Origin of the sequence: Citrobacter sp. Cpo030, from assembly GCF_030333005.1 — a bacterium.
Classification (GTDB): domain Bacteria; phylum Pseudomonadota; class Gammaproteobacteria; order Enterobacterales; family Enterobacteriaceae; genus Citrobacter; species Citrobacter portucalensis.
This window is the reverse complement of the sequence record NZ_JAOWGT010000056.1, coordinates 115,344-169,299: the sequence shown is the minus strand read 5'-3', so window position 1 is coordinate 169,299 and position 53,956 is coordinate 115,344. Positions and strand designations below refer to the sequence as shown.

General features: G+C 51.6%; 51 protein-coding genes, 6 tRNA genes and 1 pseudogene (1 of these 58 running past the window's edge). 27 read left to right on the top strand and 31 right to left on the bottom strand.

Translation table 11 applies throughout. The features are described 5' to 3' along the window. Nucleotides 1–71: 71 nt before the first annotated feature. A complete protein-coding gene (locus OGY37_RS10400; RefSeq protein ID WP_000427614.1) occupies nt 72–1,076 on the top strand; it encodes an IS110-like element IS5075 family transposase in 1,005 nt (334 codons plus the stop codon). Between the two features lie 250 nt (nt 1,077–1,326). Here the strand turns inward: OGY37_RS10400 and pgtC are convergent. Beyond that, nucleotides 1,327–2,142, bottom strand: a pseudogene (gene pgtC / locus OGY37_RS10395) (phosphoglycerate transport regulator PgtC); the annotation flags it as partial. Between the two features lie 415 nt (nt 2,143–2,557). Between pgtC and pgtP the strand changes: the two are divergent. Next, nucleotides 2,558–3,949 (top strand): phosphoglycerate transporter PgtP, encoded by a 1,392-nt coding sequence (gene pgtP, locus OGY37_RS10390; protein WP_079939112.1) that lies wholly within the window; start codon nt 2,558–2,560, stop codon nt 3,947–3,949. 109 nt (nt 3,950–4,058) lie between these two features. On the opposite strand, the gene OGY37_RS10385 is transcribed toward pgtP, so the two are convergent. Then, nucleotides 4,059–4,301 carry a DUF2545 family protein gene (locus OGY37_RS10385; RefSeq protein WP_003834857.1) on the bottom strand — a complete coding sequence of 81 codons (243 nt, stop codon included), beginning with the start codon at nt 4,299–4,301 and terminating at the stop codon, nt 4,059–4,061. A gap of 440 nt (nt 4,302–4,741) precedes the next feature. Here OGY37_RS10385 and lpxP point away from each other — a divergent pair, with 440 nt between their 5' ends. Further along, nucleotides 4,742–5,662: a kdo(2)-lipid IV(A) palmitoleoyltransferase gene (gene lpxP, locus OGY37_RS10380; protein ID WP_149385262.1), complete on the top strand. Its 921-nt coding sequence runs from the start codon at nt 4,742–4,744 to the stop codon at nt 5,660–5,662. A 41-nt stretch (nt 5,663–5,703) separates the two neighbouring features. Here lpxP and OGY37_RS10375 read toward each other — a convergent pair whose 3' ends face one another. Beyond that, nucleotides 5,704–6,318, bottom strand: a complete 615-nt coding sequence (locus OGY37_RS10375) for a lysozyme inhibitor LprI family protein (protein WP_063942030.1) — start codon at nt 6,316–6,318, stop codon at nt 5,704–5,706. A 343-nt stretch (nt 6,319–6,661) separates the two neighbouring features. On the opposite strand from OGY37_RS10375, the gene ypdK reads away from it, so the two are divergent. Beyond that, nucleotides 6,662–6,733, top strand: coding sequence for a membrane protein YpdK (gene ypdK, locus OGY37_RS10370; protein ID WP_010723117.1), 72 nt, complete (start codon nt 6,662–6,664; stop codon nt 6,731–6,733). 64 nt (nt 6,734–6,797) lie between these two features. Here the strand turns inward: ypdK and alaC are convergent, their stop codons facing one another. Continuing rightward, the gene (alaC, locus tag OGY37_RS10365; protein ID WP_008785386.1) at nt 6,798–8,036 is read right to left on the bottom strand and encodes an alanine transaminase; all 1,239 of its coding nucleotides are present in this window, start codon (nt 8,034–8,036) and stop codon (nt 6,798–6,800) included. Between the two features lie 387 nt (nt 8,037–8,423). Between alaC and OGY37_RS10360 the strand changes: the two genes are divergently transcribed. From OGY37_RS10360 to OGY37_RS10345, 4 genes are all read left to right on the top strand, one after another. Next, complete coding sequence (locus OGY37_RS10360) at nt 8,424–10,121, top strand: sensor histidine kinase (protein WP_136392189.1); 1,698 nt, start codon at nt 8,424–8,426, stop codon at nt 10,119–10,121. A gap of 14 nt (nt 10,122–10,135) precedes the next feature. Next, entirely contained in the window at nt 10,136–10,870 is a 735-nt protein-coding gene (locus OGY37_RS10355) for a LytR/AlgR family response regulator transcription factor (RefSeq protein WP_003834866.1), read from the top strand. A gap of 15 nt (nt 10,871–10,885) precedes the next feature. Then, nucleotides 10,886–11,749 carry an AraC family transcriptional regulator gene (locus OGY37_RS10350; protein ID WP_003834867.1) on the top strand — a complete coding sequence of 288 codons (864 nt, stop codon included), beginning with the start codon at nt 10,886–10,888 and terminating at the stop codon, nt 11,747–11,749. A 101-nt stretch (nt 11,750–11,850) separates the two neighbouring features. Then, nucleotides 11,851–12,039, top strand: coding sequence for a hypothetical protein (locus tag OGY37_RS10345; RefSeq protein WP_032934510.1), 189 nt, complete (start codon nt 11,851–11,853; stop codon nt 12,037–12,039). Nucleotides 12,040–12,116: 77 nt separating this feature from the next. Here OGY37_RS10345 and ptsP read toward each other — a convergent pair whose 3' ends face one another. The 5 genes from ptsP to OGY37_RS10320 are packed head-to-tail and all read right to left on the bottom strand — an operon-like array spanning nt 12,117 to nt 18,373. Next, on the bottom strand, nt 12,117–14,612 hold the full coding sequence (ptsP, locus tag OGY37_RS10340; protein ID WP_286620748.1) for a phosphoenolpyruvate--protein phosphotransferase: 2,496 nt from the start codon (nt 14,610–14,612) through the stop codon (nt 12,117–12,119). Between the two features lie 23 nt (nt 14,613–14,635). After that, on the bottom strand, nt 14,636–15,676 hold the full coding sequence (gene ypdE / locus OGY37_RS10335; protein WP_286620747.1) for an aminopeptidase: 1,041 nt from the start codon (nt 15,674–15,676) through the stop codon (nt 14,636–14,638). Beyond that, nucleotides 15,676–16,761 carry an aminopeptidase gene (ypdF, locus tag OGY37_RS10330; RefSeq protein ID WP_286620745.1) on the bottom strand — a complete coding sequence of 362 codons (1,086 nt, stop codon included), beginning with the start codon at nt 16,759–16,761 and terminating at the stop codon, nt 15,676–15,678. The genes ypdE and ypdF overlap by 1 nt, the downstream gene beginning before the upstream one ends. Nucleotides 16,762–16,778: 17 nt before the next feature. Next, a complete protein-coding gene (locus tag OGY37_RS10325; RefSeq protein WP_079939122.1) occupies nt 16,779–18,026 on the bottom strand; it encodes a PTS fructose transporter subunit IIC in 1,248 nt (415 codons plus the stop codon). A 20-nt stretch (nt 18,027–18,046) separates the two neighbouring features. Continuing rightward, on the bottom strand, nt 18,047–18,373 hold the full coding sequence (locus OGY37_RS10320) for a PTS fructose transporter subunit IIB (RefSeq protein WP_045445832.1): 327 nt from the start codon (nt 18,371–18,373) through the stop codon (nt 18,047–18,049). 264 nt (nt 18,374–18,637) lie between these two features. On the opposite strand from OGY37_RS10320, the gene OGY37_RS10315 reads away from it, so the two are divergent. After that, nucleotides 18,638–18,871: a hypothetical protein gene (locus OGY37_RS10315; RefSeq protein ID WP_286620743.1), complete on the top strand. Its 234-nt coding sequence runs from the start codon at nt 18,638–18,640 to the stop codon at nt 18,869–18,871. Nucleotides 18,872–19,328: 457 nt separating this feature from the next. Here OGY37_RS10315 and glk read toward each other — a convergent pair whose 3' ends face one another. Then, nucleotides 19,329–20,294, bottom strand: a complete 966-nt coding sequence (gene glk / locus OGY37_RS10310; protein WP_079939123.1) for a glucokinase — start codon at nt 20,292–20,294, stop codon at nt 19,329–19,331. A 204-nt stretch (nt 20,295–20,498) separates the two neighbouring features. On the opposite strand from glk, the gene OGY37_RS10305 reads away from it, so the two are divergent. Further along, nucleotides 20,499–21,734 carry an ion channel protein gene (locus tag OGY37_RS10305; RefSeq protein WP_079939124.1) on the top strand — a complete coding sequence of 412 codons (1,236 nt, stop codon included), beginning with the start codon at nt 20,499–20,501 and terminating at the stop codon, nt 21,732–21,734. On the opposite strand, the gene OGY37_RS10300 is transcribed toward OGY37_RS10305, so the two are convergent. After that, complete coding sequence (locus OGY37_RS10300) at nt 21,735–23,387, bottom strand: alpha-keto acid decarboxylase family protein (RefSeq protein WP_286620740.1); 1,653 nt, start codon at nt 23,385–23,387, stop codon at nt 21,735–21,737. Nucleotides 23,388–23,569: 182 nt separating this feature from the next. On the opposite strand from OGY37_RS10300, the gene mgrA reads away from it, so the two are divergent. Further along, nucleotides 23,570–24,559 carry an L-glyceraldehyde 3-phosphate reductase gene (gene mgrA / locus OGY37_RS10295; protein WP_191214169.1) on the top strand — a complete coding sequence of 330 codons (990 nt, stop codon included), beginning with the start codon at nt 23,570–23,572 and terminating at the stop codon, nt 24,557–24,559. A 137-nt stretch (nt 24,560–24,696) separates the two neighbouring features. Next, entirely contained in the window at nt 24,697–25,023 is a 327-nt protein-coding gene (gene ypeC / locus OGY37_RS10290) for a DUF2502 domain-containing protein YpeC (RefSeq protein ID WP_079939127.1), read from the top strand. A 32-nt stretch (nt 25,024–25,055) separates the two neighbouring features. Here ypeC and OGY37_RS10285 read toward each other — a convergent pair whose 3' ends face one another. Continuing rightward, entirely contained in the window at nt 25,056–26,294 is a 1,239-nt protein-coding gene (locus tag OGY37_RS10285) for an Nramp family divalent metal transporter (protein WP_003834891.1), read from the bottom strand. Then, complete coding sequence (locus OGY37_RS23495) at nt 26,291–26,365, bottom strand: hypothetical protein (protein ID WP_418219455.1); 75 nt, start codon at nt 26,363–26,365, stop codon at nt 26,291–26,293. The genes OGY37_RS10285 and OGY37_RS23495 overlap by 4 nt, the downstream gene beginning before the upstream one ends. A gap of 273 nt (nt 26,366–26,638) precedes the next feature. On the opposite strand from OGY37_RS23495, the gene nupC reads away from it, so the two are divergent. Then, complete coding sequence (gene nupC / locus OGY37_RS10280) at nt 26,639–27,841, top strand: nucleoside permease NupC (RefSeq protein WP_038642445.1); 1,203 nt, start codon at nt 26,639–26,641, stop codon at nt 27,839–27,841. 150 nt (nt 27,842–27,991) lie between these two features. Here the strand turns inward: nupC and OGY37_RS10275 are convergent. Together OGY37_RS10275 and OGY37_RS10270 are read right to left on the bottom strand one after the other, a co-directional pair. Further along, nucleotides 27,992–28,067 (bottom strand) — tRNA-Ala (locus OGY37_RS10275). A 42-nt stretch (nt 28,068–28,109) separates the two neighbouring features. Then, nucleotides 28,110–28,185: transfer RNA gene (locus OGY37_RS10270), tRNA-Ala, on the bottom strand. A gap of 221 nt (nt 28,186–28,406) precedes the next feature. Between OGY37_RS10270 and OGY37_RS10265 the strand changes: the two genes are divergently transcribed. Together OGY37_RS10265 and OGY37_RS10260 are read left to right on the top strand one after the other, a co-directional pair. Then, entirely contained in the window at nt 28,407–28,769 is a 363-nt protein-coding gene (locus OGY37_RS10265; protein WP_003028277.1) for a YfeC-like transcriptional regulator, read from the top strand. Nucleotide 28,770: 1 nt separating this feature from the next. Beyond that, entirely contained in the window at nt 28,771–29,163 is a 393-nt protein-coding gene (locus OGY37_RS10260; protein ID WP_079939128.1) for a MerR family transcriptional regulator, read from the top strand. A 56-nt stretch (nt 29,164–29,219) separates the two neighbouring features. Here OGY37_RS10260 and gltX read toward each other — a convergent pair whose 3' ends face one another. After that, nucleotides 29,220–30,635, bottom strand: coding sequence for a glutamate--tRNA ligase (gene gltX, locus OGY37_RS10255; protein WP_008785393.1), 1,416 nt, complete (start codon nt 30,633–30,635; stop codon nt 29,220–29,222). A 258-nt stretch (nt 30,636–30,893) separates the two neighbouring features. Between gltX and OGY37_RS10250 the strand changes: the two genes are divergently transcribed. The 4 genes from OGY37_RS10250 (at nt 30,894) to OGY37_RS10235 (ending at nt 31,294) form a co-directional block, all read left to right on the top strand. Beyond that, nucleotides 30,894–30,969: transfer RNA gene (locus tag OGY37_RS10250), tRNA-Val, on the top strand. A gap of 46 nt (nt 30,970–31,015) precedes the next feature. After that, nucleotides 31,016–31,091: transfer RNA gene (locus tag OGY37_RS10245), tRNA-Val, on the top strand. Nucleotides 31,092–31,138: 47 nt separating this feature from the next. Then, nucleotides 31,139–31,214 (top strand) — tRNA-Val (locus OGY37_RS10240). 4 nt (nt 31,215–31,218) lie between these two features. Continuing rightward, a tRNA-Lys gene (locus OGY37_RS10235) sits at nt 31,219–31,294 on the top strand. Between the two features lie 178 nt (nt 31,295–31,472). Here the strand turns inward: OGY37_RS10235 and OGY37_RS10230 are convergent. The 7 genes from OGY37_RS10230 to OGY37_RS10200 all read right to left on the bottom strand — a co-directional run bounded on the left by OGY37_RS10230 (nt 31,473) and on the right by OGY37_RS10200 (nt 38,347). Beyond that, a complete protein-coding gene (locus OGY37_RS10230; RefSeq protein WP_126317606.1) occupies nt 31,473–32,357 on the bottom strand; it encodes a LysR family transcriptional regulator in 885 nt (294 codons plus the stop codon). A gap of 98 nt (nt 32,358–32,455) precedes the next feature. Further along, on the bottom strand, nt 32,456–33,712 hold the full coding sequence (locus tag OGY37_RS10225) for a nucleoside permease (protein WP_126317605.1): 1,257 nt from the start codon (nt 33,710–33,712) through the stop codon (nt 32,456–32,458). A gap of 56 nt (nt 33,713–33,768) precedes the next feature. Then, a complete protein-coding gene (gene xapA, locus OGY37_RS10220) occupies nt 33,769–34,602 on the bottom strand; it encodes a xanthosine phosphorylase (protein ID WP_003834904.1) in 834 nt (277 codons plus the stop codon). Nucleotides 34,603–34,927: 325 nt separating this feature from the next. Next, a complete protein-coding gene (locus OGY37_RS10215) occupies nt 34,928–35,197 on the bottom strand; it encodes a YdgH/BhsA/McbA-like domain containing protein (RefSeq protein WP_008785396.1) in 270 nt (89 codons plus the stop codon). A gap of 230 nt (nt 35,198–35,427) precedes the next feature. Beyond that, on the bottom strand, nt 35,428–35,823 hold the full coding sequence (locus OGY37_RS10210) for a DUF302 domain-containing protein (RefSeq protein ID WP_003834908.1): 396 nt from the start codon (nt 35,821–35,823) through the stop codon (nt 35,428–35,430). A 77-nt stretch (nt 35,824–35,900) separates the two neighbouring features. Continuing rightward, a complete protein-coding gene (locus tag OGY37_RS10205) occupies nt 35,901–36,992 on the bottom strand; it encodes a YVTN family beta-propeller repeat protein (protein ID WP_286620733.1) in 1,092 nt (363 codons plus the stop codon). Between the two features lie 428 nt (nt 36,993–37,420). Then, nucleotides 37,421–38,347 carry a LysR family transcriptional regulator gene (locus OGY37_RS10200; protein WP_003834913.1) on the bottom strand — a complete coding sequence of 309 codons (927 nt, stop codon included), beginning with the start codon at nt 38,345–38,347 and terminating at the stop codon, nt 37,421–37,423. A gap of 89 nt (nt 38,348–38,436) precedes the next feature. On the opposite strand from OGY37_RS10200, the gene OGY37_RS10195 reads away from it, so the two are divergent. Then, a complete protein-coding gene (locus tag OGY37_RS10195) occupies nt 38,437–39,435 on the top strand; it encodes a bile acid:sodium symporter family protein (RefSeq protein WP_003834916.1) in 999 nt (332 codons plus the stop codon). Here OGY37_RS10195 and OGY37_RS10190 read toward each other — a convergent pair. From OGY37_RS10190 to zipA, 3 genes are all read right to left on the bottom strand, one after another. Beyond that, entirely contained in the window at nt 39,432–39,650 is a 219-nt protein-coding gene (locus OGY37_RS10190) for a DUF3820 family protein (protein WP_003038102.1), read from the bottom strand. The two genes, OGY37_RS10195 and OGY37_RS10190, sit on opposite strands and share 4 nt — an antisense overlap. Nucleotide 39,651: 1 nt before the next feature. Continuing rightward, entirely contained in the window at nt 39,652–41,667 is a 2,016-nt protein-coding gene (gene ligA / locus OGY37_RS10185; protein WP_286620731.1) for an NAD-dependent DNA ligase LigA, read from the bottom strand. Between the two features lie 71 nt (nt 41,668–41,738). Continuing rightward, the gene (zipA, locus tag OGY37_RS10180) at nt 41,739–42,746 is read right to left on the bottom strand and encodes a cell division protein ZipA (protein ID WP_286620729.1); all 1,008 of its coding nucleotides are present in this window, start codon (nt 42,744–42,746) and stop codon (nt 41,739–41,741) included. A 230-nt stretch (nt 42,747–42,976) separates the two neighbouring features. Here zipA and cysZ point away from each other — a divergent pair, with 230 nt between their 5' ends. The 5 genes from cysZ (at nt 42,977) to crr (ending at nt 47,837) form a co-directional block, all read left to right on the top strand. Then, on the top strand, nt 42,977–43,738 hold the full coding sequence (gene cysZ, locus OGY37_RS10175) for a sulfate transporter CysZ (protein WP_123267674.1): 762 nt from the start codon (nt 42,977–42,979) through the stop codon (nt 43,736–43,738). A 163-nt stretch (nt 43,739–43,901) separates the two neighbouring features. Continuing rightward, the gene (cysK, locus tag OGY37_RS10170; protein ID WP_003038091.1) at nt 43,902–44,873 is read left to right on the top strand and encodes a cysteine synthase A; all 972 of its coding nucleotides are present in this window, start codon (nt 43,902–43,904) and stop codon (nt 44,871–44,873) included. Nucleotides 44,874–45,256: 383 nt separating this feature from the next. Then, nucleotides 45,257–45,514 (top strand): phosphocarrier protein Hpr, encoded by a 258-nt coding sequence (gene ptsH, locus OGY37_RS10165; protein WP_003038086.1) that lies wholly within the window; start codon nt 45,257–45,259, stop codon nt 45,512–45,514. A 45-nt stretch (nt 45,515–45,559) separates the two neighbouring features. After that, a complete protein-coding gene (gene ptsI / locus OGY37_RS10160) occupies nt 45,560–47,287 on the top strand; it encodes a phosphoenolpyruvate-protein phosphotransferase PtsI (protein WP_079939139.1) in 1,728 nt (575 codons plus the stop codon). 40 nt (nt 47,288–47,327) lie between these two features. Then, a complete protein-coding gene (gene crr, locus OGY37_RS10155) occupies nt 47,328–47,837 on the top strand; it encodes a PTS glucose transporter subunit IIA (protein WP_000522253.1) in 510 nt (169 codons plus the stop codon). A gap of 148 nt (nt 47,838–47,985) precedes the next feature. Here the strand turns inward: crr and OGY37_RS10150 are convergent, their stop codons facing one another. After that, nucleotides 47,986–48,225 (bottom strand): cytoplasmic protein, encoded by a 240-nt coding sequence (locus OGY37_RS10150; RefSeq protein WP_123267675.1) that lies wholly within the window; start codon nt 48,223–48,225, stop codon nt 47,986–47,988. Next, on the bottom strand, nt 48,222–49,088 hold the full coding sequence (pdxK, locus tag OGY37_RS10145; protein ID WP_286620725.1) for a pyridoxine/pyridoxal/pyridoxamine kinase: 867 nt from the start codon (nt 49,086–49,088) through the stop codon (nt 48,222–48,224). The genes OGY37_RS10150 and pdxK overlap by 4 nt, the downstream gene beginning before the upstream one ends. A gap of 82 nt (nt 49,089–49,170) precedes the next feature. Between pdxK and ptsJ the strand changes: the two genes are divergently transcribed. Continuing rightward, nucleotides 49,171–50,463, top strand: a complete 1,293-nt coding sequence (gene ptsJ / locus OGY37_RS10140; RefSeq protein ID WP_191214161.1) for a MocR-like B6 salvage transcription factor PtsJ — start codon at nt 49,171–49,173, stop codon at nt 50,461–50,463. 13 nt (nt 50,464–50,476) lie between these two features. Beyond that, nucleotides 50,477–51,193 carry a type 1 glutamine amidotransferase gene (locus tag OGY37_RS10135; protein ID WP_286620722.1) on the top strand — a complete coding sequence of 239 codons (717 nt, stop codon included), beginning with the start codon at nt 50,477–50,479 and terminating at the stop codon, nt 51,191–51,193. Between the two features lie 91 nt (nt 51,194–51,284). Here the strand turns inward: OGY37_RS10135 and cysM are convergent, their stop codons facing one another. The 3 genes from cysM to cysW form a co-directional block, all read right to left on the bottom strand. Next, entirely contained in the window at nt 51,285–52,196 is a 912-nt protein-coding gene (cysM, locus tag OGY37_RS10130; protein WP_123267679.1) for a cysteine synthase CysM, read from the bottom strand. A 119-nt stretch (nt 52,197–52,315) separates the two neighbouring features. Then, the gene (cysA, locus tag OGY37_RS10125; RefSeq protein ID WP_123267680.1) at nt 52,316–53,413 is read right to left on the bottom strand and encodes a sulfate/thiosulfate ABC transporter ATP-binding protein CysA; all 1,098 of its coding nucleotides are present in this window, start codon (nt 53,411–53,413) and stop codon (nt 52,316–52,318) included. Then, on the bottom strand, nt 53,403–53,956 hold the 3' portion of the coding sequence (gene cysW, locus OGY37_RS10120) for a sulfate/thiosulfate ABC transporter permease CysW (protein ID WP_003038064.1). The gene runs 322 nt beyond the window's last position; the window shows 554 of its 876 coding nt (coding positions 323–876); its start codon lies beyond the right edge, outside the window; it ends in the stop codon at nt 53,403–53,405. Before cysW ends, cysA begins: the two co-directional genes overlap by 11 nt.

The following is a 53,956-nucleotide window of genomic DNA, read 5'->3' as shown; positions in this document are numbered from 1 at the left end:
TATTTAATGAGATGGTCACTCCCTCCTTCCCGGTACTATGCTGAGGACAGGCTTTCATTCGGAGAACCATCATGGAAAACATTGCGCTTATTGGTATCGATCTGGGTAAGAACTCTTTCCATATTCATTGTCAGGATCATCGTGGGAAGGCCGTTTACCGTAAAAAATTCACCCGACCAAAGCTAATCGAATTTCTGGCGACATGCCCGGCAACAACCATCGCGATGGAAGCCTGTGGCGGTTCTCACTTTATGGCACGCAAGCTGGCAGAGTTAGGGCATTTTCCAAAGCTGATATCACCGCAATTTGTCCGCCCATTCGTTAAAAGCAACAAAAATGACTTCGTTGATGCTGAAGCTATCTGTGAAGCAGCATCACGTCCATCTATGCGTTTCGTGCAGCCCAGAACCGAATCTCAGCAGGCAATGCGAGCTCTGCATCGTGTCCGTGAATCCCTGGTTCAGGATAAGGTGAAAACAACTAATCAGATGCATGCTTTTCTGCTGGAATTTGGTATCAGCGTTCCGCGAGGTGCTGCCGTTATTAGTCGACTGAGTACCCTTCTTGAGGACAGTAGTTTGCCTCTTTATCTCAGCCAGTTACTGCTGAAATTACAACAGCATTATCACTATCTTGTTGAGCAGATTAAAGATCTGGAATCTCAGTTGAAACGAAAGTTGGACGAAGATGAGGTTGGACAGCGCTTGCTGAGTATTCCCTGCGTTGGAACGCTGACTGCCAGTACTATTTCAACTGAGATTGGCGACGGGAAGCAGTACGCCAGCAGCCGTGACTTTGCGGCGGCAACAGGGCTGGTACCCCGACAGTACAGCACGGGAGGTCGGACGACATTGTTAGGGATTAGCAAGCGGGGCAACAAAAAGATCCGAACTTTGTTGGTTCAGTGTGCCAGGGTATTCATACAAAAACTGGAACACCAGTCTGGCAAGTTGGCCGACTGGGTCAGGGAGTTGTTGTGTCGGAAAAGCAACTTTGTCGTCACCTGTGCTCTGGCAAACAAGCTGGCCAGAATAGCCTGGGCACTGACGGCGCGACAGCAAACTTACGAAGCATAAAGGCAGAAATACACCAGTTTAAACAATCATTCATCTGGTTTTGCGAATACTGATATTGATGATACTAACGGCCCACCGGCCTGTTGAGGAACCTGTAAAACGGAAAGGCTCATTGAAGCCGTATATTTTCTGGAGGTTCATCAGGCGCGGAACTCATCGAGGCGCGGGAATAAAATCCCATTCAGACGCCGGATAGATTCAAGCAAGCCAACTTGTCGTCAAAATCGGTGTTGCAAAAACGGGAGTGACCATAGATTCCCGTATTCGCATCAGCAAGGATCCGCTGTCCCTCCGGGCTTAACAAATAGCGGATAAAACGACGCGCTTCATTGGGGTGCTGGCTGTTCTTGAGAACAGCCACATAGGTTGGCGATACCGCCGAGCGTGGAAAATAGGTAAAAGCCAGGTGAGGATCGTTAAGCAACAGGTTGGCATAGTTATCAATGACCGGCCCCGCCACGCCCAGGCCACTCTTAATTTTGTCGGCTACGCCAAAACTGCGTGATGAAATCGTCACCAGATTTCCAGCACTCGCCAGCAGCGTCGCCCACCCCGCTTCCCACCCTTTTTGCTGTAGCAATGACTCAACCATCAGATGGTTGGTATCCGAACGCGATGGGCTACTCATCAACAGCGCGTTCTGATATTTGGGCAGCGTTAAGTCCCCCCAGTCGGCAGGAGGCGACAGATGTCGTGCCGCCAGCGCAGAACGATTAATCAACAGACCAAAACCAGATATCGCCACTGCCACGGAGGTCGAACGGATAGAGTCTGGCACCAGCCGCTGGCTTTCCGGCAACGCATTGTCGAAGGGCGCCAACTTCTGATGTTCCTGCAGATGCTGCAACAGCATAGGGGATGAGGTCAAAATCAGATCAACATTTTCCGCATTCGCGGTATCCAGCAGTTGCTCCAACGAACTGCTGGTCCGGTTTAACGTGCGAATCATCACCGACCCCGGTTCAGTCTGCCAACGCTGAATAATCCAGGCCGTTGCCCCCGGTGAAAAGGTTGTCGCCATTACCAGCTCTTTACCCTGCGCCAGGCAACTCACCGACAATGACATAAAACAGAGCGAGATCGCCCAACAACGCCCCCGGCCCAAAAGTCTGTTTGTGATCCTGTTCATAAATACCAACATGTGCAAAAAATAATATTGAGACAAAACTTACCCGTTTATCACCGACTGGGGGAAGAATAAGGTTATTCGTAGAATAACCAAACGGAAAGTGACGACATCGGTGAAGAATACCCGAAAACGCAGTCTGGATTTGTTAATATCCGCACACGCCGATGATAAAAGCATCCGTAAAAGAATAGAATTGAAAATCCATTATTTAAAAAGAGTCAAAATCAGCCACGCAATCCACAAATTGTGTCAATAGTGACTCATTTCATCAACTTGAGTTTCTCTGCTGTCTATTTCACTCTTCACTGCGAAAAATCCTGATATTCACATCAATATAAATTTAGGTGATGATATGTTATCCATATTTAAGGCAGGGCCAGCGGCAAATAAAGTCCCGGCGGAGAAAGTCCAGGAAACTTATGGCCGATACCGCATTCAGGCATTACTCAGTGTATTTCTTGGCTATCTCGCATACTATATTGTGCGCAATAACTTCACGCTCTCAACACCGTACCTGAAAGAACATCTGGATCTCAGTGCCACGCAAATTGGTCTACTCAGCAGTTGTATGCTTATTGCCTATGGGATCAGTAAAGGCATTATGAGTAGTCTGGCAGACAAGGCCAGCCCTAAGGTCTTTATGGCATGCGGCCTGGTTCTGTGCGCCATCGTAAACGTCGGTTTAGGATTCAGTACCGGATTCTGGATTTTTGCCGCTCTGGTCGTTTTCAATGGCTTGTTCCAGGGAATGGGCGTTGGTCCTTCATTTATTACCATTGCCAACTGGTTTCCGCGTAAAGAACGTGGACGCGTCGGCGCATTCTGGAATATTTCTCACAACGTTGGCGGTGGTATTGTCGCTCCGATTGTTGGTGCCGCCTTTGCCATTTTAGGGAGCGAGCACTGGCAAAGCGCCAGCTATATTGTCCCGGCCGGTGTTGCCGTACTGTTTGCTTTTATTGTGCTGATGCTGGGGAAAGGTTCACCGCGCCAGGAAGGCTTACCGGCTCTGGAACAAATGATGCCGGAAGAAAAAGTAGTATTAAATTCCCGACACGCTGTCCAGGCACCAGAAAATATGAGTGCCTTCCAGATTTTCTGCACCTATGTGCTGCGTAATAAGAATGCCTGGTATGTTTCACTGGTAGATGTCTTCGTCTATATGGTGCGTTTTGGCATGATTAGTTGGTTGCCTATTTATCTGTTAACCGAAAAACATTTCTCGAAAGAGCAAATGAGCATCGCTTTTCTGTTTTTTGAATGGGCGGCAATCCCTTCCACATTACTGGCGGGCTGGCTTACCGATAAACTGTTTAAAGGCCGTCGCATGCCGCTGGCCATGATTTGTATGGCGCTGATTTTCGTCTGTTTGATCGGCTACTGGAAAAGTGAATCCCTGCTGATGGTCACTATTTTTGCCGCCATTGTGGGTTGCCTGATCTATGTTCCACAGTTCCTCGCTTCTGTTCAGACGATGGAAATCGTTCCCAGCTTCGCAGTAGGTTCTGCAGTAGGACTGCGCGGATTTATGAGCTACATTTTTGGCGCATCGCTGGGCACCAGTCTGTTTGGCGTAATGGTCGACAAAATGGGGTGGCACGGCGGCTTCTATCTGCTGATGGGGGGTATTGTTTGCTGCATCCTGTTCTGCTACCTCTCTCATCGCGGTGCGCTGGAACTTGAACAACAGCGAAAAAATGCTCAACAAGAAGAAGCATCACTCCAGTTGGCGGATGCCCGGTAATTCATTTCGGTCTCACAAAAAAGTGCCAGCGATGCTGGCACTTCAATAAACTCAGACAAATAATAAATAACTTAAGGTGATAATTTATTGCTAAACGTAACATTCCAAATTATTGCTTACCGTCTGCGACCATAAAGCGAATGATCAAACCACATGCCGGGGCAAGAAACAGGAATAATCCAGTTACCATTTCGTCACCATTGGTCAGCCGCATAGTAAAAACGTAAATTAATGCCGTAAGGATGGCCATGCCGAGAAAAGCGCTAATTGACGCCGCAGCGCCTATAACCTGCCAGATATAGCAACTGACGCACAGAATGCTCAGTATGAGAAAGATCCAGAAATAGAGCATAGCGATACCTCCTGTCTGCCGTAAACTTAACGTAAGTCCTTACACTCCCTTAACTTTATATTCTAAGACAATTCCTATCTGCATGCAATTTGAGCAACATTTTATTCACAAAAATCATTCGACCGCTTACTATTACACTGTTTCTCCGTCGTTTATTTAAGCATCATAAAAACAACGAATTATATATAGGCGAAATTTTGCCCTTAATCGCCCTAAAAACATTTACGAATCTTGAGTAATTATTTCTGGCTGACATTAATTTTCGGGTGTACATTGTGCGTCCGATCATTCATGCCCCCTCGTGGTTTTGTCCTGACTCAGTTTTACACTCTTTACAGGAACCAATGTCGTTCATGGCGGCCTAACGATCAGTGCAGAGTGTAAAGCGACAGGCAAAGAATCTTCGCGATACATCTATTTCGTATCAACAACAGGTGCTTATGTTCCCCCAAAGTAAATTTTCACGCGCGTTTTTGCATCCGCGCTACTGGCTCACATGGTTTGGTGTTGGTGTGCTCTGGTTACTGGTACAGCTTCCCTATCCCGTATTGTGTTTTCTTGGTACCCGTACAGGAACGCTGGCTCGTCCATTTTTAAAACGCCGTGAATCTATTGCACGTAAAAATCTCGAACTCTGTTTCCCAAATCTGTCGCAGGAAGAAAGAGACAAACTGGTCGATGAGAATTTCCGTTCGCTCGGCATGGGGCTGCTTGAAACAGGTATGGCCTGGTTCTGGCCGGACCGTCGGGTGCGTAAATGGTTTGACGTAGAAGGACTGGACAACCTGAAGCGCGCTCAGATGCAAAATCGTGGCGTGATGGTTGTAGGTGTACACTTTATGTCGCTCGAGTTGGGTGGACGCGTAATGGGACTTTGTCAGCCGATGATGGCAACCTATCGCCCGCACAACAATAAGTTGATGGAGTGGATCCAAACCCGCGGTCGTATGCGCTCCAACAAGGCGATGATCGGCAGAAATAATCTGCGTGGTATTGTCGGTGCCCTGAAAAAAGGCGAGGCCGTATGGTTTGCCCCCGATCAGGACTATGGTCGTAAAGGGAGTTCATTCGCCCCCTTCTTCGCAGTCAAAGACGTGGCGACCACCAACGGTACCTACGTACTGTCACGATTATCGGGCGCAGCAATGCTGACCGTAACCATGGTGAGAAAAGCAGATAACACCGGTTACCGTCTGTTCATCACCCCAGAGATGGAAGGTTACCCGGCAGATGAAAGCCAGGCAGCGGCCTATATGAACAAAATTATCGAAAAAGAGATCATGCGTGCACCCGAGCAGTATCTCTGGATCCACCGCCGCTTTAAAACTCGCCCGATGGGTGAAGCTTCGTTGTATATCTAAAAAGAAAGGCCGTAAGGCCTTTCTTTTTTTCTGCGGCTGAATTACTTAACGCCCCATTTGCTGTGCAGTTCAGCCATTCGCTCGCTGTAGTTGCGGGCGATGCAGGCTGATTTATCCTGTTCCTTCCAACACTCGTTACGCCCTTTCACCCAGCCGCGTTGTTCTGCTTTCAGCGTCGGGTTATTGCTCGATTTAACCAGCGCCTGCTTGTAGGCTCCGTTTAACGCTAAATCCATTTCTGAGAGCGAAGGACTCTGGCAGATAATCTCTTCGATACTGCCTTTTGCAACCGCAGCGCATGAAAAAGAGGGTCCCGTGCTGGTCGATTTTTTGGCCCCAGAAAAGTCAATATTATCTTCAGGCAGGCATACCCCGTGCTTTCGATTCGGCCCACTCCAGGAAACGTCCGGATTTCCGTCATCTTTACGAGAAATAGAAACCGTATTGTTCCCGCTTTTAGCCTCCCAGTAATTTTCATTGAAGGCCTTCACCGTCGCCTTCGAGCCATCAATCCAAACATTGCCTTTACCATCACTATTCACCCCACCAATACTTGCACAGCTGAAATTAAACGCCAACGGTGAGGCCGCCATCGACGTCAATGGCGTAAAAACGAGTGCTAACATCATTAATCTGGTCATTTTTAACCTTTTCATTATCTCATTCCGCGAAAAATTAACCGCATTAACATAATGGCGATATAAGAATTCTCCGAGTAAACATTACGTCGCTCAATAGCAATTTATTACCGGCAGAAATTAAACTGTCGCCGAATCACGACAGTTGTAAGTTATTAAAATCAAATAGAAAAATGCCTCTTGTCTCGTCTCATTTTTAGGCGTACATTAGCGCCGTCTGGAGCATTAAAGCTCAGAATTCTGAGGTGATGCAGCCAAGCAAATGAGGGGTATTCTCCCTTTCGTTCGCGTGTGCATCAGCTCTCTGTCAGGTAAGCATATGTTCATTTAGACGTACCCCAGGTACGCGGAGAGATGAAAAGTGAAATATTTCTTTATGGGCATTTCTTTTATGGTCATCGTTTGGGCCGGTACTTTCGCCCTGATGATCTAAATTAAAAGACGCAGCAAAAAACAGGAGCCATCAGGCTCCTGTTTGCATTTTGGGGGAATATTCGTCAGTCGGTACTTTCAGAAGTCGATTTTGCACTGGTCGGTAACAGGCCATCTGCGCGAAACATCGCCTTGATGCCGCGAATAGCCTGGCGGGTACGGTCACGGTTTTCAATCAACGCAAATCGCACATGCGTATCACCATAATCACCAAACCCAATCCCTGGCGAAACGCATACCTTCGCTTCGTTCAGCAGCTTCTTGGCAAACTCAAGTGACCCCATCCCGGCGTATTGCTCTGGAATTTTCGCCCAAACGTACATTGAGGCCTTTGGCATCTCGACCATCCAGCCTGCTTCATGCAGTCCTTTGACCAGCACATCACGACGACGTTTATATTGCTCAGCGATATCCCGCACGCACTGCTGATCGCCTTCCAGCGCGGCGATGGCCGCAACCTGTAACGGCGTAAACGTCCCGTAATCGTGATAGCTCTTAATTCGCGCCAGCGCGTTCACCAGCGTTTTGTTGCCCACCATAAAACCGATACGCCAGCCCGCCATGTTGTAGCTTTTCGACAGGGTGAAAAATTCAACTGCGACGTCGCGAGCGCCTGGTACCTGCATAATCGATGGCGCTTTCCAGCCGTCATAAACAATATCAGCGTAGGCCAGGTCGTGAACCACCAGCACGTCATAGCGCTTAGCCAGGGCCACCACTTTCTCAAAGAATTCCAGCTCGACGCACTGCGCGGTCGGGTTGGATGGGAAACCTAAGATCATCATCTTCGGCTTCGGGTAACTTTCGCGTATTGCGCGTTCCAGCTCATTAAAGAAGTCGACACCCTCAACCAGCGGCACTGAACGCACCTGCGCGCCGGCAATCACCGCGCCATAGATATGGATGGGATAACTTGGGTTGGGCACGAGGACCGTATCACCGTGATCGAGCGTAGCCAGCATCAGGTGCGCCAGCCCCTCTTTGGAACCGATGGTCACAATGGCTTCGGATTCAGGATCGATCTCAACGTCATAGCGTTCCTGGTACCAGCGGGAAATCGCCCGACGCAAACGCGGAATGCCGCGTGAGGTGGAATAACCGTGAGTATCCGGGCGCTGCGCCACGGTACACAGTTTTTCAACAATGTGAGGAGGCGTGGCCCCATCCGGGTTCCCCATACTGAAATCGATAATATCTTCGCCGCGCCGACGCGCAGCCATCTTCAGTTCAGCCGTGATGTTAAAAACGTACGGGGGAAGGCGATCAATACGCGTAAAGCGACGTTCAGGGCGGGAGTCAGCCATAATATCCTCAGATTAACGTTAGCGCCCGGACCGTCCGAGCGACGCTGCCACGATGGTGGCACGTTTAGAAAATAGCCTGAATAATTTCCTTCTGTCGAGAGGCAACACAAAATATTTTTTCCTGACGAAAAAGAGGAACAGCTGAGTAAAATGAGGAAATATTCATTTTCACAACTCGCTTAAAATTACCATCATTTAACATTTTGTTGTTAAATACATTACCTTGAACGCAGCACTCACAGGACAGGTATTGTAAATACAACAATCATGCAACAATCCCCTTTTAATATTATGGTTTTTCCCCATTAGCTCTGAACTGCGGGGGTGCTGGTCATCCTGCCTCAGGTTACCTATCATAGTGGTTTAACCCTTGCGCAAGAGTCACCCGTGCACGAAATATTCAATATGCTGCTGGCGGTATTTGACCGGGCAGCACTGATGCTGTTCTGTCTGTTTTTCCTGATTCGTATCCGCCTGTTTCGCGAACTGTTGCACAAGTCAGCCCACTCCCCAAAAGAGCTGCTCGCCGTTACCGCGATTTTCTCCATGTTTGCCCTGTTCAGTACCTGGTCAGGCGTACCGGTAGAAGGTTCTCTGGTCAATGTGCGTATTATCGCGGTCATGTCAGGAGGGATCCTGTTCGGTCCATGGGTTGGCATTATTACAGGGCTGATCGCAGGCACCCACCGTTACCTGATCGATATTGGCGGCGTAACTGCCCTACCCTGCTTTATTACCAGCATTCTGGCTGGCTGCATTGCCGGGTGGATCAACCGAAAGATCCCCAAAGCGCAGCACTGGCGCGCGGGTATTTTAGGCGGAATGCTGTGCGAATCACTGACCATGATCCTCGTCGTCGCCTGGGCACCCACCACCGAACTGGGGCTGGATATTGTCTCAAAAATCGGTATCCCGATGATCCTCGGCAGCGTCTGTATTGGTTTTATCGTGATGCTGGTACAAAGCGTTGAAGGTGAGAAAGAAGCCAGCGCTGCAAAACAGGCCAAGCTGGCGCTGGATATCGCCAACAAAACGCTGCCGCTCTTTCGTCAGGTCAACAGCGAGTCGTTACGTCAGGTGTGCGAAATTATTCGCCACGATATCCACGCTGACGCGGTTGCCATCACCAATACTCAGCACGTTCTAGCCTATGTTGGCGTTGGAGAGATCAACTACCGCGATAACGATGACTTCGTCAGCCCCACCACGCAGGAAGCCATAAATCACGGTAAAATTATCATAAAAAACAATGATGAAGCGCATCGCACCCCGGAAATTCACTCCATGCTGGTGATCCCGCTTTGGGAGAAAGGCGTCGTGACCGGCACGCTGAAGATCTACTACTGTCACGCTCATCAAATCACTTCCTCGTTACAGGAAATGGCGATCGGTCTGTCGCAAATCATCTCCACCCAGCTTGAAGTCTCCCGCGCAGAGCAACTACGAGAAATGGCAAATAAGGCAGAGCTACGCGCGCTGCAAAGCAAAATAAATCCCCATTTTCTGTTTAATGCCCTGAACGCGATTTCATCGTCGGTGCGGCTTAACCCGGACACCGCACGTCAGCTCATTTTTAATTTATCGCGCTATCTTCGCTATAATATTGAATTAAAAGACGATGAGCAGATCGACATCAAGAAAGAGCTGTATCAAATCAAGGATTACATCACCATCGAACAGGCCCGCTTTGGCGACAAGCTGACCGTTATTTATGATATCGACGAAGAGGTAAGCTGTTTTATCCCCAGCTTGTTGATTCAGCCGTTGGTAGAAAACGCAATTGTCCATGGGATCCAGCCCTGCAAAGGAAAAGGCGTGGTCACTATCAGCGTTGCTGAGTGCGGTAACCGGGTACGGATTGCCGTGCGGGATACGGGTCATGGTATCGATCCAAAAGTGATTGAGCGGGTCGAATCCAATGAAATGCCGGGCAATAAAATTGGTCTGTTGAATGTGCACCATCGCGTTAAGCTGCTCTACGGTGAGGGATTACATATCCGCCGTCTGGAGCCAGGCACTGAGATTGCCTTTTATGTGCCTAATCAGCACTCGCCCGCTGCCGCACCGGCCACATTATTGCTTTAACCAGGAGTGAAGTCGTGAAAGTCATCATTGTTGAAGATGAATTCCTGGCCCAACAGGAACTGAGCTGGCTGATAAAAGAGCATAGCCAGATGGAGATTGTCGGCACGTTTGACGATGGTCTGGACGTGCTGAAATACCTCCAACACAACCGCGTTGACGCCATTTTTCTGGATATCAATATTCCCTCGCTGGACGGCGTATTGCTGGCACAAAATATCAGCCAGTTCGCGCATAAACCCTTTATTGTGTTTATTACCGCGTGGAAAGAGCACGCCGTTGAAGCCTTCGAACTGGAAGCTTTTGACTACATTCTGAAGCCATACCAGGAATCACGCATTGTCAGCATGCTGCAAAAGCTGGAAGCCGCCTGGCAGCAACAGCAAACGGGAACGTCCCCTGTAAGTCCAGTGGCCCGCGAAAACGATACGATCAACCTGATCAAAGATGAGCGGATCATCGTGACCCCAATCAACGACATCTACTACGCTGAAGCGCATGAAAAGATGACGTTCGTCTATACGCGACGAGAATCATACGTCATGCCGATGAACATCAGCGAATTTTGCAGCAAACTGCCGGCTTCGCATTTCTTCCGCTGCCACCGCTCGTTCTGCGTAAATCTGAATAAAATCCGCGAGATCGAACCCTGGTTTAACAACACTTATATTCTGCGTTTAAAGGATCTGGAATTTGAAATCCCGGTTAGTCGGAGTAAAGTGAAAGAGTTCAGACAGTTAATGCACTTATAGCGCAGAGAAAGAACGATGAAAGAGCCAGGCCTACCCGCAGACCAACAGTTTTTCGCCGATCTGTTCAGCGGCCTGGTGTTAAACCCTCAGCGCCTGGGGCGCGTGTGGTTCGCAACCCAGCCCACCACGCTACCGACCGGTAGTTTATGTATTGACCTCCCGCGCCTCGATATCGTGCTACGTGGGGAATACAGCAACCGGCTGGAAAAACAGCAGCATAGTCTGGCGGAAGGCGACATGCTGTTTATCCCGGCGAAAGCGGCGAATCTGCCCGGCAGCGATAAACCCGTGATGCTACTAAGCCTGGTGTTTTCCCCGGCATGGCTGGGACTCTCTTTTTACGATAACCGAACCGCATCGCTGTTACGTCCAGTTCGCCGTATTGAGCTACCGCATCCGCAACGTGGCGAAGGCGAGGCGATGCTCACCGCATTAACCCATTTAAGCCGCTCTCCTCAGGCCCAGGATATTATTCAGCCGCTGGTGCTTAGCCTGCTGCATCTGTGTCGTAGTGTGGTCAATACCCGACCTGACGCAGAGCGTCCGCGCGCTGAATTTCTCTATCACAGTATGTGTAATTGGGTACAGGATAACTATGCTCAACCGCTGACCCGGGAAAGCGTGGCGCTTTTTTTTAATATCACCCCCAATCACCTGTCAAAAGTGTTTGCCCAGCACGGTACCATGGGGTTCGTCGAGTATCTGCGGTGGGTCAGAATGGCGAAGGCACGCATCATCTTACAGAAATACCATCTGTCGATTAGCGAAGTCGCACAACGGTGTGGATATCAGGACAGTGATTATTTCTGCCGCCTGTTCCGACGTCAGTTTGGCCTTACGCCCGGAGAGTACGGCGCACGCTTTCAGTCGGCGCGTTAAGTGAGACAACACCAACGCTGTTAGTCATATCCGTTTGCTTCGTTGTAAAATAGCGACCTTTAGCCAAATCCTACTGGCTTACTCGATAAAGTGAATATGCGATGAAAAACAGACGTGCACTCTCCCTGATGTGTTTTCAAATGCTGGAATCAGGTGCGGATCGTCAGACCGTGAAAAGAGCCCTCACCTCCCGCCGAGTTAAAGGTCGTCAGGCGGTGGTTCTGCTCTGCAAGCAAGAGATGAAACTGTTAAGAGCCGGGAAACTGCCGGGGCACAACACGCCGCATTGATGATTTCACTTTCCGGTAGCGTTTACCCAGCCTGCAACCACAACGTAGCAGGCTGGATAGCGTTCTATCAGTGAAGCTTAAAATGTCAGTTCCGCCTCCAGCAGCGCCAGAATGCTCTCGGCATCTTCAGCGGCAAACAACGACTGGCGGAACTGCTTGTTCACCAGCTTACGCGCCAGCTGCGAGAAGACCTTCACGTGGTTAATGCCTTCATCGGCACCCAGCGTCAGCATGATCACCAGTTCCACCTCGCCCATCTCAGACTGCCAGTCAACGGGCTGAGTAAGCCGGGCAATACTGATGCTGGAATGGCGGATCCACTGGGATTTCGTGTGCGGAATTGCCACCCCAAAACCGACGGCGGTGGTAACTATCTCTTCGCGCTGCCAGACATCCTCTTCCAGCTCAAACGGATGTTCAGTACGTCCGTTTACCCCAAGATTACCGCACAGAAACTGGATCACCTGCTCTTTGTTGCTCAGAGATTCACCAACAAAGATATTCTCCAGCGCCAGCAGCGGACGCACATCTTTTTGCGGTGCAAACTGATTCAGCAGATCTTCAATCTCCTGAGCGCTACGGCACTCGCAGGCCTGCATAGCGAGTTCGCGGCATGCCTGGCTGTTCAGTTGACGAAGCTGACTTTTTACCGCCGGAATGCGTGGACTGCTCATACTTAGCTCATCGAGTCCTAAACCCAGCAGCAACGGTAAATAGCGTCCTTCGCCACCCAGTTCTCCGCAAATACCCACCCATTTACCACGTTCGTGCGCCACGTGAACAATCTGCTGCAACATACGCAGGAACGACGGCGTAATCGGGTTGTACAGCGGCGAAACGCGTGGATTATTGCGATCGACGGCGTACAAGTACTGGGTCATGTCATTTGAACCAATACTGAAGAAATCCACCTCATCGCAGAAATGGTCGATGATGTAACACACCGAAGGGACTTCAACCATAATCCCCAATGAGATTGTCGGGGCATGACGTAAACCGTCTGCTTTCAGCGCCACCAGCGCTTTTTGCAGTTCGCTTTTTACCCACAAAATCTGGTCAAGGCTGTGCACCATCGGGATCATCAGCTGTGCGTTACCGAAGGTCGCCGCGCGTAGGATGGCACGCAGTTGGGTACGAAACAGTCCGGCAAACTCCGGATAAATACGCACCGCACGGTAGCCGAGAAACGGATTATCTTCCTGCGGAATATTGAGATAGCGGATATTCTTATCACCACCGATATCCATGGTGCGAAAGATAACCGGCTTGTCGCCTGCGGCCAATAAAACCTGCTGGTAGGCTTCAAACTGTTCCTGCTCGTCAGGAGCGCTGTCGCGGTCCATAAACAGCATTTCAGTACGAAACAGCCCAATCCCTTCCGCACCATTGGCAAATGCACCCGGCGCTTCGAGCGCGGTGCCGATATTCGCCGCAACATCAATACGCTGATTATCTTTGGTCAACGCGGGCTGGGCGGCATCAAGCGCCTGCCGCCGCTGGCATTCATCGGCCAGCTTCTGCGCAATCGCGTAATAGCCGCGAACCGCATCGTCCGGATTGATGGCCAGTACTCCACAACGGGCATCCACTACCGCAGGCTGCCCGGCATAGCGGCTAATAGCCTCCAGCGGCAAGCCGCTAAGCACCGGAATAGCGGATGCGCGAGCGAGAATCAGGGTATGCGAGGTACGCCCTGTTTTCTCCAGGATCATGCCAGACAGATGCTGCAAATCGAGGCTTAAAAACTGGCTGGGCGTCAAATCCTCAGCGACCAGAATCGTCGACTTATTCAGCACCAGCGCATTGCGCGGACGTCTTTCAGGCCAGGTGATGTGCAGCAGCTGTTCGCTGATATCACGGATGTCGCTGACACGCTCGCGCAGATAATCGCTACCGGAGGCCGACAGCTTATCGCACACCTGTTCCATATTGGCGACGATTGCGGCCCCTAGCCCCAGATGCTGCTCCAGCATTAAGCGGCGAATATTCCCGGCAAACTCGTCGTCCTGAATCAGAGACAGATGCGCGCTGAGGATGGTTTTACTCTCGCCGTCACGCTCGCGCAGCTGTTGATTGAGCTGTTCGGCAAGCGTCGCCAGACTGTGTTCCAGCCGGGTGTTGTCTTCCGCACTCGCTGCAATGGCGCGATAGCTTTCCAGATTATCGCTCTGCCAAAGCGTGAGCGTACCTGCCCCCACGCCCCCTGCCAGCATGGTGCCATAAAGAAGGTCTGGATTGAGGCGAATCAGCGAACGCGGCAACGGATGCGCCGCCAGTTCCTCCGGAGTCGGTTGAACGCTATCGCTGTCAATAAACCGGTGCTGGAGATACTCCTCCAGCACTCGCCGAGCCTGTTCTTCATCGTGACCGGTGATGGTTAAGCTACAGCTGTCGTTAAACAGCGTCCCGGTGCCAATCAGCGCCAACGAGCTTTTCGCATCCGCCCTCGCATTCTGGCGATGGTTAATAAATATCACCTCACTTTGCCACTGGCTGCACTGCTCTTTCAGCTCCCACGCCGGACGCGCATGCAGACCATTGGGTAATGGGCAAAGAAATTGAATCGTTAGCATAACAACTCCTGATTAGCGCGAAATCAGCACCTGAAATCCGTCAGATGAGCCACGGTTTCGCACGTAAGATGTGAAATAAGAGCCGACAACAACTGCTGGGTCTGAATGATGTCACGACAGTCTGCAATCGATGCCGCGCAGTGCCCATGCCGTGTGGCGGGCCCCATGACAAACGTTGGGATCCCCGTGCCGCTTACGTGCACAGCGCCACCGTCGGTGCCGCCGTTACTGAACATGTCGAGCTGCAAGGAAATCCCCACATCTGCGGCCACGCTTTCAACCCACGCCGTCAGCTTTGGTGGTGCAATCAGCGATTTATCGCTTAACACCAGCATTGGGCCTTTACCAGTCTGCCGATGGTTGGCCGCACCATAATCAAAGTTTTTGGCCCAACAGGCGGTATCCAGCACGATTGCCACATCCGGTGCGACTGCACGTGCTGCTGTTTGTCCTCCGCGCAGTCCTACTTCTTCACTGGAACTGGCCACCAGCCAGACCTCACAAGGGGGAGTTGAGTCATGCCATTCGCGCAGTAGCGCCACCAGCAAATAACATCCAAGTCGGTCATCAAAGGCTTTGCCCATAACTTGCTGGTGCGGCAAAACCTGAAAAGTTGTATCAAAGGTGACACGATCGCCAGGGCGTACACCGGCCTGAAGTACTTCGTCGTAAGATCGCGCGCCAATGTCTACCCGCAGGGCACTGACCTCATTACCGCTGCGCTCTCCATCAAGCAGACCGGGAATTTTGCTCTCTTCACGGGTGGTAATCCGCACCGGCTGCAATTGTCTGGCCGCCATACGCACATTTCCCACCGGCAATACATCGATAGCTCCTTCGCTGGAAATGCTGCGCACGATAAATCCCACTTCATCCATATGCGCGCAGATCATCACCTTCGGACCGGTTGATTCATTCAGACGGATCAGCACCGACCCCAGGCCATCAAAGCGCACCTCTTTATGCAAACGATCCGCCTCTTCAAGCAGGATCTGACGCACTTCTTGTTCTGAAGAAGCGATCGCATCCGCCTCGCTCAGCGCTTTCAGTAGCGATAAGTCCATTACGCCTCTCCCGTGTGTAACAATGTTTTCGCCATGGTGTAGAGCACCTCTCCGCCATCTGGCGTAACCAGCACCACATCCTCAATACGTACTCCTCCCTGCCCCGGCAGATAAATACCCGGCTCAACGGTGAGTAGCATGCCAGCCGCCAGAGTCGTTGTGTCATTAGGGGAAAAACGTGGGTTTTCATGCACCTCAATGCCAATAGCGTGTCCGGTATTGTGGCCAAACGCGTCGCCATAGCCCGCCTGCGTAATAACCCGCCTGGCTGCGGCATCTACCTCATTGCAACGCGCGCCTGGTCGAATTGCCGCCACCGCGGCACGCTGCGCCGCCAGGACAATCTGATACACGGCAAACAGCGCGCTTTCTTCCGCTGGCAGGTTGGCGTCGGGGATGCGAAAGGTTCGCGTCATATCCGAACAATAGCCCTGATACTGTGCGCCAAAATCCAGCGTAATGAACTCACCCGCCTCAACACGTTTATCGCTGGCTTTGCCGTGTGGCAGAGCACCGCGCCAGCCGCTGGCGACAATGGTGTCAAAAGAGGCTTTATCTGCGCCGAGCGTACGCATATACCACTCCAGTTCGGCGGCAATTTCGCGCTCGCTGAGACCAGGTTGAATAAAGCGGCGTATATGTTCAGCGCTAAGGTCGGCGATTCGGCAGGCTCCGCGGATGCAAGCTAACTCCTGCGCCGTTTTCACCTGCCGGAGTACGTCCGGCACGGCGCTCACTAATCGGGCGCACAGTTTGCCCGACCACGCGTTTGCCGTTTCCCAGCTTACCTGCTCACCTTCGAATCCCACCGTCTGCAGCTTTTCGTTCGCAATGATGTGATTAACCTGCGAATACAGCGTCTGTGTTCCATCGAGTAGATGGATCTGATAGCCCTGAGTACACGTGGCGACATCGGTGTAGTAACGGGCATCGACCAGGATGTGCGCACTTTCGTGGCTGATAAACACAAACCCTGAACTGCTGGAGATCCCCATATGTGGCTGTTTGTTCTGCCGCGATGACAGCAGCATCGCATCAAGATGTTGCGCTGTTAACCAGTCGCGCAGCGAGGCAAGTAAGCTCATGGTCACAATCCTTTTAATCAGAGACTTTCAATCAGCAATTTGCCTTTGCGATACATCATGTTGCGCAGGAACACCACCATCAGCGCCGTAATCACCGCGCCTAACAGGATCCCCGCCATATAGACGCCGAGGTTAGTTACCAGCGGCCACGCCCAGATAGCCGATTCCGGGAACCACTGCACCGCCCCCAACCAGACGGCAGCCGTCGATCCAACAATGGCACCAACCATGTAGGAAGGAATTGCCGTGATGGGACTTTCCAGCGCAAATGGGATCGCCCCTTCACTGATGCCCATAAACGCGAGGAACATCGCCGTTTTTCCCTGCGGGTAGAGCTGTGCGCTGAACAGACGTTTGCCGGTTAAGCGACGATCAATAAGCGTGGCCAGCCCAAGACCAATCGGAGGAATGACAATCGCAATAGAACGCGCGGTAACCGGTAGAACGTGATCGGTGGTAAAGCTGAAGGCGACAAAACCTGCTGCTTTATTGATTGGGCCACCAAGGTCAATCGCCGTTGCCGCGGAAATACCCATCGCATACATCAGCGTGCCTTTCTCGCCAGCCGCCGTCAGCAGAGTACGGATCCCGCCGTTGATCCAGCCGCCAAACGGCGTGATCACGTAGTACATCGCCAACATAACGAAAATGGCGGAAAGAATGGGCAGTAAAAAAGTGGTTTTGAACGCCAGCAGGAAATCAGGCAGCTGGATTTTTTGGTTCATCCACTTCACCAGATACCCGGCGACAATCGAGATAATCAGCGCGCCAATAAAGGTTGACGGTACGGGAGCACTGGTTGCCCATTGCAGCGTCGCGGGGTCAAAATTCAGCATCTGCGTGGGCTGAGTAGACATTAGCCCGCCGATGAACCCCGCCGGAAATGCCAGCTTGCCGCCGATAGAATTAGCGACAAACGCGGCAAACATCGGGATAGCAAAGCCAAACAGCACACCGCCAAAAGATTGTGACAGCCAGGCGAACTTCAGTAATGAGAGATTAAAACCAGTAAATTTTCCACTGTTCAGCGCATCCATGATGCCTGTGTCAGCAGGAATATCGAGCCAGCTATAGGCGATCAGTTGCGAGAAGGCGAGAATTACCCCACCCATAATTAACGTCGGCACCATGCGCGAAATACCGGACATCACATGCTGCGGAAGTTCGCCCCAGAAGCTATTGCGGGAGGCCGGTGGATTTTTTATTGCCGCTGCCGCACCAGATGCGCCAGGCACAACGGTTGCACTGCGTTTTTTAATGGCCATACGTAATTCCCTGTCGATGATTATTGTTGTTCAGCGGCAACCATCTCTTCGATCTCTTTAATGATGCCGGCCGCATTTTTTATCGCGTCCTGTAACGTAATTTCGTAGACGTCACGCGTCTCAAAACGCTCGTTATCTTCCGGAGTAACAGCCACAGAGTGGATGATTAACGTCGCCTCAGCGATATCCTGCGCCGTCAGACGATTTTGAATTCCGTCCGCGCCCTGAGTTTCAATTTTCACTTCATAACCCGCTTCAACAGCCGCTTCTTCCAGCGCCTGAGCCGCCATAAAGGTGTGAGCCAGGCCCATTGGGCACGCGCAGACGGCAATCAGTTTTTTGCTCATAATCATTTCCTCGTAATAGTTAACGAGTGAAATTATGGTCCGAGGAAAGTAACAACCGTTATCAGACAAATAATGCTTTTACTGGACAATTAATCCCGTCATTCGGAAATGTGACGAAGGTCGGAAAGGTAGGCGACAGGCATAAAAAAACCGCGTCAGGAGCGTAATGCTTGCCAGTTAAGCATTATGGAGAACATGTGATTCCGAGTCAGGATTCCGTTCACTTCAGCTTTGAACTTTTCTGAAGCACAGGTACCTGTGAACGTGCAAGGGAGGCTCACCGCCGCCTCCCTTGCAACCCAGGCTACCGGCGGGAAAATCGTCGCTGCGCGAGTTATTCGTCTTGTGCCGTCTGCCTGTCGGGTCGGGGCCGAGCCTGCATCCCTGCAGGCCATCCCCTCTTCCCGCATCCCTGCGGGCAGCCCCGGTCAGCCGTCAACGCCTCATCGACTTTCAGCCGGACCGGGGTCATCGCTTCAACTCTCTGACTTCCAGTGAAATCCGTTTTGCTGTTTAAACAAAAAACGCAGATGGTCAGGTGTGGGCTGGTCCGGCTGAAAATTGCCGACGTGTTTCCGTAAGGCCGGGAGAGTCAGCATGGATGCTGGCTAAGGGCGCGCTTTGCATGGACGCTACCTCGCGCCCGGCCCGGTAGCCTGAAGGAATAAGCGGAGGGTATTGCGCAGCAACAATTTTCCCGCCGGGAGCCGGGATTGTTAAGGGTACGGCGATAGTACCCTTAACACGTTCACTGGGAGTGATCGTTTCAGAGAAGTGAAAAATATAAGGTGAACGTAACAAATACCGGGGGCAACAAATTCATTACCTCCGGATATGCCGCTTTTAGGTATCGTTACAACTATTGCTCGTCGTTAACTGATCGGCATTACGTCAGAAGCGCGGTTTTGTGGGATGTATGGGCCGGATGATCGCTAAATGACATCCGGCATTGGCCTTACAAAATATGACCCAACGTCTGACGCAAATGCGCACCGGATCCAAGCAGGCCTGGGTTGTCATGCACAATCAGATACACCGGGATGTCCTGTACGTAGGCTTTAAAACGTCCTTTATCTTCAAAACCACCGCGGAAGCCCGACGCTTTAAAGAAGTCGAGGAAGCGTGGCACGATCCCCCCGGCGATGTACACGCCACCAAACGTGCCCAGCGTTAACGCCAGATCGCCACCAAAACGTCCCATGATGACGCAGAACAGCGACAGCGCACGGCGACAGTCAATGCAGGAATCTTCCAGCGCCCGTGCGGTGATATCCTTCGGCTGCAGATTTTCTGGCAAGCGTCCGTCTGATTTGACGATAGCGCGATACAGATTCACCAGTCCCGGACCGGACAGCACGCGTTCTGCGGACACGTGACCTATTTCCGCGCGCAGAACCTCAAGGATAATTCCCTCTTCCTCACTGTTAGGCGCAAAATCCACGTGGCCGCCTTCACCGGGCAGGCTTACCCAGCGTTTATCTACATGTACCAGATGTGCCACGCCGAGTCCGGTTCCTGCGCCATAGACAGCAATCGGTTTACCTTCAATAGGTTCCGCGCCACCAAACTGGATCAAATGCTCTTTTTTCAGCATCGGGATCGCCATCGACACAGCGGTGAAATCATTGATGATTTCCAGATGGCTGAAGCCCAGATTTTTTTTCATCTCAGCAATAGAAAATGCCCAGGTATGGTTGGTCATTGCCACCCAGTCGCCGGTGATCGGACAGGCAATGGCAATGCAGCCATCTTCGACGCTGACGCTATGCTCATCCAGGTACACGCGCACCACCGCTTCGAGGCTTGGGTAATCCAGCCCGGAATAGGTTTTTGCCTGCGAAATCTCGCCACTGGAAATATCGCACAGAGCAAGACGCGCGTTGGTGCCGCCAACATCACCTACTAAAGCATATTTTGTCATTCTTCCACTGCTCCGCTAAAGTCAGAATAAATCTTTGCCACACTGTAAATTCATGGGGACATAACAACAACGGTCTGAAGGCTGACGCCCGTGGAAAATCGATCCAGATCACATAATTACTTTATCGTTTCAGCATCATTTGCAGCGATGCCGTCAGGCTGGCTGTGCAAACTATGTCTATGACTCTGTTTTAAGGAATAGAAAATGCTCCATCCGCGAGCCAGAACGATGCTCTTGCTATCAACTCCAGCGCTAATCATTGGCATAGCGTCCAGCCTGGTGTTGATCGTTGTGATGAAAGTGGCTTCCGTTTTACAGCAGTTTTTGTGGGAGCGCCTGCCCGTTAGCATTGGTATAGCCCAGGACTCTCCGGTCTGGATTATCGGTATGCTGACGCTCACGGGGATCATGGTCGGGTTAGTTATCCGCTACAGTCATGGCCACGCTGGCCCGGATCCGGCCTGTGAACCGTTAATTGGTATGCCGGTGCCAACATCAGCAATACCGGGCCTGCTGGCAGCGCTTATCCTTGGCCTCGCGGGTGGCGTCAGTCTGGGTCCGGAACACCCGATCATGACCGTAAATATCGCGCTGGCAGTGGCACTTGGTAGCCGCATGTTTCCCCGCATTGCGAAACTGGACTGGACCATTCTCGCCTCTGCCGGCACCATCGGCGCGCTTTTTGGCACCCCCGTTGCCGCCGCGCTGATATTTTCACAAACGCTGAATAGCTCAAACGATGTGCCCTTGTGGGATCGCCTGTTTGCGCCGTTAATGGCCGCCGCCGCAGGTTCTCTGACCACCAGCCTGTTTTTCCACCCTCATTTTTCACTGCCCATCGCGCACTACACGCAGATGCATCTGGTCGATATTCTCAGCGGCGCGGTTGTTGCCGCTATCGCCATTGCTGCCGGGATGATAGCTGTCTGGTGTCTGCCGCGTTTGCATCATTTAATGCATCGATTAAAACACCCAGTCCTGATCCTTGGGGTTGGCGGTTTCATACTCGGCATTTTGGGCGTTATTGGTGGGCCGCTTACTTTATTTAAGGGACTGGACGAAATGCAGCAGATGGCGTTTAGCCAGACGCTGGGGACATCAGATTATTTCATGCTCGCCGTCATTAAGCTGGCGGCGTTAGTGGTTGCAGCAGCGAGTGGTTTTCGCGGTGGGCGAATCTTCCCGGCGGTATTTGTTGGCGTCGCGCTTGGCCTGATGCTGCACGCTCACGTTGAAGCTGTGCCAGCAGCCATCACGGTTTCGTGCGCGATCCTTGGACTGGTGCTCGTCGTCACCCGTGACGCCTGGCTGAGCCTGTTTATGGCAGCAGTGGTGGTGCCAGATTCCACCCTGCTGCCGCTGCTGTGCATCGTCATGCTGCCCGCCTGGCTGCTGCTGGCAGGCAAACCGATGATGGTCGCTGAGCGCCCTGATAAATAGCTATCCGCCGTTGCGAGATTCCAGCGCACGGGTCACCGTGCGCAATAATTCAGGAAGATCGGCTTTCGGTAGCACCACCTCAATTAACGACAGTCGTTGCGGATGGGACAGCCGGGCCAGTACTTCTTCCAGCTGTACCGCCTGCTTCACCCGCCAGCATTCGGCCTGACATTCACGACTAAACGCCTGCGGCACCAACGTCCAGCTCCAGGCCGCGATGTCGTTATAGCGCTGATTTGCCCCGTGTATGGCCCGTTCCACGGTATAACCGTCATTGTTGAGCAGTAAAATAATCGGCGACTGCCCGTCTCTGAGCATGGAGCCCAGCTCCTGAATGGTGAGCTGCGCCGCACCATCGCCAATAATCAGGATCACCCGACGGTCCGGACAGGCCGTTTGCGCGCCGAATGCCGCCGGGAGCGCGTAGCCGATAGATCCCCACAACGGTTGAACCAGCACTTCCGCCCCGCAAGGTAGCGAGAGCGCAGCCGCGCCAAAGGCGGAGGTTCCCTGATCGACGAGGATAATGTCATCAGGCTTCAGAAACTGCTGCACCGTGTGCCAGAAGTTTTCCTGCGTCAGTGGGCCCTTCTCAACCTGAACACGCCCAAGTGGCGGACGTTCTGGCGGTAGAGAAAACGACATTTCCAGGCACAGCTCACGTAATGTGGTGACCGCCTGCTCCATCGGGATGTTAAACCAGTGCGCGCCAATTCGTGACGCATGAGGCTGAACCTCAATGGTGCGGTCCTGCGGCAACTGTTGCGTAAACCCAGCTGTCAGGGTGTCGACAAATTGCGTACCGACACACATTATCGTATCGGCATCTTCTATCGCCTGACGTACATAATCGCTGCTGGCTCCCGCGCTGTACGTGCCGACAAACGCCGGATGACGCTCATCAAACAGTCCTTTGCCCATCAACAGCGTGGCATGAGCTATCGGCGTTTCCGCCATCCAGCGCTGTAAAACTGGCTGCAGGCCAAAACGCAGCGCGAGAAAATCCGCCAGCAGTGCTACGCGCGGGCTATCCAGCAGCCGCTCGCGGGCATGGAAGCGAAACGCTTCTGCCACACTGCTTTCAGGCTCGCTGAGAGGAACAATCAGGATGTCATTCGGTGGCGTGGCGGGCTGTTTTGCTACATCAGCAGGTAACATCAGATAACCCGGCCTGCGTTCGGTAAGCATCGTTCGCAGCACGCGGTCAATTTCATAGCAGGCATTTTGTTCATCCAGTATCGCGCTGGCCGTTGTTACCGCCTGCTGCATGCGGTAAAAATGCTGAAAGTCACCGTCACCCAAAGTGTGATGCATCAACTCTCCGCGACGCTGCGCGCCGCGGCAGGGTGCGCCGACAATATGCAAAACAGGAACATATTCCGCATAGCTTCCCGCGATACCGTTAATTGCGCTTAACTCCCCCACACCAAACGTGGTGAGCAGCGCCCCTACCCCGGATACCCGGGCATAGCCATCTGCCGCATAAGCCGCATTCAATTCATTCGCACACCCGACCCAACATACGTTGGGATGTTCAATCACGTGGTCAAGAAACTGCAAATTATAATCGCCCGGCACACCAAAGAGATGGCCGACGCCACAGCCTGCCAGCCTGTCCAGCAGGTAATCAGCAACGGAATACGGGGTTTGCATGACAGCTATCCTTCTGACGGTAACCTCATGTTGAGTATCGAAGAACTGTGATGACTGTCCAGGAAAGTCGCTGTGAAGGGGTGGAAAGCAAGATGTACAGTTTTGACGATTAATAATTCATTGCAGTCTGCTTTGTGTAAACGTATACACTCAATGATACACGTTATCCTACAGGGGGCTACATGGCTTATCAGGCTGATGAAAATCGTTACCAGACAATGGAGTACCGCCGCTGCGGTCAGAGCGGCCTTAAGCTCCCAATTGTCTCTCTGGGTTTGTGGCACAATTTTGGTGATACCACGCAGGTCGAGAACAGCCGGGCATTGTTACAGCGCGCATTCGATCTGGGGATCAACCATTTTGATCTGGCAAATAACTATGGTCCACCGCCGGGTTCGGCAGAACGGAATTTTGGTCGGATCCTGCAGGAAGATTTTTTACCGTGGCGAGATGAACTTATTATCTCCACAAAAGCGGGCTACACCATGTGGGAAGGTCCCTACGGTGACTGGGGTTCACGCAAATATCTGATTGCCAGTCTCGATCAAAGCCTGAAGCGTCTGGGGCTGGAATATGTCGATATCTTCTACCACCATCGCCCAGACCCTGAAACGCCGCTCAGAGAAACCATGCGCGCGCTGGATCACATCGTCCGTCAGGGCAAAGCGCTGTACGTCGGGTTGTCTAACTATCCGGCAGATCTTGCCAGGCAGGCGATTGAAATACTCGACGATTTAGGTACGCCATGCCTTATTCACCAACCCAAATATTCCATGTTTGAACGTTGGGTCGAAAGCGGTCTGCTGTCGTTATTACAGGAAAAAGGTGTCGGCAGTATCGCCTTCTCACCGCTGGCTGGCGGACAGTTAACCGACCGCTATCTGAACGGCATTCCTGCGGATTCTCGAGCGGCAAGCACCAGTCGCTTTCTGAATCCGGACCAGATCACTCCACAAAAACTGGAAAAAGTGCGGGCGCTGAACGCGCTGGCAGAGCGACGCGGACAAAAGCTTTCCCAGATGGCGCTGGCATGGGTGTTACGGGATGACAAAGTCACGTCAGTGCTGATTGGCGCGAGTAAAACGGCGCAGATTGAAGACGCTGTCGGCATGCTGGCCAACCGTCACTTTACGTCTGAAGAGTGCGCGGAGATTGATGCTATCCTGAGTTGATTGAAATAAAGACACATTTATTAACAAAAAGTGCTCTCATTTACGATTTAAGAGTTAAGGCGATGAAACGGGGCTTTACTGCCCCGTAATATTGCGTTAACAGGCCGGCTACGGCTCGATCGTGAAGGAGAGAAAACATGTTCAGGTCACTGATTCTGGCGGCAGTCTTATTGGCTTTTACACCGCTGGCCGCGAACGCTGGCGAAATCACCCTGCTGCCATCAATAAAATTACAAATTGGCGATCGCGATAACTACGGTAACTACTGGGATGGCGGGCGCTGGCGCGACCGGGATTACTGGCACCATAATTATGAGTGGCGTAAAAATCGCTGGTGGCGTCATGACAACGGCTACCATCGTGGATGGGACAAACGCAAAGCTTACGAGCGCGGCTACCGTGAAGGCTGGAATGACCGTGACGACCATCGCGGACGCGGACGTGGTCACGGACACCACCATTAATGTAACAAAAGGGCCAGTGGGCCCTTTTGTTTTTACAAACCAAGTGCGGTTCCTACCAACAGCCAGATATTGAGCGCCACCACCAGCACAACAATCACCCAGCCTACCTGTTTTACCCATCGGGTATTGACCAAATCGCCCATCAGCTGACTGTTGCTGGTGAAGATCAGTAGCGGCACCAGCGCCAGCGCAATACCAAAACTGAGCAACACCTGGCTCATCACCAGAATACGCGTCGGATCTAATCCCATCAGAATCACAATAAATGATGGCATCATGGTGACGGTACGGCGTACCCATAGCGGAATGTGAAAGCGGATAAACCCTTGCATCACCACCTGCCCCGCCAGCGTACCGACCACGGTAGAAGAAAGTCCCGCAGCCACCAGGCTTAAACCGAATACCGTCGCCGCAGCGTGACTCAACAGCGGTTCAAGGGTCAGATACGCCTGATCGAGATCGGCAATACCGGTATGCCCGCTAAAATGAAATGCAGCGGCAGCCGTCGCCATCATCGCCAGATTGACAAATCCAGCAATCGTCATGGCGATAGCCACATCCCATTTCGTGGCCGCATAGCGCTGTTGACGTGTTCCGCCGTGCAAATGCTGAGTTAAGGAAGAGTGCAGATAAATGACGTGTGGCATGATAGTCGCGCCGAGCACGCCAGCCGCCAGGAACACCGCTTCGGAATTAGGCAGGCTCGGGATAACCATTCCCTTGCTAAGTTGCGCGAAGTTCGGCTGGGAAAAGATCAGTTCCACAATGTAAGCCGCAGCCACAAACAGCAGCAAGCCGCCAATCACTTTTTCCAGCGGTTTTTGCCCACGGCGCTGTAACATCAGAATCAAAAAAGTCGCGATACCGGTGAGCACGGCCCCCTGCAATAACGACACGCCGAGGATCAATTTGAAACCAATCGCGGCACCAATGAATTCAGCAAGGTCTGTCGCCATGGCGATAATTTCGGCCTGCACCCAGTAGAACCACACCACCGGACGAGGATAGTGATCGCGAATTTGCTCCGCCAGGTTTTTACCCGTGGCAATACCCAGCTTTGCCGACAGCACCTGAATCAGCATCGCCATCAGATTTGCCCAGACCACCACCCACAACAGTTTATAGCCAAAGCTGGCCCCTGCCTGGATGTTGGTGGCGAAGTTGCCCGGATCGATGTAGCCGATCGCCGCGATGAACGCAGGTCCCATTAATGCGAGCTTCAACTTGCGCGCTGCCCGTCCACTGCTACTCTCAACGCGATCGTTAGTCATTTTAGTGCCTCAGAAACATAGCCTTTGCTATGTTTCAAGCTACGCCTATTGAGAATGATTATCAAATTCATTTTAATGGGTGAAGTTGATTTCTCTGATAGCGTTTGTCTATGGATCGATAAGGATTCTGGAAATACCGGTGAGATGTTTAATTATTGTTATGAGATTAGCACAATGACATAACTTTTCACTTCCATACTAAACATAACAGAAGTGTATCACCGATCACTAATTTTGAATCTCGTCACAGGTCCTTATTATAGTGTGTGTTTGATCTCGTTTTCTTTATGGTTGTTACATAGAATGTGCACGAAAACTAAACCTGCCTCATATTTGGAGCAAATATGGACCGCGTTCTTCATTTCGTCCTGGCCCTTGCCGTGGTTGCGGTACTCGCACTGCTGGTAAGCAGTGACCGTAAAAAAATCCGCATTCGTTATGTTATTCAATTGCTTGTTATTGAAGTGTTACTGGCATGGTTCTTCCTGAACTCTGATGTCGGTCTGGGCTTCGTAAGAGGCTTCTCCGAGATGTTTGAAAAACTTCTTGGATTCGCTAATGAAGGGACAAACTTTGTCTTCGGTAGCATGAACGATAAAGGCCTGGCATTCTTCTTCCTGAAAGTGCTGTGCCCAATCGTCTTCATTTCCGCTCTGATCGGTATTTTGCAGCATATCCGCGTTCTGCCGATTGTGATCCGCGCGATTGGTTTCCTGTTATCCAAAGTGAACGGTATGGGCAAGCTGGAATCCTTCAACGCCGTAAGCTCACTGATCCTGGGTCAGTCCGAGAACTTTATCGCCTATAAAGATATTCTCGGCAAAATGTCTCGCAACCGTATGTACACCATGGCTGCAACGGCGATGTCTACCGTTTCCATGTCTATCGTCGGCGCGTACATGACCATGCTGGAGCCGAAGTACGTGGTTGCTGCGCTGGTATTGAACATGTTCAGTACCTTTATCGTGCTGTCGCTGATCAACCCGTATACCGTTGATGCCAGCGAAGAAAACATCCAGATGTCTAACCTGCACGAAGGCCAGAGCTTCTTCGAAATGCTGGGTGAATACATCCTGGCAGGTTTCAAAGTGGCAATTATCGTTGCAGCGATGCTGATTGGTTTCATCGCGCTGATTGCTGCCCTGAACGCCCTGTTCGCCACCGTGACCGGCTGGTTTGGCTACAGCATCTCCTTCCAGGGCATCCTGGGTTACATCTTCTACCCGGTTGCATGGGTAATGGGTGTGCCGTCCAGCGAAGCGCTGCAGGTAGGCAGTATCATGGCGACCAAACTGGTTTCCAACGAATTCGTCGCGATGATGGACCTGCAGAAAATCGCCTCTACGCTCTCTCCACGCGCTGAAGGTATCATCTCTGTATTCCTGGTCTCCTTCGCTAACTTCTCTTCTATCGGTATTATCGCCGGTGCGATTAAAGGTCTGAACGAAGAGCAAGGTAACGTGGTTTCCCGCTTTGGTCTGAAGCTGGTGTACGGCTCTACGCTGGTGAGCGTACTGTCTGCATCTATCGCCGCACTGGTGCTGTAAGCGTAAGACAACGTCGTATTGATAAGACCGGGGAGATTCTTCTCCCCGGTTTTTTTATGCCTGCTATTCAGCAAACCGAAGAGATACAGGGTAAGAAAAGGCAGGATACAGAAACAAAAAACCCCCGCTTTTCAGCGAGGGTTCAAATTTTGGTGGAGCTAAGCGGGATCGAACCGCTGACCTCTTGCATGCCATGCAAGCGCTCTCCCAGCTGAGCTATAGCCCCACGATGCTATTACGTATGTATCAAATTTATTGGGATTAAATTTGGTGGAGCTAAGCGGGATCGAACCGCTGACCTCTTGCATGCCATGCAAGCGCTCTCCCAGCTGAGCTATAGCCCCATTACGTAAAGCTTGTCGAGTTGACGGGCGGCATCATATGAATTCCCTTCGCGTGTGTCAACGGCAAAATTAACTCATAGAATTCAATCGCTGAAAAAGCAGTCAAATGAAGAACATTGCGTAACAACTCGCATTCAGTAGTTAAACGCGTCACGGTTTCTACTAAAATGGTGCTATAAAATGAGCCACTAATTAACCCCACGACTATTCAGGGAATCGTTATGTTCAAGGAACGGATGACGCCAGAAGAACTTGCTAATCTGACCGGATACAGCCGACAGACCATCAATAAATGGGTGCGCAAGGAGGGTTGGGCTACATCACCAAAACCAGGCGTACAGGGCGGTAAAGCGCGTCTGGTTCACGTCACCGAACAAGTTCGTGAATACATTCGCAGTGCTGAACGTTCAGCCGAAGGTTTATCAGATAATTTATCGTTATCCGGCGATACCTCTATCGAAGCTCTACTGATTAGGCTCGCCAAAGAAATGACACCATCAGAGCAGAAAATGTTTACGTCACTGATCCTGCGTGAAGGCATTACGGGTTTATTACAACGCTTAGGGATCCGCGACAACAAATAATATGAAAAAATTACGCAGCAAAATGACGACTGAAGAACTGGCGGAATGTCTCGGGGTTGCCAAACAAACCGTCAATCGTTGGATCAGAGAACATAACTGGACCACCGAAAAGTTTCCCGGCGTTAAAGGGGGTCGTGCAAGGCTGATTCATATCGACTCCAGCGTCCGTACGTTTCTGCTCAACATTCCGGCTTTTCGCAAAGTACCTGAAATTTATCAGGCTGAGGAACCGCTGGCAGAATACACCCACGTGGTGCGTAGCCACGCCTGTCGCCAGATAATTAGCGCACTGGACAACATGTCCCCAACGGAACAAGAAAAGCTCGCGATGTATATTTCGCGCGAAGGTATTCGCACTTTCCTTACCCGTTTAGGTATTGATGAGTCTGAATAACAGGCAAAAAAAACGGCAGGATGCGTTCCTGCCGTAATTTCATCGGTCAATCTGTCTTACTGCTGGCTTTCACGCTCAGCAATAAACGCCAGTGCTTTATTAATACGCTCAATGCTACGGGATTTACCAATCGCATGCACTGTAACGTCTAACGCCGGAGACTGACCCGCGCCGGTTACGGCTACGCGCAGCGGCATCCCAACTTTACCCATACCCACTTCCAGCTCATCAGCGGTCGCCTGAATCGCGTGGTGCACGTTTTCTGCCGTCCACTCGCTGATAGCAGCCAGTTTGTCGCGAACCACTTCCAGCGGCTGACGCGCTACCGGACGCAGGTGTTTCTTAGCTGCATCCGCGTCGAATTCAGCAAAGTCTTCGTAGAAGTAGCGGCAGCTCTGTGCCATCTCTTTCAGCGTTTTGCAGCGCTCACCCAGCAGTTTAACCAGCTCAGACAGCTGCGGGCCGACGCGAGTATCGATATTTTCCTGCTCAATGTGCCATTGCAGATGCGTTGCCACATATTCCGGTGCCAGCGAATTAATGTAGTGATGGTTCAGCCACTGCAGTTTTTCGGTGTTGAACGCACTGGCAGACTTGCTCACCGCACCAAGGGAGAACAGTTTGATCATCTCTTCACGGGTGAAGATTTCCTGATCGCCGCTGGACCAGCCCAGACGCACCAGATAGTTCAGCAGCGCTTCCGGCAGGTAACCGTCGTCGCGATACTGCATAACGCTGACCGCACCGTGACGTTTAGAGAGTTTTTTACCGTCGTCGCCGTTGATCATCGACACATGTGCATAAACCGGCACCGGCGCATTCAGCGCTTTCAGGATGTTAATCTGACGCGGAGTGTTGTTGATATGGTCTTCACCACGAATAACGTGAGTGATTTCCATATCCCAGTCGTCGACCACAACACAGAAGTTGTAGGTCGGGGAACCATCGGTACGGCGGATGATCAGATCGTCCAGCTCCTGGTTGCTGAATTCGATCGGCCCACGGATCTGGTCGTCAAAAATAACGGATCCGTCCTGCGGGTTGGCAAAACGCACCACGCATGGTTCATCAGCAGCATGATGTTCATGGCCGTGGCGGCAGCGACCGTCGTAACGCGGCTTCTCACCGTTTGCCATCTGCTCTTCACGCAGTGCGTCCAGACGCTCTTTGGAGCAGTAGCATTTATACGCGGTACCGGCTTCCAGCATCTCATCAATCACGGCGTTGTAGCGATCAAAACGTTTAGTCTGGAAGTACGGGCCTTCATCCCATTCCAGATTCAGCCAGTTCATGCCATCCATAATGGCTTCAATAGCTTCCGGAGTGGAGCGTTCGAGATCGGTGTCTTCAATACGCAGCACAAACTCACCGTCATGGTTACGTGCAAAAAGCCAGGAATATAGAGCAGTACGCGCACCACCGACGTGCAGGTAACCTGTCGGGCTTGGCGCGAAGCGAGTTTTGATTTTCATGAAATGGCCTTACGTTTATAAAGATGCCGACAACCGGCAAATCCTGGGAAGATTATCAGGCTCGTATTCTATCACTGTGGTCTGATTCCTCAATGTTGTTCAGGTTGGAACATCACGCTTTGCCATTTTCGTATACAAATCATGCTGCATGGATTGATTTGCGATCGTTTTGTTTAAATTTACGACGAACAAACAAATTCTTTAGAAAATGCGTTGACTCATTTTCAACTCTCCCTATAATGCGACTCCACACAGCGGGGGTGATTAGCTCAGCTGGGAGAGCACCTCCCTTACAAGGAGGGGGTCGGCGGTTCGAACCCGTCATCACCCACCAACTACTTTATGTAGTCTCCGCCGTGTAGAGTAAGAAATTGAGAAGTGGGTGATTAGCTCAGCTGGGAGAGCACCTCCCTTACAAGGAGGGGGTCGGCGGTTCGATCCCGTCATCACCCACCACTTTCTCGCCAGCTGGATTTCTTACAATAAAATTGAAGTACCGAAGTGGGTGATTAGCTCAGCTGGGAGAGCACCTCCCTTACAAGGAGGGGGTCGGCGGTTCGATCCCGTCATCACCCACCACTTCGGGTCGTTAGCTCAGTTGGTAGAGCAGTTGACTTTTAATCAATTGGTCGCAGGTTCGAATCCTGCACGACCCACCAATGTAAAAAGGCGCCCTAAAGGCGCCTTTTTGCTATCTGCGATTTATAAGATTCGAACCTGCATCGCCTGATGCGCTACGCTTATCAGGCCTACAGACAATACCGCACACGTAGGCCGGCACAGACAATACTACACACGTAGGCCGGATAAGACGTCAGTCGCCATCCGGCACAGACATCACATCGTCAATGCCGCTACCAGTTTCCCCAGCGCGGGTGTCGCCTGCTGTTGGTCATACACAATATACAAATCCGCCGGAATACGTTCCTCTAACGGTCGAAATACCACGCCAGGCCAATTCATCTGCGCATAGCTGTCAGCAATTAACGTAATACCAATCCCCATGCTGATCATCGCCAGCACCGTTTGCGGCTCCCTCACCTCACGAATAATCATCGGGGAAAATCCAGCACTCAGGCAAACTCGCTGCAAAAATGCCCAGTCAGTATGAATGGAAGGCATTGTGACAAAATATTCATTTCTCAACGCCTCCAGCGGTATGGACTCACAGGCAGTAAGAGGATGTTCTTCCGGCATGGCAACCAGAAAAGAGGACTCATGCAAACGCAAACTGGTAAAACCGGGAGAAAGCTCCGTAGCCATCCGCCAAATTCCCGCATCCAGTTCACGCCGTTCCAGCATCGTCATCTGCATCGCGGGCATGTTCTCGCGAAACAGCACCTCAACATTGGGATTATCCTTCATAAAACGCCGCATCACCGGACGCATTTTTCCCCACATCGCTGTACCGATAACGCCAAGCTCAATTCGCCCTGCCTCACCACGACCAATTTGCTCCACTCTCGCCAGCGCCTGATTGGCACTGGATAACAGTCGGCGCGACTCTTCCATCAATATCTTTCCCGCGTGAGTTAACGCCACGCTGCGGGAATGACGGATAAATAGCAAAGTGCCGAGCTGTTGCTCCAGCTCTTTAATATGGGTACTGAGCGGCGGTTGCGACATATTCAGGCGAGCAGCAGCACGTCCAAAATGCAGTTCTTCTGCGACAGCAAGAAAATAACGCAGTAACTTCAGATCGATGCGGTGCGTGCGTTCCATGGATAATGCGCTCCTGAAATAAGGATAATGCGCAAAGTTACCACATTGCCTCGCAGAAAATGAAACGGCGGGTATCAGATCCCGCCGCCAATGGAGTGTTAATGTGCCGGTGATTTCTGTGCCAGTCGTTCAGGCTCATGCTTGTACTTGAAGAACAATGCAAAGATAACCGCCAGAGCCAGCGCATACGCGGCAAACACCAGCCAGATAGTTTGCCAATCCTTGACGCCATCGACAGAAAAATAGTCTACCGCCATACCACTCAGGATTGATCCCACCCACGCGCCAACGCCGTTTACCATCGTCATAAACAGCCCTTGCGCGCTGGCGCGAATGTTAGAGCTAACCTCCTGCTCGACAAATACCGATCCCGAGATATTGAAGAAATCAAACGCACAGCCGTAGACGATCATCGACATCAGCAGCAGCACAAAACCAAACGGCGACGGATCGCCAAAGGCAAAGAAGCCAAAGCGCAGCGTCCATGCCAGCATGCTCATCAGCATCACCGTTTTAATGCCAAAGCGTTTAAGGAAGTACGGAATAGTGAGAATAAAGCCCACCTCCGCCATCTGTGAAACGGAAAGCAATATGGAGGGATACTTCACCACAAAGCTGTCGGCAAATTCCGGGTTACGGGAAAAATCATGCAGGAACGGATTGCCAAAGACGTTGGTGATTTGCAACACCGCCCCCAGCATCATCGCAAACAAAAAGAAGATTGCCATCTGCGGTTTTTTAAATAGGACAAAGGCGTCCAGACCGAGCTTGCTGGCAAGCGTGGTGTTTGCTTTCTTCTCAGCAACCGGGATTTTCGGCAACGTAAGCGCATACAGAGCCAGCAGCAACGATGCGCCTGAAGCGATATACAACTGCGCGCTGCTCAGCTCCAGTCCCATCAAACTGACTGTCCACATCGCCACAATAAACCCTATGGTGCCAAACACACGAATTGGCGGGAACGCGGTGACCGGATCCTGACCCGATTGTGCCAGACACGAGTATGAGACGCTATTCGATAACGCAATCGTCGGCATATACGCCATTGCGTTAACCAGCATCACCCAAAACATGGTCTGCGGATCGGTAACGGTTGTGGCATATAGCAACACGCCCGCACATACAAGATGACAAAGCATATAGGCGCGCTCGGCGCGTAGCCATTTATCGGCAATGATGCCCATAATGCCCGGCATGATAATCGCCGCCAGCCCTTTCGAACTGTAAATCATACCGACGTTCGCACCGGTAAAATCCAGGGTATTAATCATGTAGGAACCCAGGGTTACCAACCAGCTTCCCCAGATGAAATATTGCAAAAACGACATGAGCTTTAAGCGAGATGCGATACCCATTTTTCCGTTCCTTGCCATAAAGTAAGACCCCGCAAGCGGGGTCATTTTTTAGTTATTCAGGCCAGTTTGCGCAAGAATCCGCAGATCAAATTGATGAAATTCTGCCGGGAGAGTTCCGCCGCAGCCAGCGTCTGCGCGTGAGATAATTTAACATCACCCAGACCTTCCGCCAGGTTGGTGATGGCCGCCACCGCAACCACTTTCAAACCGCAGTGGCGCGCAGAGATAACTTCAGGCACCACCGACATCCCCACCACGTCGCCACCGATAATTTGCATCATGCGGATTTCTGCCGCGGTTTCAAAGTTCGGCCCCGGATAAGAGACAAAAACCCCTTCACTCAGCGAGAATCCTTCCTCAGCGGCAACAGTTTGCAGGACCGCACGGTAGTCAGCATCATAGGCATTCGCCAATGAAAAGAATCGCTCACCAAAACGCTCATCGTTTGGCCCTACCATCGGCGTACCCGGCATCGTATTGATGTGATCGCTAAGCGCCACGAGGCTACCCGGTCCGACTTCGGGACGCAAAGAGCCTGCGGCATTGGTGCAAAACAGCAGCTCACATCCCAGCAGCTTCAGCGTACGAATGGCATCCGTCATCACCGTCATACCGCGACCTTCATAGAAATGTCCACGTCCTTTCATACAGGCCACCGGAATTCCCGCCAGATTTCCCAATACCAGTTCACCAGCATGACCGTGTACGGTACTCACCGGGAACCCCGGGAGTTTCTCGTAAGAGATGGCCACCGCATCCTCAATTTGATCCGCCAACGCCCCCAGGCCGGAGCCGAGGATAAAGGCTACGCGCGGCGTAAAATCCGGTTTGTAACCACGAATGATATCAGCGCTATACCAGGGATTTTGCGAGAAAAGAGAGTGGCTCATGAGATGTCCTTAATACTGAGTAATCGAAATAACGTAGCGTACCGCATTGTTATAGCGAGACTACGCAATCGATTACCAATACCGTTTACCCCGATTACCGATAGTAAATCGGTATAGATGGCATGTGCTAAATCAGCCTGAACTCACATTTTTTTTCTGCCAGAAATGGCAAGGAGTACCAACATATCTGGAATTCGTCAGACGAGTGGGCTGACAAAGCCCGCCCTGAGAATGACTGACAAATATTTGTTGATTATTAATAAGCGAAAGCAGGTATAACAACGCACTTTCGCTAATCAATAATCAAAACGGGGGAAACTGCTGTTTACTTTTTATAGAGTTCGCTGGTCACTACAGCCTGAGAACCATTGCCTATAGAAGAGAAGTTCTTAATGACAAAGAAATCAGCACCTTCTTTATCTGCCATTTTCGAAATTTTGTGCATACATTGATTCACCGTATTTTCCGTTACGGTGATTGACTTGACATGCTTTAAACTATTGGCTTCTTGTTGCGAGATTTCTGTAGCAGCAAAGGCAGACAGACTGAGAAAACACAAAGAAGCGGCCAATGATGTGACTAATGTCTTTTTCATAACTATCCTCATAATTTACATATTAATATTTGAGCGTCAAGATATACTTTTCACATAATATTGCAAACAAAAACCCTTCAATTTATAAAATAGACGAATCGACAAACATTGAAGAGTAATGAACATCATATGTATTGTTCAATAGGTTTATTATAGCGGGTTAAATACTTTCATAATAAACGCAGAAAAATAACACTAAATATCCGCGAGGAATTTAGTGCTATTTGCAATTAATTACCGGCCACTTCGTTAAGAAGAGTTGCCAAAATGCTAACTGGAGCAACAATATTATGTGCAACACCATAATCAAACTCCAGAACAGTACTTGCATCCTGATAATCTATATGGGTATCACCATTGTCATCCTGCCAAATAACCACCCGTAGGGGTAACTCTATTGCCGCATGAGGATTTGCTTGCATGGCAGGAGTACCACCCTTTGGGTTACCAAACAGAAATAACATCGTCGGTCGCAGAGCAAGACCTACATCCGTTGCCGCTTGCTGTTGATCAACCTGCACAAAAATACGAATATTTTTAGCATTCAATACGCTGACGAGTCTGTTTACAGTATCATCAAAATTGAACTTACTAGGCAGCGTTTTTGTCCGCTCCGGCTTTCTCATCTGTCGTTCCTTTATTTATAGAATATTCATGAAAATACCCGCCAGCGAATGACGGGTATTGATAAATGCTAGCACAGTTATTTAGGCGTCACTTCGACAGAGCCCCAGCTGATACCATTTGGGTTGTTGTCTACCGGAAGCGTGTTCACTACCTTACGCTCATTAATATCAATCATCGAAACAGAGTTTGCAAATGAGTTAGTTACGTAAGCATATTTGCCATTTTTATCGACAACCACGCCATGGGCCCCATCGCCAGTGGTGATGGTTTTCGCTACCGTAAGGCTTGCGATATCAATCATGTTTATTGTGTTACCCGGCTTGCTCTTCGAGCCCTGATTGGTTACCAGCATGCTTTTACCATCCGGAGTGCCAAACAGCTGGGTTGGTACGGTACCGACATTAATTTTCTTCACAACTTTACGCGTTGCTGTATCAATCACCGCTACAGCATCTTCACCAGACAGGGAAACAAACACCAGTTTTCCGTCCGGTGAGAAACCTACCTGGGCTGGCATTTTACCTAATGGGATCTGCGCGACTTCTTTATTACTAGCTGTATCAACAACGGATGCCGAGCCCCCTTTCATATTCGCGATATAAACTTCTTTACCGTCAGGACTCACTCTGAGGCCATGAGGGAATTTACCTACATTAATTGTCGTTAAATTTTTCAAATGTTCTGCATCAATCACGCTGATGGTGTTATCTGCACTATTTGAGATATACGCCATTTTCCCATCAGGGGTGACGACAACATGCGCAGGGTGTGCGCCAACCGGAAGTTTTGCAATAACCGTATCATTTTCGGCATTAATAACCCAAACTTCTCCATGTTCCTTTTTGCCAGCATGAGAATCTTTGCCCATGTCCATTTTCTCAGAATGAGCATCTTTGCTCATATCCATATGTTCAGAGCCTGATGAATGTGTCCCGTTAGCACCAAGGTTGGTTACCCAAACTGTTTTATTGTCTGGTGACACCTGAACGTTATGCGGCATTTTACCAACATGTACTTTATCTACAGTCTTTAAAGACGCAGCATCAAGTACATTAACTGAATCTGCACCTTCATTTGCTACATACACTCTGTCTGCTGCAAACGTATAACCAGACCATGCCAGCATACTAATTTGCATTGCAATTAAAATTTTATTTTTGCTTATCATCGCCGCCAATATCCCATTAGTTAAATATATTTACCGGATTAGTTTCAGTAACCAGCTATTGTAGGATTATTTAACATATCACTAATATTACTCCATCGGGATCGTGTTAATTCTACCTATAACGAGTTACTGTATGAATTGCTTAGTCATTTCATTAATCAATCGCTATACATCATTGTATTAGATACTGCTATCCGTACTTGCGTATAAAGAGTATCAACCTTCCAGCAAGTGGAAGGTCAAGAAAAAAAAGTAATAATTTAAAATAGCCTTAAAAATCCGCAAGCTGAGCAATTGTCTAAGAATATCGCAGGAGAATTTATAAATATAAAGAGGTAGTCCGGTGCCGGGTAAAATATCAAAGTTAACGATCAGTTCATCGATACTGAAAGCCAAACCTAACAACATGACAAACACCAGCCATATCGTTAAAGCTGGTACAAAGGATCCCGTGCCCGACCGGCGGTTAATTCACTGGCCTGCATCCGCACCACGTCCCACAGCGCCTGGGCCGCAGTCGATAAAGAACGATTTTTACGTCGTGCCAGCATCAATTGTCGTTCCACAACCGGCGTCAGGCGTTTAACCTGCAAATGGCTGCCCTGCGGTAAAGGGAGCGCCAGCGCGGGCAGCACGCTGATACCAATCCCCGCCTCAACCATCGGGAACAGTGTGGCCGGGTGACCAATCTCCTGAACAATATTGGCCTCAATGGAAAAGTGGGCTAGCGCCGCATCGATCAACGGTCGACTGCCGGAAGCGTAATCCTGTAATACCAAGCGCTCATGATATAAATCCTGCCAATTTACCCATTCGCGTTGGGCTAGCGGATGATCCTCTCGACACAACAGCAGGAACGGTTCGGATAACACCGCTTCACACTGTAGATCGGTCACAGCACCTGGATCTATCACAATGCCAAAATCCACCTCGCCCTGACGAATACTCTCCAGCACCCACTGTTGCGGACGATCGTGCAGCACAAAATCGATTGCTGGATAAAGCTGATTACTCTGGGCAATACACTGTGGAATAAGGTGAGCAGATATTGTCTGGCTGGCGGCAACGCGCACCGTTCCGGTTAACTGCGTTCCCACCTGGCCTGCTTCACGCAGCGTGCTGTGCAGTTCATCCAGAATACGTTCCAGCCGAGCCGCCAACTGGTGCCCTGCTTCCGTCAGCACCACTTCCCGCGTTGTTCTATCTAACAACCGCACACCCGTCTGCCCTTCCAGCTCTTTAACGCTGTGGCTGACCGCCGACTGGCTTAAGCCAATGATATCCCCCGCCCGGCTAAAACTTTTGGCCTGAGCGACGGTAACAAAGATACGCAGCTGACGCAGAGAGTAATTCATTTATTCGATTCATATATGGATGCAATAAATCAATTTTATTTCTCAAACAGAAAAACGCAAAATGTTCCTACCGAATTTCAGGAGCTTTTATGAAACTTTTTCGTATCCTTGATCCGTTCACGATAACGTTGATTACGGTCGTATTACTGGCGTCCTTTTTCCCGGCCAAGGGTGGCTTTGTGCCTTTCTTTGAAGGCTTAACCACCGCTGCCATTGCCCTGTTGTTTTTTATGCACGGGGCGAAGCTTTCGCGTGAAGCCATTATTGCTGGCGGTAGTCACTGGCGTTTGCATCTATGGGTGATGTGCAGCACGTTTGTTGTTTTCCCGGTACTGGGTGTTCTGTTCGCCTGGTGGGCGCCGGTTAATGTTGACCCGATGCTGTACACCGGTTTCCTGTACCTGTGTATTTTGCCGGCCACGGTGCAGTCGGCAATCGCTTTTACGTCGCTGGCGGGGGGTAACGTTGCCGCTGCCGTGTGTTCCGCTTCGGCCTCCAGCCTGCTGGGTATTTTTCTCTCGCCGTTGCTGGTTGGCCTGGTAATGAATATGCACGGCGCAGAAGGCAGTCTGGAGCAGGTGGGGAAAATCATGCTGCAACTGCTGCTGCCGTTCGTACTGGGACATCTTTCACGTCCGTGGATTGGTAATTGGGTGTCCCGACATAAAAAATGGATCGCCAAAACGGACCAATCCTCCATCTTGCTGGTGGTGTACTCCGCCTTCAGTGAAGCCGTGGTTAACGGGATCTGGCACAAAGTGGGGATTGGCTCGCTGCTGTTTATCGTGGTGGTCAGCATCGTATTGCTGGCAATCGTGATTGGCATCAACGTCTTTGTTGCGCGTAAATGCGGCTTCAACAAAGCCGATGAGATCACCATTGTCTTTTGCGGATCGAAAAAGAGCCTGGCAAATGGGATCCCAATGGCAAATATTCTGTTCCCGACGTCAGTGATAGGAATGATGGTGCTGCCGTTGATGATCTTCCATCAAATTCAGCTGATGGTGTGTGCCGTGCTGGCACGTCGCTACAAGCAACAAACGGACGCATTGCAGGCGCAGCAGAAAAGCCGCGCCGCAAAGGCTTAGAGCGGGCGTTTCAGGGGCTGCACCAGTTGCGTCAGCCCTTCAGTTTTAATCAGCAGCGTGATTTGCATCAGCTCGCCGAGCTTGCCCGGCGGGAATTCATCCTTACGGGCAAACCACAGCAGATACTCTTCCGGTACATCAATCAGCCGACGCCCTTTATATTTGCCAAAGGGCATCACGGTATTGGCGATTTCAACCAGTTGCTCTTTTTCCATCTCAGGCACCCAGTAAGCGGATCATTTCAGCTTCATCGATTACGGCAATACCCAGTTCCTGCGCTTTTGCCAGTTTCGACCCCGCCGCTTCACCGGCAATCACCAGGTCGGTTTTCTTCGATACGCTACCGGCCACTTTTGCACCCAACTCAGTCAGTCGCGCTTTGGCGTCATCGCGTGACATCAGGCTCAGACTCCCGGTCAGCACCACCGTTTTACCCGCGAAGGGGCTGTCGATTTCTTCAGCGTTGATGACCACCGGCGCTGGCCAATGGATACCCTGCGCCAGCAGTTGGACGATCACCTCGCGGTTACTCTCTTCGGCAAAGAAATTAAACACGTGGGTCGCTACCACAATGCCGACATCCGGCACTTTTTGTAGCTCTTCAATAGAGGCCGCTTCCAGCGCCTCAAGGGTGCCAAAATGTGACGCCAGACCAGCCGCCGTAGCTTCGCCGACTTCGCGAATACCCAGCGCGTAGAGGAAACGGGCAAACGTTGTTTCTTTCGCTTTTTCCAGCGCATTCACCACGTTTTGTGCCGATTTCGGCCCCATACGATCAAGACCGGTCAGTTTGCCTGCGGTCAGTGTGAAGAGATCCGCTGGCGTGTGGACATACTCTTTCTCGACCAGTTGATCGATAATTTTGTCGCCCATGCCGTCAACGTCCAGCGCACGGCGGGAAACGAAGTGTTTCAGCGATTCCTTACGCTGCGCTCCGCAGATTAAACCACCGGTACAGCGAGTAACCGCTTCGCCTTCCACACGCTCAACGTCTGAGTTGCATACCGGACAGTGGGTGGGAAACTCAATTTCACGCGTATCGTCCGGGCGCTCGGAAAGCACGACGTTTACTACCTGCGGGATGACATCGCCCGCACGGCGAATGACGACTTTATCGCCAATACGCAAACCAAGACGCTCAATTTCATCCGCATTGTGCAAGGTGGCGTTACTGACCAACACCCCGGCAACCTGAACTGGCTCAAGGCGGGCGACAGGCGTAATCGCCCCGGTGCGTCCAACCTGAAACTCAACATCACGTACGAAGGTCATCTGCTCTTGCGCCGGGAACTTAAAGGCCACAGCCCAGCGCGGCGCGCGGGCAACAAAACCCAGTTGTTCCTGCAACACCATAGAGTTGACTTTGATCACCACACCGTCGATATCGAATCCCAGCGTCGGTCGGTCTTCTTCAACCTTGTGATAGTAAGCAAGTACTTCCTCCGGAGAGTCGCAAAGCGTAACTCTGTCGCTCACCGGCAATCCCCACTCTTTAAATTGCAGCAGACGGCCCAGGTGGGTATCAGGCAACACACCACCTTCCAGCACACCAACGCCATAGCAGAAGAAAGTAAGCGGTCGCTTCGCTGTGATACGCGGATCGAGCTGGCGCAATGACCCGGCCGCCGCGTTACGCGGGTTAGCAAACACTTTGTTGCCAGTACGGCGGGCCTCTTCGTTAATTTTTTCAAATCCGGCCTGCGGCAGGAACACTTCACCGCGCACTTCCAGACGCGTCGGAATGTTATTGCCACGCAGTTTTAACGGGATCGCACGAATAGTGCGCACGTTCGAGGTAATATCCTCACCCGTAGTACCATCACCACGCGTTGCGGCACTGACCAGCACACCGTTTTCATACAGGATACTGACCGCCAGTCCGTCCAGCTTCAGTTCGCAGCACCAGGTTAGTTTGTCCGTACTCTTCAGTCTGTCCTGCACACGCTTGTTGAAGGCGAGAAAACTCTCTTCATCAAACACGTTATCCAGCGACAGCATTGGCACTTCATGACGAATCTGGCTGAACGCTGCTAACGGGGCGGCGCCAACACGTTGGGTTGGTGAGTCGGGGGTGATAAGTTCCGGATGCTGCGCTTCCAGCTCGCGCAGTTCACGCATCAGGCGATCATATTCCGCATCGGGAATTTCCGGCGCATCCATCACATGGTAGAGATACTCATGATGGCGAAGCGTGGTTCGCAGTTCTGTCAGTTGTTGTTCGATTGATTCCATATCGCACCATCAATGATAAAAAACCCCCGACAGGCGGGGGTTTAGCAAGGAGATGTCACGCCAGAGGAGAATCAGGCGTGAGATTCTTTAACTTCGCGGATGCGGTCCTGATACTCGCGCAGTTTCTGCGGCGTCATCATGCGACGTTGATCGTCGAGCACCACACCACCCACTTCATCGGCGATGTGCTGTGCGGACTGCAACATCAGCTTAAAGTTTTGCAGCTCGTCCCCATAGGACGGAACCTGCATGAAAATAGTCACGCCAGGGGTGCTGAAATCACCCGTCATTTCGGGATCAAACGTTCCTGGGTTAACCATATTGGCAAGGCTGAACAGCGACGGACCGCTGCCATCCGGGCTCAAATGACGATGGAAAATATTCATATCGCCAAATTTAAAACCGGCTTGCTGAATGCTGTTGAGCAGCACTTCACCGTTGAGCTCGCTACCGTGATGCGCCGCAACGTTCATAATAATGACCGCTTCTTTACGCTGCGGTTTTTCAGCAACAGGTGCTTTTTCAACTACCGGCTCAGGCTGCGGTTGATGTTCAACGGCAGGCTCTGCGGGCTGGAAAGTCTGCGGCGCAGGTTGCGGTGCTTGCTGCACGGGCTGCTGAACCTGCGGAGCAACGGGCTGATGCTGCATCGGCTGCTGCACAGGTTGCTGCTGAACAGGCTGATGTTGCACCGGCTGCTGCGGTTGTACAGGCTGCTGCTGAGCATGCGGCGGCGGTACCGGCGCTTGTGCAGGCTGCGGCGCGGGTTGACGCGGCTGAGCAGACGCATAAGGCGGCTGGTACTGGTGTTGCGGCGACTGAGGAGGAACACCATGTTCCTGCACGTTACCGGGAGCATGATTCACACGATGAACGCGAACTTCGCCCACGCCTTCGTCTTCCTCGACGTTGTCGTCGAACGAATCCTCGTCTTCACGTTTAGACTTCATGCGTTTCAGTGGGCGATCGCGGAATATAGAAGACCGCTCTTTACGGCTAGTCCAAAAACCATGTACCAGTAAAGCGATTATGGCGATCGCGCCAACAATGATTAATATCAGACGCAAATCCTGCATCATTATATTCTCTGTTGTTCTAACACCTTGCCACCACGGCAAACATTTACTCACTAAGAGTATTTGTCGATTACGCCAAGTGCAAGTGCACTCTTGGCTTTCACGGCATAAAGATGAACAAAATTGTGCTTTTTGCTGTTTTTTCGAACATTTCTGAACAGCTTAACGCTCAACAACCCGGTAAGATACGCAAAGTTTACCAGAGCTTATATAACAAGGAGTATGTCCTGACCATGGTTTCATCATCTGCAGTCGTACCTCGCAGCGGCCTTTATTACTTTTCACAGGGATGGAAGCTCATCAGCCAACCGGGCATTCGTCGCTTTGTCATCCTGCCTTTGCTGGTGAATATCCTGCTGATGGGCGGCGCATTCTGGTGGCTATTCACACAACTCGATAGCTGGATCCCCGCGCTGATGAGCCACGTCCCTGACTGGCTTCAGTGGCTCAGCTATTTGCTGTGGCCGATTGTCACTATCTCCGTACTACTGGTGTTCGGCTACCTGTTTTCCACCATAGCCAACTGGATTGCCGCGCCGTTTAACGGTCTGCTGGCTGAACAACTGGAAGCGCGCTTAACAGGTGCGACACCGCCTGATACCGGCGTTCTCGGCATCATGAAAGATGTTCCCCGTATTATGAAACGTGAATGGCAAAAGCTGGCGTGGTATCTCCCGCGCGCCGTCGTGTTGCTGATCCTCTATTTCATTCCGGGTATTGGGCAGACTGTCGCCCCAGTGCTGTGGTTCCTGTTCAGCGCGTGGATGCTGGCCATTCAGTACTGCGATTATCCGTTTGATAACCATAAGGTGCCTTTTAAGGAGATGCGCGTCGCGCTGCGCACACGCAAGGTCACCAATATGCAATTTGGCGCATTGACCAGCCTGTTCACCATGATTCCGGTGCTCAATCTGTTCATCATGCCGGTCGCGGTTTGTGGTGCCACGGCGATGTGGGTAGACTGCTATCGTGCTAAGCACGCGTTATGGAAGTAATGCAAAAATGTGTAAAAGCGGGCTGGCTTATGCCCGCTCTTATTCCATACTGCAACGCATTATTTCCTGGTGGCATATAGATATACGAATTCCTTACTTCCCCATACTTTCTCAACAGGTATGCTGAAGCGGTATCCCAATTTCATACAGTTAAGGACAGGCCATGAGTAAGATTTTTGAAGACAACTCGCTGACTATCGGTCATACGCCGCTGGTTCGACTGAACCGTATCGGTAACGGACGCATTCTGGCGAAGGTGGAATCACGCAACCCGAGCTTTAGCGTCAAATGCCGTATCGGTGCCAACATGATTTGGGATGCCGAAAAACGTGGTGTACTGAAACCGGGTGTAGAGCTGGTCGAACCAACCAGCGGCAACACAGGGATCGCGCTGGCCTACGTTGCCGCCGCTCGCGGTTACAAACTGACTCTGACCATGCCTGAAACTATGAGCATTGAGCGCCGCAAACTCTTAAAAGCGCTGGGCGCTAACCTGGTGCTGACCGAAGGCGCAAAAGGTATGAAGGGCGCGATTCAGAAAGCGGAAGAAATTGTCGCCAGCGATCCGGAAAAATTCCTGCTGCTGCAGCAGTTCAGCAACCCGGCAAACCCGGAAATCCACGAAAAAACCACCGGCCCGGAAATCTGGGAAGATACCGATGGCCAGGTTGATGTCTTTATTTCCGGCGTCGGTACCGGCGGTACGTTGACTGGTGTGACCCGTTACATTAAAGGCACTAAAGGCAAAACCGATCTGATCACCGTCGCGGTTGAACCTACCGACTCCCCTGTTATCGCTCAGGCGCTGGCAGGTGAAGAACTCAAACCAGGCCCGCATAAAATTCAGGGCATTGGCGCAGGCTTCATTCCTGGTAACCTTGATCTGAAGCTTATCGATAAAGTCGTTGCCATCACTAATGATGAAGCTATTTCTACTGCGCGTCGTCTGATGGAAGAAGAAGGTATTCTGGCTGGGATCTCTTCCGGTGCAGCAGTTGCTGCCGCGCTTAAGCTCCAGGAAGATGAAACCTTTACCAATAAGAATATAGTGGTTATTCTACCGTCATCGGGTGAGCGTTATCTGAGCACTGCACTGTTTGCCGATCTCTTCACAGAGAAAGAACTGCAACAGTAGTGCCAGCATGTTAAAAACGCGTAAAAAAGCACCCTTTTGGGTGCTTTTTTGTGGCCTGCTTCAAAGTTTCAACTCGCCTGGCATTGATTCAGCCCGCCGGAACTGGTATTTAACCAAACTAATTATTTTGATGCGCGAAATTAATCGTTACAGGAAAAGCGCTAGCTGAATCGATTTTATGATTTGGTTCAACTCTTCCTTTCGCGGCATAATGTTTAATGACGAACGAAACGTCAGCGGCAAGAAGTTGCCAGCAACGGATTGCACCGAACTCCTTTTGTGTCGCGTCCAGTTTACGCCGATGCTAACAATACAGGCTAAAGTTAAGCCGCCAGGCTAGACTTTAGTTCCACAACACTAAACCTATAAGTTGGGGAAATATAATGTTCCAGCAAGAAGTTACCATTACCGCTCCGAACGGTCTGCATACTCGCCCTGCTGCTCAGTTTGTTAAAGAAGCAAAAGGCTTTACTTCTGATATTACTGTGACTTCTAACGGCAAAAGCGCTAGCGCCAAAAGCCTGTTTAAACTGCAGACTCTGGGCCTGACTCAGGGTACCGTTGTCACCCTGTCCGCAGAAGGTGAAGACGAGCAGAAAGCAGTTGAGCATCTGGTTAAACTGATGGCTGAACTCGAGTAAGTTCAACGAGTTCTTTTAAATATCAGTCACAAGTAAGGTAGGGTTATGATTTCAGGCATTTTAGCATCCCCGGGTATCGCTTTCGGTAAAGCATTGCTGCTGAAAGAAGACGAGATCGTCATTGACCGGAAAAAAATTTCTGCCGACAAGGTTGATCAGGAAGTTGAACGTTTTCTGAGCGGTCGTGCCAAGGCATCTGCGCAACTGGAAGCGATCAAAACCAAAGCTGGTGAAACGTTCGGTGAAGAAAAAGAAGCCATCTTTGAAGGGCATATCATGCTGCTCGAAGATGAGGAGCTGGAGCAGGAAATCATAGCCCTGATTAAAGATAAGAACATGACGGCTGATGCAGCTGCGCATGAAGTTATCGAAGGTCAGGCCACAGCCCTGGAAGAGCTGGATGATGAATACCTGAAAGAACGTGCGGCTGACGTACGCGACATCGGTAAACGCCTGCTGCGTAACATCCTGGGTCTGGCAATTATCGACCTGAGCGCTATTCAGGACGAAGTTATCCTGGTAGCCGCAGACCTGACCCCGTCAGAAACTGCACAGCTGAACCTGAACAAGGTGCTGGGTTTCATTACTGACGCGGGCGGACGTACTTCCCATACCTCTATCATGGCGCGTTCTCTGGAACTGCCTGCCATCGTAGGTACGGGTAGCGTCACCTCTCAGGTGAAAAACGACGACTATCTGATTCTGGATGCCGTAAACAACCAGGTTTACGTCAATCCGACCAACGACGTTATCGAGCAACTGCGTGCCGTTCAGGAGCAGGTTGCTACCGAGAAAGCTGAACTCGCTAAGCTGAAAGATCTGCCAGCTATCACGCTGGACGGACATCAGGTTGAAGTTTGCGCCAATATCGGTACCGTTCGTGACGTTGAAGGCGCTGAGCGTAACGGCGCTGAAGGTGTGGGTCTGTACCGCACCGAATTCCTGTTCATGGACCGTGAATCGCTGCCAACTGAAGAAGAACAGTTTGCTGCGTATAAAGCCGTTGCTGAAGCCTGTGGCTCTCAGGCGGTCATCGTCCGTACCATGGACATCGGCGGCGATAAAGAGCTGCCGTACATGAACTTCCCGAAAGAAGAGAACCCGTTCCTGGGCTGGCGTGCCGTGCGTATCGCCATGGATCGTAAAGAGATCCTGCGTGACCAGGTTCGCGCTATTCTGCGCGCCTCTGCTTTCGGCAAACTGCGCATCATGTTCCCAATGATCATCTCTGTTGAAGAAGTGCGTGCACTGCGCAAAGAGATCGAAATCTACAAACAGGAACTGCGCGACGAAGGTAAAGCATTTGACGAGAGCATTGAGATTGGCGTGATGGTGGAAACACCGGCTGCGGCAACAATTGCGCGTCATTTAGCCAAAGAAGTTGATTTCTTTAGTATCGGCACCAATGATTTAACGCAGTACACCCTGGCAGTTGACCGTGGTAATGATATGATTTCACACCTTTACCAACCAATGTCGCCATCTGTGCTGACGCTGATCAAGCAAGTTATTGATGCTTCTCATGCTGAAGGCAAATGGACTGGCATGTGTGGTGAGCTTGCAGGCGACGAACGTGCTACACTTCTGTTGCTGGGGATGGGTCTGGACGAATTCTCTATGAGCGCCATTTCTATCCCGCGCATTAAGAAGATTATCCGTAACACGAACTTCGAAGATGCGAAGGTGTTAGCAGAGCAGGCTCTTGCTCAACCGACAACGGACGAGTTAATGACGCTGGTTAACAAGTTCATTGAAGAAAAAACAATCTGCTAATCCACGAGATGCGGCCCAATTTACTGCTTAGGAGAAGATCATGGGTTTGTTCGATAAACTGAAATCTCTGGTTTCTGATGATAAGAAAGACACCGGAACTATTGAGATCGTTGCTCCGCTCTCTGGCGAGATCGTCAACATCGAAGACGTGCCGGATGTAGTTTTTGCTGAAAAAATCGTTGGTGATGGCATCGCTATCAAACCAACCGGTAACAAAATGGTTGCCCCTGTTGATGGCACCATCGGCAAAATCTTTGAAACCAACCACGCTTTCTCTATCGAATCCGACAGCGGCATTGAGCTGTTTGTTCACTTCGGTATTGATACCGTTGAACTGAAAGGCGAAGGCTTCAAACGCATCGCTGAAGAAGGTCAGCGCGTGAAAGTGGGCGACCCGGTTATTGAATTCGATCTGCCGCTGCTGGAAGAAAAAGCCAAGTCTACCCTGACTCCGGTTGTTATCTCCAACATGGACGAAATCAAAGAGCTGATCAAACTGTCCGGTAGCGTGACAGTGGGTGAGACTCCGGTTATCCGCATCAAGAAGTAATTCTTTTTGCAGAGAAAAATGGCGCCATCAGGCGCCATTTTTTTTATCTGATGGATATCAAAACCCTGCCGGATGGCGCTACGCTTATCCGGCCTACAACGAACTCCGTAACGTAGGCCGGCTAAGGCATATGTGCCGCCATCCGGCATTAAATCTGTAAGGTGACCGGTCGGTAACACGCCTCGCGCATCAGAATTTTCATCCCTTCCGGCCCGCTTTCCAGCATCCGTCGCTCCGAGTCCGCCACTAACAATTCACAGTCGTAGCCACCCGCAATACCAAACATGGCCCGCGCTACACAGATATCTTCCAGCGCTGCTGCCCCGTTGGTGTCAAAATGTCCAACCATACGTCCATTCTGGCGAACGACCAGCCGGTAACTCTTCATCGCGCCTCCCCTGCCGGTGGCAGAATTAATTCATCACAACCGCACTGGTGCGTCCACGTCATCACGTCCAGCACCCGCTGCGCGGCGTCGTGCGTCGCAGTCGTCAGCGTTTTCCCCAGTACAAGGCCGCTCACCAGCTCTGCACAAAACAGATCGCCAGTCCCCTTCAGATCCGTTTTCACTCGCGGATGGGCTAACACCTCAACCGTTTCAGCCGTCACCACCGCAACGTTAATAATCTCTTCGGTATCCCCCGGCGCGCTGGTAATCACCACCCATTTCAGGGTGTCAGTGAGCAGTGATTGTGCCGCCGTAATGGCTTCATCAATCGTACGACACTGCTTTCCGCTCAGCATTTGCAGCTCAAATACATTTGGAGTCAGCCCCTGTGCCAGCGGCAGCAGGTGCTGACGATAAGCTTCCGGGATTTCGGCTTTCACATACATGCCGCTATCCGTATCGCCAATCACAGGGTCGACCAAAATGCACAGGTCCGGATGCGTGGCCCGAACGGTTTCCAGCCACTGTGCCAGCAAGGCGATTTGCTCCGCACTGCCCATGTACCCTGTAGTCACCGCCTTTAGCTCACGCAAGGCATCACGCTCGCTTAAGGCGCGGAGATAGCCGCTAAACCAGTCGGGCGGAATAACGCCGCCGTAAAAGGTTTCATAATGCGGGGTATTACTGAACAGCACCGTGGGTACTGCCGTCACGCGTAACCCCTGCGCTTTAATGGCCGGGACAGCGATGCTGTTGCCTACGCTGCCATACACCACCTGTGACTGGACGGCGACGATATCGGTCTGTAACGCCCGATGCGTGTCGTCAAAGAGCACTGACTGGATATCACTCTCCTGCTCCATAAATTTCTCCTCTCGCTGGACAGCGGACCTACGCCTCATTATTATCGTCATATGCTAAAATTCATTTTGTCATAGGTCAATAATGATCGACGGAAAAACCGCTAACGAAATTTTTGACAGTATCCGTCAACATGTCACTACAGGCACGCTGGCAGCGGGAGAAACGTTGCCGCCAGTGCGTGAACTGGCAACGGAATTAAACGTGAACCGCAATACTGTCGCGGCGGCTTACAAACGCCTGGTCACCTCCGGGTTGGCACAGAGCCTGGGACGCAACGGCACGGTGATTAAGGGAATTGCGGCCCCCGCTGCGCTGGAAGGTGGTAATCCGAATACCCCGCTTATCGATCTTTCCGGCGGTAATCCAACGCCCTCGCGTCTTCCTGATCTGAGTAGTTATTTCGCAAAGATAAATAAGAATCCGCGCTTGTACGGCGATGCCGCTGTATCACCTGGACTTAAGGTGTGGGCATCACAATGGATGCAGGATGCTATGCCCGGCAAAGGGGAAATTGATATCACCAGCGGCGCCATTGATGCTATCGAACGGCTACTGTGCGCCCATTTACTGCCTGGTGATAGCGTTGTCGTTGAAGATCCATGCTTTTTGAGCAGCATCAACATGCTGCGCTATACCGGATTCTCAGCCAGCCCGGCCAACGTCGACCACGAAGGCATGCTGCCGGACCAACTGGAACTCGCGCTACAGAAAGGCGCGCGGGCAGTAATTCTGACACCGCGCGCGCACAACCCCACAGGATGCAGTCTGAGCGCATCACGCGCGGCGCAATTGCAGGAAATCCTGGCCCGCTATCCGCAGACGCTGGTGATCGTCGACGACCACTTTGCGCTGCTATCTGCTTGCCACTGGTATCCGGTGATTGCGAAGGAAACCACGCACTGGGCGATTGTCCGTTCGATGTCAAAAACGTTAGGTCCGGATTTACGCCTCGCCATCGTGGCCAGCGATCCGCTCACTTCCGGAAAACTGCGTTTACGGCTCAACTCCGGCAGTCAATGGGTCAGCCATCTGCTGCAGGATCTGGCCTACGCCTGCCTGAGCGATGAGACTTATCAACACACGCTGGCGCAAACTCAGCAGTTTTACGCAGCCCAGCAGCATAAGCTGACGGCTGCTCTGCGGCGACATGGCATTGAGTTGCCCGTTGGTGACGGTCTGAATATGTGGCTACCGCTGGAAGATAACAGCCAGGCGATCGCTTTTGCGCTGGCAAAGTCCGGCTGGCTGGTGCGGGAAGGCGAAGTGTTTGGCGTCAATACACCTGCTCACGGCCTGCGTATTACGCTGTCAACCTTAACTGACAGCGACATTGATAAGCTGGCGGCTGATATCCATCAGGCGCTAAAGCGCTAACAGGAGAGAAAAAGTGCGAGTTCATTTTGTTATTCATGAGTCTTTTGAATCTGCTGGCGCGTATCTGCTGTGGGCCGAATCACGCGGCTATACCCTCAGTTGGTCGCGCGTTTATGCCGGAGAAGCGGTCCCGGCTAATGCCGATGGCTTCGATATGCTGGTGGTATTTGGCGGTCCGCAGTCACCACGAACCACACTGGCAGAGTGTCCGTACTTTGATTCTCAGGCCGAGCAGCATCTGATCAACCAGGCGATTGCGGCACGTAAAATTGTGGTGGGGATCTGCCTGGGTTCACAGTTAATCGGCGAAGCGCTGGGTGCGAAAGTATGCCAAAGCCCGGAAAAAGAGATTGGTCACTACCCGATCGCCCTGACCGAGGCAGGCCAACAGCACCCGTTGTTCGGCCATTTCGGCTCACCGCTCACCGTCGGTCACTGGCACAACGACATGCCAGGGCTAACCGACCAGGCGACCATTCTTGCCGCAAGCGAGGGCTGTCCACGACAAATCGTACAATACGGTAATTTTGTTTATGGTTTTCAGTGCCATATGGAGTTTACGGCTGATGCAATTGAAGGGCTGATTCAACACTCCGAACAAGAACTGGCGGAAGCTAAAGGCAAGCGCTTCATCCGCACTGTGGAAGAGATGCGTACCTGGGATTACCAGCAGATGAATGAAAAGCTGTGGCAATTCCTTGATAAACTGGTAGAAAAACGTAACGATTGATCATGGCAGGCCGGATAAGACGCTTTACGTCGTCATCCGGCGATCGTGTCATGCGTTTGCCTGATGTCGCTATGCTTATCAGGCCTACAAACTAAATCCCTAATCCCTGGTTAAAGTGCTCTTCGCCAAACACGCCGGTTGAAAGGTAGCGATCGCCGCGATCGCAGATGATCGCCACCACCACTGCCCCTGGTGTCGCTCGCGCTACGCGTAACGCTCCCGCCACCGCGCCGCCAGAACTAACACCACAGAAAATCCCTTCGCGAACGGCCAGTTCACGCATGGTGTTTTCCGCATCATTCTGATGAATATCCAGCACTTCATCCACCAGCGAGGCGTTAAAAATACCCGGCATATATTCCGCAGGCCAGCGGCGAATTCCCGGAATACTACTGCCCTCTTCCGGCTGCAGGCCAACGATAGTTACCGCTTTTTCTTGCTCACGCAGAAAACGCGACACGCCGGTAATGGTGCCTGTCGTTCCCATACTGGAGACAAAGTGGGTGATACGACCTGACGTCTGCTGCCAGATTTCCGGTCCGGTGGTGGTGTAATGCGCGTACGGGTTATCCGGATTATTAAACTGATCCAGCAGCTTACCTTCTCCACGCTGCGCCATCTCAAAGGCTAAATCGCGCGCGCCTTCCATCCCCTGTTCTTTGGTCACCAGAACCAGTTCAGCCCCGTAAGCACGCATCGCCGCACGTCGCTCCTGGCTCATGTTGTCTGGCATCAGCAGCTTCATGCGGTAGCCTTTCAGCGCGGCGATCATTGCCAGCGCAATACCAGTATTACCGCTGGTGGCCTCAATCAGCACGTCGCCGGGCTTAATTTCTCCGCGCTTTTCCGCTTCGACGATCATCGACAACGCGGCGCGGTCTTTCACCGAACCCGCGGGATTATTGCCTTCCAGCTTGACCCAAATTTCACTGCCGTTATCCGGCGCCAGACGTTGTAATTTCACCAGAGGCGTATTGCCAATTGTTTGTTCTAATGTGTTCACGTTTTCAGCTCAATAAAAATGCCGGGTGGCGCTGTGCTTGCCCGGCCTACAGGTCATGCTGCACCTGGTAAGCCCGGTAAGCACAGCGCCACCGGATGATAACTATACGAATTAACCTATCAGGCACTTTGCGCCAGGGCAAGTTCCTCTTCACGCGTTTCAATACGCTGGTCGCCGTTATACAGACGCGCATTTTGCAGTCCGACAAACAGACGTTCGCCGCGGCTCGGGGAATTATCGCCCTGCATGATGACCGTCAGCGGTTCGTTATACCACCCCAGTGGTTGCACAACTAATTGGGTGTAGTGTCCTTTCGGACTGGCTTCCAGCACCTGTACCGGCAATGGCGAATCCAGGCTGGTACGACGGCTGACGTCCACTTCCCACGGGCGCAGGAACAGATCCACCGGTCCCTGATAGCCAGGCGTATAACCCAGCGGCCAGCGGTGCGCGCCCACGTGGAATTGGCCGCCACGAATCGTCCCCTGCAGGCGGTTAACCTCACCCATAAATTCCAGAACAAAACGGGTAGCCGGTTCGCGCCATACCTGATCCGGCGCATCAGCCTGTTCGATATGACCCTGGCTCATCACCACCACGCGGTCTGCGACTTCCGTTGCTTCTTCCTGGTCGTGGGTCACAAACACGCTGGTAAACTTCAGCTCTTCATGCAGCTGGCGCAGCCAGCGACGCAGCTCTTTACGCACCTGCGCATCAAGCGCGCCGAACGGCTCGTCGAGCAATAAAATCTGCGGCTCCACCGCCAGCGCACGCGCCAATGCCACGCGCTGCTTTTGTCCGCCGGAGAGCTGTGCCGGGAAACGGTCCGCCAGATGAGCCAGTTGAACCATTTCCAGAAGTTTGGTCACTTTTGCTTTGATGGCCGCCGTATTTGGGCGCTCACGCCGTGGCAGGACCGTCAGACCAAACGCGATATTGTCGAAAACGGTCATATGGCGAAATAGCGCATAGTGCTGGAACACGAACCCCACTTTACGGTCGCGAGCATGCAAACGGCTGACGTCGGTACCGTGAAAACGGATATGCCCGCTGGACTGATGCTCCAGCCCGGCAATAATGCGCAGCAGCGTGGTTTTGCCCGAGCCAGACGGCCCCAGCAGCGCAACCATCTGACCTGAAGGAATATCCAGCGAGATATCGTTCAGCACCTGGGTGCGACCAAAAGACTTCTTAATATTGGCAATCTCAATGCTCATGATTTTCCTCCTGCTGCGCGCGTTTTTCCTGGTTCTCCAGACGCCATTGCAACATGCTCTTCAAAAACAGGGTAATAATCGCCATCAGCGTTAATAGCGCCGCGGCGGTAAAGGAGCCGACCGTGTTGTAGTCCTGCTCCAGTAATTCAATCTGTAATGGCAACGATAAGGTTTCGCCGCGAATCGAGCCGGAAACCACCGACACCGCACCAAACTCACCAATCGCACGGGCGTTGGTCAACACCACACCGTACAGCAATGCCCAACGGATATTCGGCAACGTCACGCGTCGGAACATCTGCCAGCCGGACGCGCCAAGCAGCACAGCCGCTTCATCTTCATTGCTGCCCTGGCTTAACATCACCGGCACCAGCTCACGCACTACAAACGGACAGGTCACGAACACTGTCACCAGCACCATCCCCGGCCAGGCAAACATAATTTGCAGGTTATGCTCATCCAACCATCCGCCAAGCGGGCCGTTAGAGCCGTAAAACAGCAGATAGACCAGACCGGCGACCACCGGCGAGACAGCAAACGGAA

Coding starts and splice junctions, on each gene's coding strand:
- OGY37_RS10205 (WP_286620733.1), bottom strand. CDS start 36,992: ATGATAAGCAAAAATAAAATTTTAATTGCAATGCAAATTAGTATGCTG.
- glk (WP_079939123.1), bottom strand. CDS start 20,294: ATGACAAAATATGCTTTAGTAGGTGATGTTGGCGGCACCAACGCGCGT.
- OGY37_RS10345 (WP_032934510.1), top strand. CDS start 11,851: ATGAAAAACAGACGTGCACTCTCCCTGATGTGTTTTCAAATGCTGGAA.
- OGY37_RS10300 (WP_286620740.1), bottom strand. CDS start 23,387: ATGCAAACCCCGTATTCCGTTGCTGATTACCTGCTGGACAGGCTGGCA.
- pgtP (WP_079939112.1), top strand. CDS start 2,558: ATGTTATCCATATTTAAGGCAGGGCCAGCGGCAAATAAAGTCCCGGCG.
- OGY37_RS10225 (WP_126317605.1), bottom strand. CDS start 33,712: ATGGGTATCGCATCTCGCTTAAAGCTCATGTCGTTTTTGCAATATTTC.
- nupC (WP_038642445.1), top strand. CDS start 26,639: ATGGACCGCGTTCTTCATTTCGTCCTGGCCCTTGCCGTGGTTGCGGTA.
- ypeC (WP_079939127.1), top strand. CDS start 24,697: ATGTTCAGGTCACTGATTCTGGCGGCAGTCTTATTGGCTTTTACACCG.
- OGY37_RS10400 (WP_000427614.1), top strand. CDS start 72: ATGGAAAACATTGCGCTTATTGGTATCGATCTGGGTAAGAACTCTTTC.
- OGY37_RS10285 (WP_003834891.1), bottom strand. CDS start 26,294: ATGACTAACGATCGCGTTGAGAGTAGCAGTGGACGGGCAGCGCGCAAG.
- ptsJ (WP_191214161.1), top strand. CDS start 49,171: ATGATCGACGGAAAAACCGCTAACGAAATTTTTGACAGTATCCGTCAA.
- OGY37_RS10375 (WP_063942030.1), bottom strand. CDS start 6,318: ATGAAAAGGTTAAAAATGACCAGATTAATGATGTTAGCACTCGTTTTT.
- ptsI (WP_079939139.1), top strand. CDS start 45,560: ATGATTTCAGGCATTTTAGCATCCCCGGGTATCGCTTTCGGTAAAGCA.
- ptsP (WP_286620748.1), bottom strand. CDS start 14,612: ATGCTAACGATTCAATTTCTTTGCCCATTACCCAATGGTCTGCATGCG.
- xapA (WP_003834904.1), bottom strand. CDS start 34,602: ATGAGCCACTCTCTTTTCTCGCAAAATCCCTGGTATAGCGCTGATATC.
- OGY37_RS10190 (WP_003038102.1), bottom strand. CDS start 39,650: ATGGAAAAAGAGCAACTGGTTGAAATCGCCAATACCGTGATGCCCTTT.
- OGY37_RS10210 (WP_003834908.1), bottom strand. CDS start 35,823: ATGAGAAAGCCGGAGCGGACAAAAACGCTGCCTAGTAAGTTCAATTTT.
- mgrA (WP_191214169.1), top strand. CDS start 23,570: ATGGCTTATCAGGCTGATGAAAATCGTTACCAGACAATGGAGTACCGC.
- pdxK (WP_286620725.1), bottom strand. CDS start 49,088: ATGGAGCAGGAGAGTGATATCCAGTCAGTGCTCTTTGACGACACGCAT.
- cysA (WP_123267680.1), bottom strand. CDS start 53,413: ATGAGCATTGAGATTGCCAATATTAAGAAGTCTTTTGGTCGCACCCAG.
- zipA (WP_286620729.1), bottom strand. CDS start 42,746: ATGATGCAGGATTTGCGTCTGATATTAATCATTGTTGGCGCGATCGCC.
- ligA (WP_286620731.1), bottom strand. CDS start 41,667: ATGGAATCAATCGAACAACAACTGACAGAACTGCGAACCACGCTTCGC.
- OGY37_RS10325 (WP_079939122.1), bottom strand. CDS start 18,026: ATGGCCATTAAAAAACGCAGTGCAACCGTTGTGCCTGGCGCATCTGGT.
- OGY37_RS10230 (WP_126317606.1), bottom strand. CDS start 32,357: ATGGAACGCACGCACCGCATCGATCTGAAGTTACTGCGTTATTTTCTT.
- alaC (WP_008785386.1), bottom strand. CDS start 8,036: ATGGCTGACTCCCGCCCTGAACGTCGCTTTACGCGTATTGATCGCCTT.
- OGY37_RS10260 (WP_079939128.1), top strand. CDS start 28,771: ATGAAAAAATTACGCAGCAAAATGACGACTGAAGAACTGGCGGAATGT.
- OGY37_RS10195 (WP_003834916.1), top strand. CDS start 38,437: ATGAAACTTTTTCGTATCCTTGATCCGTTCACGATAACGTTGATTACG.
- OGY37_RS10265 (WP_003028277.1), top strand. CDS start 28,407: ATGTTCAAGGAACGGATGACGCCAGAAGAACTTGCTAATCTGACCGGA.
- crr (WP_000522253.1), top strand. CDS start 47,328: ATGGGTTTGTTCGATAAACTGAAATCTCTGGTTTCTGATGATAAGAAA.
- gltX (WP_008785393.1), bottom strand. CDS start 30,635: ATGAAAATCAAAACTCGCTTCGCGCCAAGCCCGACAGGTTACCTGCAC.
- OGY37_RS10350 (WP_003834867.1), top strand. CDS start 10,886: ATGAAAGAGCCAGGCCTACCCGCAGACCAACAGTTTTTCGCCGATCTG.
- OGY37_RS10385 (WP_003834857.1), bottom strand. CDS start 4,301: ATGCTCTATTTCTGGATCTTTCTCATACTGAGCATTCTGTGCGTCAGT.
- ypdF (WP_286620745.1), bottom strand. CDS start 16,761: ATGAGCTTACTTGCCTCGCTGCGCGACTGGTTAACAGCGCAACATCTT.
- ypdE (WP_286620747.1), bottom strand. CDS start 15,676: ATGGACTTATCGCTACTGAAAGCGCTGAGCGAGGCGGATGCGATCGCT.
- OGY37_RS10320 (WP_045445832.1), bottom strand. CDS start 18,373: ATGAGCAAAAAACTGATTGCCGTCTGCGCGTGCCCAATGGGCCTGGCT.
- OGY37_RS10200 (WP_003834913.1), bottom strand. CDS start 38,347: ATGAATTACTCTCTGCGTCAGCTGCGTATCTTTGTTACCGTCGCTCAG.
- OGY37_RS10215 (WP_008785396.1), bottom strand. CDS start 35,197: ATGAAAAAGACATTAGTCACATCATTGGCCGCTTCTTTGTGTTTTCTC.
- lpxP (WP_149385262.1), top strand. CDS start 4,742: ATGTTCCCCCAAAGTAAATTTTCACGCGCGTTTTTGCATCCGCGCTAC.
- cysK (WP_003038091.1), top strand. CDS start 43,902: ATGAGTAAGATTTTTGAAGACAACTCGCTGACTATCGGTCATACGCCG.
- OGY37_RS10305 (WP_079939124.1), top strand. CDS start 20,499: ATGCTCCATCCGCGAGCCAGAACGATGCTCTTGCTATCAACTCCAGCG.
- ptsH (WP_003038086.1), top strand. CDS start 45,257: ATGTTCCAGCAAGAAGTTACCATTACCGCTCCGAACGGTCTGCATACT.
- OGY37_RS10150 (WP_123267675.1), bottom strand. CDS start 48,225: ATGAAGAGTTACCGGCTGGTCGTTCGCCAGAATGGACGTATGGTTGGA.
- cysZ (WP_123267674.1), top strand. CDS start 42,977: ATGGTTTCATCATCTGCAGTCGTACCTCGCAGCGGCCTTTATTACTTT.